Source organism: Mesorhizobium sp. P2_B11 (assembly GCF_056404855.1).
Genome location: NZ_JBFUDF010000004.1, coordinates 225,531 through 281,524, shown reverse-complemented (window position 1 = coordinate 281,524; position 55,994 = coordinate 225,531). Strand labels below are relative to the sequence as shown.

The window sequence follows — 55,994 nt, the reverse complement described above, 5'->3', positions numbered from 1 at the left end:
GGTCGCACACGACCGGGTTCAGGGATCTGGTGGCGGAAATGGTGCAGGCCGATCTGGCGCGCGCTGCCGGCGGCACGCTACAGAACAGCCGCTCTGCGTGAGGCAGGCCGATGGACGCGACATTTGAGCTGAAAGGCAAGCGCGTCTTCGTCGCGGGGCATCGCGGCATGGTCGGTTCGGCCGTCGTGCGCCGGCTGGCGAGCGAGGACTGCGAGGTGCTCACTGTGTCGCGCGACAGGCTCGACCTGCTCGACCAGACGGGCGTGCGGCGCTGGATAGCCGAGCACAGGCCGGATGCGGTGGTGATGGCGGCCGCCAAGGTCGGCGGCATCCTGGCCAATGACAGGTTGCCGGTCGACTTCCTGCAGCAAAATCTGGTGATGCAGAGCAACGTCATCGACGGCGCCTTTCGCAGCGAGGTCGGCAAATTGCTGTTTCTCGGCTCGTCCTGCATCTATCCCAAGCTCGCGCCGCAGCCGATCCGGGAAGACGCGCTGCTGACCGGCCCGCTCGAACCCACCAACGAATGGTATGCGATCGCCAAGATCGCCGGGCTGAAACTGTGCCAGGCCTATCGGCGCCAATACGGCGTCGATTACATCTCGGCGATGCCGGCCAGCCTTTACGGCCCGGGTGACAATTTCGACCTGCAGAGCAGCCATGTGGTGCCGGCGTTGATGCGGAAGGCGCATGCGCTGGCGCTGAGCGGCCGCACCAGCCTCGAGGTTTGGGGCTCGGGCACACCGCGGCGCGAATTCCTGCATGTCGACGACGCCGCCGATGCGCTGGTCTGGCTGTTGAAGAATTATGCCGGCGACAGCCATGTCAATGTCGGTTCGGGGGAGGATGTCACCATTGCCGAACTCGCCCAAACCGTCGCGTCCGTCGCCGGCGTCGAGGCTACGGTCGCCTTCGATACGACGAGGCCCGATGGCACGCCGCGCAAGCTGATGGATGTGTCGCGGCTGTTTGCTACGGGATGGCGCCCGCGCTACGCGCTTCGCAGTGGATTGGAACAGACATATGCCTGGTTTCTCCAGCATGTTGAGAAGGGTGACGTCCGCCTCGGCGCGGCCTGACCCCAATTCTCGGCATGCAAAGTTGATTGCCGCGACCCGGGATGACGGGCTGGGCGGCCGGCTTCTGGCCATGGTCAACGCAAAGGCGCTTGCCGATGCAACAGGCCACCGCTTCGGTTTCACCTGGAAGCGAGCCGTCTCGGACAAGACGTTTCACATTGTCGATACGGTCGATAAAATATTTGCTCCAGACTTCATCGAAAAGCACTGGCTGGGCGAAAAGATCACAGGCACGCCTCTTGAGATTCTCAAGAAAGGGAAATTCACCCGCGCAAGCCTGAACGCCTCAGCCCGGCGAAGCTTTTTTCGCGGCTGGCTCTGCAACGATTTCAATGTTCTGGAGTCTTTTTGCGACAACGGCAAGCCGCTCGCGACGTCCGACACGATCAGGACGATCGGCTTTGCCGAGCCGGTGAACCACGCGCTGCGCACGGCCCAGTCCTGTCAATTTCCGGAGCAAATGGCCGGGCTGCACCTGCGCAGCGGCGATATCGTTCGCGGCAAATACCGTTCGACGCTCAATTTCAACGGCAAGGTGATTCCTTCGACTCTGGCCAAGGCGATTGTGGCGGAGCTCGCGTCACAGGGCATAGCGACGCTGCTGGTCGGCCAGGACCGTGCGACGCTCGACTATCTGAGATCGCAAACCGGCGCGTTGCTGACCGACGATTTCGGCGCAAACGAATTCGAGGATCAGACGCTGAGGGCGTTTTTCGAGATGGCGCTTCTGGCGCGCTGCCAGCGGATCTATGCCGGCAGCAGCGTGTTCGCATCGGTGGCCTCGGTGATGGGCGACTCTCCCCGCATCAAGACCACCGCGCTGTTCAGCCCGCCCCGGACCTCGCAACTCATGCTCGATGAGTTGGCGCACAATCACGCCGACTATCATCCGCTCGAAGCGGCCTTCGGCTATCTGTCGGCGTTCCTGGCTGTCGAGGATGACATCAGCCCGGCCAGGGCAAGGGACATTCTCGGCAAAGGCTGTGCGCTCGATCCTGAGAACGATGCCTATGCGCTGAAGATCGTGGCCTCCTATTTTCGCGAGAAGGATTACTCTTCGGGCGAAGCCATTTTGAAATCGCGCATGACGGCGCAGTTCGAGGCGCATCCCAAGATGCCGCTGCCAATGCTTTCGGCCCTGTCGCGCAAGACAATGCACGGCCACGCCATGGGCAAGGATTTCGCGTTCTATCTTGCCGCGGCGAAGGCCGGTCATCCCTATGCCACGGCCTGCGCGGCCCATATTCTGCATGAAGGGTTTGGCGAACTGAAACCGGCGCTCGAGATGATCGCCAGGTCGCAGGCTGCCGAACCGGCCAATGCATTGTTCAGGAAGATCAGGCGCTCCATCCGGCCGATCGCGACGCGTGACTCCAGCCCGCTGTTGAAAGCGCGGCTGCGGCTTTGGAAAGCCGGGATCAGGATTTAGTCCGTCACGGCCTTCGCCAGATCCAGAACGGTGCAATGCCCCGGTCGGGGTGGAAAAGCGGTCTCCCGGGGCTGACTTCGGCAAGCGCTGCGGCCTCGGGGTCGTGGCATGCGAGATCGAACAGCAGCGGCCGGGCCAGATCCCGGTCGATGGTCTCGATATCTTGTCTGTCGATATCGGCTGCAAACCGGCGCAGCGCCGTGACCAGCCCCTGTCCCTCGGCAGCCTGGCACAGATCGTCGCCGACCGAGGACAAAAGCCGCGCCAGGGAAGTCCAGGCCTGCAAGACGAACATGGCGTCGTGCGGGCTGGACGGTTCGTTCAAAAATGAGCCGTCGGATGCGATCTCGGCAACCAGCCTTTCGCGGACGCGGAGGCGGACCCTGGCCAGCGTCGCGCCGTCATTCAGAAACAGTGCGATCGATGCCCGTTGCAGATCGCTGACAACACCGCGATTGCCAAACGCCGTCGCCGGCGCGGTGGCCAGCCATTTGCCGTAGCTGCCAAGCCAGGCTTGGAAATCCTCCCGGTCCTGTCCCTTCAGCGCCCCGGCGCGTTCAACAAGGCGGACGGCATCGAGAAAGAAGTGGAGATCACCAAGCCCCAGGACAGCTTGCTGCGCGTAAGGCGGGTTCATCCTTGTGTCGGGGTCGACGAACCAGGCGCGGATCCCTTGCACTGCATGGGCGGCAAAACGCTGCTCGCCGAGCACGGCCGCCGCCAGCGCCAGCACGGTGGTGTCGTGCAGGGCATGGCGCAGGTGGGCAGGATCGCCTGCTTGCTGGAGATCGGTGCGATGAGCGCGGGCGAGCACCTCGCTCGCGGCCGTTTCGAGCTGGCGGCGAAGCTCGGCGTTCCCGGATGCCGCGGCAAGGGCAGCGTCATCGTAAAATGCCAGGCGCGCCGGATCGAGCCTGGCGGCGGTCGCCAAGGCATCGCAGCGGTCGATCATGTCGACGATCGCCTCGTCGCGGCTGCTCCAGCGGGCGACGAAACCGACCTTGCCGATTTCCAGATGCGCGCGCCCGGAATCCAGGCGCGCCACCCAGCCGGCATTCTGGAAAAGCCCGGCATCGGGGGCCAGCGACGGACGTGGGAAATCCCATGGGTCGTCGCGGAAACGGTTCCACGGTCCGGGAACGCCGAGCCGCCACAGCATTTCGACCTTGGGCCGGCGGCCATAGGCATAGTTTTCGTCGAACAGCTCAGTGGTGTCGGTGCGGAAGATGATCTGCGGCTCTTCCCTGGCCGCCGGCTTGAAATTCTCGTCGAGCAGGCCCGCGTTTTCGACAATGCGCGCCATCGGCACGATGACATAGGGTAAATACGGCCGCGCCTCGATTGCTTCGCGTATCTGCCGGAATGCCTGCTCGGTCAGATAGCAGTTTCCGTCCCACGGCATCAGCCACTTCGCCCGTGTGCGCGCGATCTCGAGCGCCTTGTTGCGGGCGCCGTTGTTATTCATGAGATAACGGTTCTTGCTGCGCCTGATGAGCGTTTCGTAGCGCGCTGTGAGCTCAGCCGATTGGCCGCTTCTGCCGGAAAGCCGGAGCTCCTTTGCCGTCAGCCCGTCAATGTCCCACGCAATTCTGCCATAGGCCTCGAGATCGAAAGGGATGCGCAGAAAGCTTTGGCCGCGCCCCTCCAGCAGCTCGACGATGCGGGCCTCTTCAGCCGCATCGGCTATCCGATTGACGATCCAGAATTTGTCGCAGTCAGGAAAGGCCGGCTCATTGTCCAGGATGAAACGGGCATTGTCGAAGGACTGGCCTTTGCGGTGCCTCGGCTCGAGATCGTTGCCAATGATGCGGACGAGCATGAAGCTGTCCTTCGCCGCCGCAATCGGCAAGGCAGGGTATGCGTCACGCGCCGCCCTGGTGCGAAGCCTGACATCGCGCCTGTGTTCGAGCGTTCGCTTTGCCGCAACCAGCACGCCGCCAAGGCTCGCGCCCGGCGATTGGAGATATTTCCTCGTCCGTTTGAGTTCGAGGTAAATGCGTTGCCAGGCCGCCTTCCGCTCCGCCGGAGTAGACGTCATGGCCACCCGCCAGAGCGAGCGCGCAAGTGGTCGGAGATCCTCGACCATCCTGATGTCGTCATTCGCATTGTTCCCCACCCGAACATCGCGTCAGCTCCAGCCTTAAAGCCATCGGGCCCGGGCGTCACGACGGAAAATTTGTCCCGGGCCTTATCGTGCCTGCTCACCAGCCTGCGCCGGGAAGCTTTGCCGGCAATTTCCGTTTTGCTCATGAACCATTTCGGTGCCGCCCGCGACCAAGCGCTGTGTAGCAAACACGGTCCATCAAGGAGAACGTCCATGTCTATCACGTCAAGAAACGTCCTTCTCGCCGCCATCGCCGTTTCGGTGCTGGCGGGGTGTCAGACGGCACCGCCGAGGGAATGCGAGAAGACCAAACCTGGTGTCACCTATAACGGCAAATGCTGCGGCATCGGCACCCCGTGCCGTGAAGGCCGCAACCATGACAAGCCCGATCCGCGGCCGCAATGATCCACGCGCCTGAATCGTCTCGGCTCGCGCCGGGACGTTTCCCGCACCACCAACCGGATGCCGTTACGGATTGGAAAACCGCTACCCGGTTTTCCCTTAGATACCCCAGGTCAGATTGCGCCGAATGGCTGAAAGAAATCCCGAAACGCGAGAAGACCGGGCGTCGTCGGCTGCCAACGCTGCATCCATCGACCGTTCGAATTCGGTCACCATCGACGCCAGCAATGCCTGCAGCGCGGGACCGTGCAGCCTCTCGACGATGGCGTCGTAATCGCCTAGCGTCGCGGCGACGACGTCCGGGATGTCTTCGTAGCGGCACCAGATCATATGCTCATGGTAGGGGATGTGCGTTCGCAACGGCACGTCCTCGCTGATGACAAGGCAGCCTTGCGACAACGCCGGCAGCACCCTGAACTCTTCGATCGAATGGTGGTGCCAGGTCTGGTGCGGGTTCACGACGATCTTCGCGCTCCGGTACAGCGACTGCAGCCCAGGCAGGTCGTAGATGCCTTGCGCGTTCCGGTAGCCCGGGAATCCTTCGAGCTTTTCGATCAGGGCTGCCCGTCTCGGCTCGCTGGTGTTGATGATGTTGGTCAGCACGTCGATCTGCCGGCCGCCGGCATTTGAATACGGAAACGGGATGGCGGGGCAGTAGACGATGCGGTCGCACAGATCGCGCGAGAATTTCCCGCTGGATTTGATGTTGACGATGTTCGGCACATTGTATTCCAGCACGATATCGGCGGCGCGGAACTGCTTTTCCCCGACGATGCGCACCAGGTATTTTCCGTCGCCGCCGAACATCGATGGGACGACGCCCCGGGGCGTCGAGCGGGAGACGTCGCGTCCGCCGGGAAGCACCAGATTGTGCTCGTCCTGCATGAAGATGCGCAAATCCGCACGCGGTTCGCCACGCCTGGCGAAATAGGCCTGCACGACCGGCAGGTTGGTCATGAGCTTGTGAGCATTGAGATAATGCATCCGGCGACCTCCGGGTGAAATCAGCCCGGTTGTCAAGGCAGGCTTACCCGCCCGATGGCATGACGAACGGCAGCGCCTGAGGGATGGCGCAACGGCAACAGCCGTTGGCGCTCGGTCAGCTCTGGTGCGGCTTTGGTCTGGATGGTGGGCGTGACAGGGATTGAACCTGTGACCCCTGCAATGTCAATGCAGTGCTCTCCCGCTGAGCTACACGCCCATCCGAAGCCGCGCATACACCATTTTTGATCCAGCGCGTCAATAGCCGGAAAAGGGAAAGAACGGCTCGTTTTGTCGCGCCGCCAGGCGAGCGGCGGAATCACACTGGGCGTGCTTCAGGCGGCCTGCAGCATTTTTTCGACCTCATTGACGAGATCGCGCAGATGGAAGGGCTTCGACAGCACCTTGGCGTCTTTCGGCGCCTTGGAATCGGGGTTGAGCGCGACGGCCGCGAAACCGGTGATGAACATCACCTTGAGGTCGGGATCGATCTCGGTGGCGCGGCGGGCGAGTTCGATACCGTCCATCTCCGGCATGACGATGTCGGTCAAAAGCAAGGAGAACGGCTCCTCGCGCAGCCGCTCATAGGCACTGGCGCCATTGTCGAAATCGCTGACCTGGTAGCCCGCTCGCTCCAGCGCCTTGACCAGGAACCGGCGCATATCGTCGTCGTCTTCCGCCAGCAGAATGCGTGCCATCATATCCCGTCCGAATCACCCCACCCAAGCCTGCCGTCCGGCAAGCCCGTTAACCATCCTGTATATGAGGAGGTGACGGTAAACATCAAGTGAACGCTAGCAGCATTAATCCTGATTTGCCGGGGTTTCTGGCACGCCGAAATGCTGGACATGCGGCCGATGAGGTGGCAGTTTCCCATCATGATGCATTGCTGTTTCCGGGTTCGTTCAAATTGACGACGGCAGCCGAGGATTTTTCGGTCGTTCCACCCTTCGAAATCCGATCGGGCGCCGAGCAGCGCGTTCCCTTCGTCTTCAACTCGCCGCATAGCGGCCGCTATTATCCCGACCGCTTCCTGGCCATGGCCAGGCTCGACCGCAACGCCATCCGGCGTTCCGAGGATTGCTATGTCGATGAGTTGTTCGGCGGTGCGGTGGCGCTGGGCGCGCCGATGCTGGCGGCGAATTTTCCGCGCGCCTATCTCGACGTCAATCGCGAACCCTGGGAACTCGACCCGCGCATGTTCGCCGAGCCGGTGCCGTCCTTCTGCAACATCCGCTCGGCGCGCGTGGCCGGCGGGCTCGGCACCGTGCCCAAGCTGGTGGGCGAGGGGCTCGACATCTATTCCGGCCGCTTGCCGCTGGCGGAGGCCGTGCAGCGCATCGAGGCCGTCTACAAACCCTATCACGAGACGCTGAAGCGGCTTTTGACCCGAACCCATGCCAGGTTTGGCTATGCCGTGCTGATCGACTGCCATTCGATGCCGGCGAGCATCAGGGTGGGTGACAGCGGCCTGCGGCCGGACTTCATCGTCGGCGACCGTTTCGGCATCTCGGCCACGGCTGCGTTGACCGAGACGGCGATAGGGCTGCTCACCGGCATGGGCTATACAGTCGCCCACAACAAGCCCTATGCCGGCGGCTTCATCACCGAGCATTACGGCCGGCCGGCGCGCCATCTGCATGCGCTGCAGATCGAGGTCAATCGCGGGCTCTACATGAATGAACGGACGTTCCAGAAATCGGCTGGTTTCGATGCGCTGGCCGACGACATGGCGCGCTTTTCGGCCGATCTGATGGCGATGCCCGATCACCATTTCATCGACCTGCCACTGGCTGCCGAATGACGCCAGAACGGCGGCTATTTGCGCGATCCCGCGCCAGCCACGCGGCGGCGTAAAAAAAGACCGCATCGTTTGCACGACACGGTCGAAGTCTAGGGAGGAAACGCCCAAGGAGGGCATGGACAGGAAAACCTGTCCGAGTACAAAGTTATTGTGCGATGCACAAATGTCAATCGATTCCACGCTTTTTTAATTCACTCTGATGTGGAAATTGCGTTTGAATGGCGTTGATGTGACATTTTGGCAACAATTATCTCAGTGATAAATCGATAAACCGGCTTGTTTTGGCGCAAAAGTGCCGCCAGACCGGATCAGGCACTCTGCAATGCGGGAGAATCAGGTGGACATCAGCATCGATTTCATGCGCCGGATCGCGCAAGCGGCGGCGGCTGAAACCTTGCCGCGTTTCCGCGCACAGGGCGCGGTGGCCAACAAGGAAAAGGGCAGTTTCGATCCGGTCACGGAAGCCGACCGCGAGGCGGAACGCGCCATCCGGGCGCTGATATCGGCCGAGTTTCCCGATCATGGCATTTTGGGCGAAGAGCACGGCAGCGAAAACATTTCCTCCAGGCATGTCTGGGTGATCGATCCCATCGACGGCACCCGCGCCTTCATCTCCGGCCTGCCGGTGTGGGGAACATTGGTCGGGCTGACGGTCGACGGCGACGCTGTCGCCGGCATGATGGCGCAGCCCTTCACCGGCGAGCTGTTCTACGCCAACGCTTCCGGTTCCCACTATGAGGGTCCAGGCGGCCCGCGGAAGCTGTCGACCCGCAAGACGACGAAGCTCGACGAGGCGACCTTGTTCACCACCACGCCGGCGCTGTTCAAGGGCGAGGCGCGCACGCGCTTCGACAAATTCGAAAAGCAAGTCCAGCTCGTTCGCTACGGCGCCGATTGCTATGCCTTCGCCATGATTGCCTCGGGCAGCGTCGACATCGTCGCCGATCCCGGATTGAAGCCCTATGACATCGTGGCGCTGATCCCGATCATCGAAAAGGCCGGCGGCGTCGTCACCACATTCGAGGGTGGCCCGGCGGAAAAGGGCGGCGACATATTGGCCGCGGCGACGCCGGAGCTTCACGCGGCGGCGATGGCGGCCTTACGCGGCTGATTTTTTTGCTCTGTCAGCGCTTGATCGAGCGCTGGAATTCCGCCGGCGTCCGGCCATAGGCCTGCCGGAACGCCGCGCTGAAATGGCTGTGGCTGGAGAAGCCGAGGTCCAGCCCAAGCGTCGTCAGATTGTCGTAGCGGCCGAGCAGGTCGAGCGCACGCGCCAGCCGCAGGCGCAGATGGTAGCGATACAGCGGCATCGCCTCGACCTGCTGGAAGACCTGCGTCAGATAAACCGGTGACACCCCGACTTCGGGGGCAATCTCGGCCAGCGTCCAGCGCCGCGACAGGTCCGAGGACAGGACGAGCTTGGCGCGATCGACCAGCTTCTGCCGGCCGGCGCTGGCGCCGGCGGCATGCGAGGTGCGCTCGCCGAGAGAGCGTCGCACCAGCGTCAGCGCCAATGTTTCGGCCTCCAGCGTTTCGGCAATGTTGCGGCTCAGGCTGTGGCGCAGCACCGCCACCAGCGCCTGGGCCCGCGGGTCGATGCGGCGGCGCTGGCGGCGAAACGCCAACGCGCTGCCCGAGCGCAACTGCTCCTTCGGCGTCAATTCCTGCAGCTGCGCCTCCTCGATGACGAGATCGAGGCAGGAATCGCCACCCTCGACGGGGTGGCTGATCCGGTATGGCTCGGCCTCATTGAAGAACAGCAACTGGTTGGCTTCGGCGACCGCATCGTTGCGGCCGACATGGCGCACGAAGACACCGCGATAGGGAAACACCAGATGCGTGGCCGCAGTGCATTCTTCTTCGCTCTTGTGCCGGCATTCGCCGCTGCAGACGACGTCCCTTACCCTGACGGTACCGGTGTCCAGGAGCGTCTGTACTGCGAATTGCGACATGGCCGTTGCGTTTCCCTTTGCACCACAAGCTATCCGGCACTTTAGGCGATCGGCCTGTCCAAACCTGTCAGGAGACTTCACCTGTCAGAGTTTTCGCGACCAGCCCGGCTCAGTCCCACAAACGGCGCACATATTCCGCATGGGCCTCGCCGCGCGACAGCCCGATGTCCTTGAGCTGCTCGTCGGTCATTTCGAGCAGTGCAAGGCGGCTTCGGCGCCTCTCCAGCTGACGGCTGATCCAATTGGCCGCCGCGATGCAGTGTGTCCGCAAGGAACGCCGGAAGGTCGCGGATTGGGTTGCGGGTGCCTGTGCCAGGTGCACCACCGTTGCATGATTGGCGCGCATCGCTCAGGCCTCCCCGTTGCCGACTACAGAGGCGCCGGCCACAGAGGCGCCGGCTTCGTTCAGCGCTATCGCGCATTCCTCGCAGCAGACCTCGACGGTCTTGCCACCGACCTTGACGCGGATCGGGTTGGCGTCCAGCTGGCAATCGCAGGCAGCGCAGGTTTTCTCGGTCATGATGTCATCTCCTTGGCGTTCAGTTCGACTGGGACGTTCAGTTCGACTGGGAGATGAGCATTCCGGGGCAGCACCGGCTGTCAGAATCTTTAGCTCTTTGCGTGCGGCCGGCGCTGCCGGGCGGTCCTCCTGACAGAAGGCTGTCAGCAGGCGCAAGCTCAAGGCGCCGCAACCAGCGGCGCTGGCGGCATCAGGTCGTGGGGTCGTCGTTGCCGGGAATGAAGGCGTCGAAGGCGGCGAGCAACTGCTCGCGATAGACATCGGCCTCCTGCAGGATCTCGTGCTTGGCGCCATCGATCGTCAGCAGCGAGCCGACGCGCAGACGCCTGGTGTAGGCCTCCACGGCCTTGGTCGAGACGACCTGATCGGCGCCGGCGGCGATCACCAGCAGCGGCACCTGGATCCTGGCCATGAAATCCGGCTCGGTGATGACCTCACCGGCCTTGATGGCGGCCTGCAGCCAGCGGATGGTCGGGCCGCCGAGCGCCAGTTGCGGCCATGCTTCATAAATCTGCGTGTTGCGCTGATAACGCTCGGGGTCCGAAGTCACCTTGTTGAGGGCAAAGGGCAGGGTTTGCCGCGGACGCGGACCCCAGGCGGCATAGAGCCGGCCAAGGCCGAGAAAGCACAATGCAGAGCAGACGCGGCGCACCGCTTTTGCAGACAGCGGAAAATCGGGCACCGTCAGGAAAGGCGCAATCAGCACCATGCGGCGCACCCGGTTGACCATCGACGGCGCGGCGAGCAGCGCAATTACGGCTCCGGCCGAATGGGCGAGGATGTAGTAGGGGCCGCGGCAGTCGGGCAGCACGATGTCCTCGAAGAACTGCTCGAGATCGCCGGTGTAGTCGTAGAAGGAGCGGACATAGCCGCGTTGCGGGTCACGGAGCAGCCGGTCCGAACCGCCCTGGCCGCGCCAGTCGAGCGTGGCCACGCCGAAGCCGCGATCGGTCAGGTTGCGGATGGTCTCGAAATATTTCTCGATGCACTCGTTGCGGCCGGGCAGCAACACGACCGTGCCCTTCAGCGGTCGGGTGACCGCGGCAAAAAGGCCATAGCGGATCTTCTTGCCGTCGCGCGTGGTGAAGAAACCGCCGGCGACGTTTTGCGGCGGCGGATTGCCTGGCGTGGGGTGGAAGAGATCCGTCATTCGGCGCTTGCGTTTGGTGGTGTCTCGCCCGGCAGGGCGTCGGCATGGTGATAGACGCCAATGGATGAAAAGCAAAGGGAGGGCGCCAAGGGGGCGGACGAACAACGAGTAAGGCCGGAAGCAGCTTGCGGCGTGCTTCCGGCCTCTGTCGATCCGGGAGGAAGGGACGTTACACCCGGTTCGGCTTCGTCGCGGCACCTTCTACTGGTGCCGCCTGGTTGTTGATCCTGGCTGTACTCTAGCGCCGGCCGGCTGAACGGGCGCCGAAGCGGCGGTTCATCTGCCGTTCATCGTCGCCTCGATTCACAGCTGTTCAAAAATCCTTGAAATGCGCTTTTGCGCTCCCCAAATGTCGGATGCAGCCGCCGATGTCGGGGCTGCTGGTTCACGCGAAACGCCTTTTTCAGGGTTTCGCACCGGCCACACGCAAACCATGTTGCTCAACAGGAGAACACCTCATGCGTCACGTTGATTTTTCGTCGCTCCATCGCTCGACCGTCGGTTTCGACCGACTCTTCACGATGCTCGATAGCCTGGCTCAGCCCGAGAGCGCGCAGACCTATCCGCCCTACAACATCGAGCGCACCGGCGAGAACGCCTATCGCATTTCGATGGCGGTTGCCGGCTTCTCGGATGAAGAGATATCGATCGAAGCCCACCGCAACGTGCTGACCGTCAAGGGTGAGCGCAAGGAAGAGGGCAATGGCGAAGGCTCCGAGCTGCTCTATCGCGGCATTGCCTCGCGCTCCTTCGAGCGTCGCTTCCAGCTTGCCGACCATGTCGAGGTCGTCGGCGCCACGCTGAAGAACGGCCTGCTCTTCGTCGATCTCACCCGCAACATCCCCGAGGAGCTGAAGCCGCGCAAGATCGCGATTACCGCCAGCTCCGAGAAGGCCAAGCAGATCGAGGCCAAGAACGCCGCGTAATCAAGACGGCGGCGTCACAACGCCCAAGGGACGTAGTAACGCCCAGGAATAGAAGCGTCTCCTCCCGAGACGAAAGCGGCGCCGCGAGGCGCCGCTTTTTTGTGGCGCCGAAGTCTGCCACCCCGAACCATCATCTCTGGCTCTTTCGGTAGGGGCGCCGCCTTCCCATGAAGGGCGATGTCTGATTTCTCGCTGGCGTTGACAGCCACCATCGCCGTCACCTTCCTGCTTGCCGGCATCGTCAAGGGCGTTACCGGCATGGGCCTGCCGACGCTGGCGATGGGGTTGCTCGGCACCATCATGCCGCCAGTCGCCGCGGCCTCCCTGCTGATCGTGCCCTCCTTCGTCACCAACATCTGGCAGCTGTTTGCCGGTCCGAGCTTCGCCTCGATCCTCAGGCGGTTGTGGCTGATGATGATCGGCATCGTCGGCGGGACACTCGCGGGCTCGTGGCTCTTGGCCAGCGACAACGTCAAATGGACCACCGCCGGCCTCGGTGCTGCGCTGATTGTCTATGCCGTCTATACACTGCTGGCGCGGCAATTGACGGTTCCCGCGTCGGCCGAGCGCTGGTCGTCGCCTGTTATCGGTTTTCTCACCGGCCTCGTCACCGGCGGCACCGGCGTGTTCGTCGTCCCTGCTGTGCCCTATATCCAGGCGCTGGGCTTGAGCCGTGACGACCTGATCCAGGCGCTCGGCCTGTCCTTCACCGTGTCGACCATCGCGCTTGCCGCCGGCCTTGCCTCGCACGGCGCCTTCAAGGTCGAACACATCGCCATGTCGTCGCTGGCGGTCCTGCCGGCGCTGCTCGGCATGTGGCTTGGCCAATTGCTGCGGCAGCGGATCAGCCCGGCGACCTTCCGGCGCTGGTTTCTCATTTTCCTGATCCTGCTTGGCCTGGAGTTGTTGGTACGGCCTTTCTTGGCCTAGGCGCCGGTCGCGAGAACGGCCTCGACGTTCTGCCGATGAACGGGCTCGTATAGCGCGAAGTACTCGACCGCACCGGTGGCGAACATGTCGGCGCCGAAGGTTTTCAGATCCTGCTTGGCCAGATCGGGCTCATGCCGGCAGCGGAGCAGTTTCTGGACATAGGCTTGGGTCGCGGCGATGAGGCTTTTGTCATAGCCGCCTCGTTCGATCGCTTCGAGCGAACCGTGATTGGGCAGGATGCGGTTGATCGGCCAGCCAGCCATGCGTTCGAGATCGACCAGATGTTGCGCCAGACGATCCGCCTCGCTGACATAGGTGATCGGGTCCTCGAGCGTGTCGCCTGCCAGCAGCAGGCCGGTTTCGGGCATGAACAGCACCGTGCCGTCATGGCTGTGGATTTCGACCCGGCGCAGTTCGACCGCGATCGATCCGACGGTGAGGTCGAGGCTGCCGTCGAAGGTCCTGTTCGGCAGCACGAGTGGCTTGATCGGCGGAACGCCGCCTTCGATCTCGGCCCGGTTGTTCTTGAGTGCCGAGGCGGTGAGCGCGTTGGCGATGATCTCGCAGTCCTGAAACACTTCATTGCCGGCAATATGATCGTCATGCCAGTGGCTGAGCACGACGCGGATCGAGCGGACGCCCATGTCTTCGAGCGTCTGCCGGATAGAGCGCGCGTGAGGCAGCGAAATATGCGTGTCGTAGACAAGCGCCTGCGGCCCGTCGACAACCGCATAGGTGCAGATGCCGAGGGCATAGGCGCCGTCATCCAGCCAATTCGGCTCGTCCGACCAGGCACGGACGCCGTCGACGCGGCCATCGTAGAAGCCCAGCACCTTTGGCGCCGGGCGAAGCAGCCGCATGGTCGAGCCGAGGGGTGGCTTGGTCATCTCTTTACGCTCGATCCCTTGGGCGCTCAGGCGATCAACTGGCCGAAGCGGTCGACTTCATCCGAAGTCGTGGCAAAGCTGGTGACGAAGCGATAGAGCAACTCGTCTTCGCCGACATGGCCATCGAAGCTGTGCGGCTTGTGCCAGTCGTAGAAGGCGGCGCCCGCCGACTGCAGCTTTTCAGCTTGATCCTTCCGCATCACCGCAAACACCTCATTGGCCTGCGGCAGCCAGGCGAGCTTCGCCGTTGCCGAATCCTCAATCGCCGCGGCCAGGCGCGCGGCCATGGCGTTGGCGTGGCGGGCCGTGTCCAACCAAAGGCCATCTCTAAAATAGGCCTCGAACTGCGCCGATATGAAGCGCGACTTGGAAAACAGCTGCGCGGCCCGCTTGCGCAGGAAGGACAATTCCTTGGCGCGGTCGAGATCGAACAGCACAATGGCTTCGGCGCACCAGCAGCCATTCTTGGTGCCGCCGAAGGAGACGATGTCGACGCCGCGCTTCCAGGTCATTTCAGCAGGCGTCGTCTCAAGCGCGACCAACGCGTTGGCAAAACGCGCGCCGTCCATATGCAGCGGAAGGGAGAAGCGCTTGGCGATATCCGAAATCGCGGAGATATCATTGAGCCCATAGATCGTACCGACCTCGGTCGATTGGGTGATCGAGATGGCCGTCGGCCGTCCCCAGTGGACGATCTCGGGCGCGAAACGGGCGATGGTGCGCTCAAGATTGTGCGGATCGATCTTGCCCAGTGCACCGTCGATCGCATGAAGGCGCGAGCCGCCACCGAGATATTCCGGCGCGCCGCATTCGTCCTCGATGATGTGCGATTCGCGGTGGGCAAAAGAAATGCCGCCGGGTTTGTTGTAGGCGGCCAGCGCCAGCGAGTTGGCGGCTGTGCCGGTGGCAACGAAGAACACCGCGACTTCGCGCTCGAAAATCTCGCTGAAACGCTGGTAGACGGCGCGATCGAGATCGCCATCGCCATAGGCGGTCGAAAAGCCGCCGGCATTGGCTGACAGGCCGGCGGCAATGCCGGGATGGACGCCCGCCCAGTTGTCGGATGCAAAGAACATTCAAAAAGTCCATGGCTGTTTGCGAAAAGGAGCGCGACCATGGCTGCTTCGGGGTTTGACGCGCAAGGGCCAGGGGCTGAAAAAGCGGTAAAGCCAGAGGCTGATCACGAAGGCGTGCGGGGACCGAAGTTTTCGTTTCGACTGCGTGTCGCGTAATTTTCTGTCGCCAAACGCCCAAGATTTTTGTGAATCGGTCTTGTGTGTGTTCAGGATTTCTGCCATAAAAATTTAGGACAGTAGTGCTGTCTTATTTTGTCGCACAAGTCAGGCTGGATTGGCGTATCATTTGGGCCACTCCGGCCGTTGCCGCGAGCGACGGGTAGACGGTTCGGCTGTGGCCTGTACGATACCGGATACGAACCGGCGGCGCACCGCTCGGTTCGCCAAGGATTTCGCAAGACGTGCCGCAAGAATGAGAGCGGAAGCCAGTCGCTTCCCAAGGTAGACCAGCGCCCCAAACGCTAGAAGTGCAAGGGGCCGGAACGGAGGACAGGACGATGACGGAACTGACGCCATCTGCGATTATCGGCCAGGCCGCGCAGACGAAAGCGGCAGCCGTTAAAAATACCGTTCTGACCAATACCGGCCGAACCACCAACGGCCTGACCACTAATGGCATGACCGCGCAGGGTCTCTATGATCCGCGCAATGAGCATGACGCCTGCGGCGTCGGCTTCATCGTCAACATGAAGAATGTGAAGTCGCACCAGATCGTCAAGGACGGGCTGTTCGTGCTCGAAAACCTGACGCATCGCGGCGCCGTTGGCGCCGATCCGCTGATGGGCGACGGCGCCGGCGTGCTGGTGCAGATCCCGGACCGCTTCTTCCGTGAGGAGATGGCGGCGCAGGGCATCGAACTGCCGGCGGCTGGGCAATACGGCGTCGGCCACTGGTTCATGCCGCAGGACGCGGCGCTGCGCGCTCATATCGAAGACATCATCGCCGAATCGGCGCAATCCGAAGGGCTGCCGCTGCTCGGGTTCCGCGACGTGCCGGTCGACAATTCATCGCTGTCGAAGGCGCCGGATATCGCGGCGTCCGAACCGTTCCATCGCCAGGTCTTCATCGGCCGCACACCAGACATCACCGACGACGAAGAGTACGAGGCCAGGCTCTACCTGCTGCGCAAGGTCATTTCCGGCCGCATCTACGCCGAGAACAACAACCGGGATGTCGGCGCCTACTGCGTGTCGCTGTCGGCGCGCACCATCGTCTACAAGGGCATGTTCCTGGCCTACCAGGTCGGCGCCTACTACAAGGATCTGTCGGATCCGCGTTTCGAGACGGCGCTGATCCTCGTCCACCAGCGTTTTTCGACCAACACCTTCCCGTCGTGGAAGCTGGCCCATCCCTACCGCATGGTCGCCCACAATGGCGAGATCAACACGGTGCGCGGCAACAACAACTGGATGGCGGCGCGCCAGGCTTCGGTCGATTCCGAGCTGTTCGGCAACAACATCTCCAAGCTGTGGCCGATCTCCTATGACGGCCAGTCCGATACGGCGTGCTTCGACAATGCGCTCGAATTCCTGTTCCAGGGCGGCTACAGCCTCAGCCACGCCATGATGATGCTGATCCCGGAAGCCTGGGCCGGCAACAAGCTCATGGATGCCGACCGCAAGGCTTTCTACGAATACCATGCAGCCCTGATGGAGCCGTGGGATGGGCCGGCCGCGGTCGCCTTCACCGACGGCCGCCAGATCGGCGCCACGCTCGACCGCAACGGCCTGCGCCCGGCGCGCTACATCGTCACCGACGACGACCGCGTCATCATGGCCTCGGAAGCCGGCGTGCTGCCGGTGCCGGAGGAGAAGATCGTCAAGAAGTGGCGGCTGCAGCCCGGCCGCATGCTTCTGATCGACCTCGCCAAGGGCCGCATCATTTCCGACGAGGAGATCAAGTCGGAAATCGCGACCAGGCATCCCTACAAGACCTGGCTCAATAACACGCAGTTGATCCTCGAGGATCTGAAGCCGGTCGAGCCGCGCGAACTGCGCAAGGATGTCAGCCTGCTCGATCGCCAGCAGGCGTTCGGCTACAGCCAGGAAGACACCAAGCTGTTGATGTCGCCGATGGCGACCACCGGCCAGGAAGCCGTGGGTTCGATGGGCACCGACACGCCGATCTCGGCGATGTCGGACAAGTCGAAGCTGCTCTACACTTATTTCAAGCAGAACTTCGCTCAGGTCACCAACCCGCCGATCGACCCGATCCGCGAGGAGCTGGTGATGAGCCTGGTGTCGTTCATCGGGCCGCGGCCCAACATCTTCGACCTGGTCGGCAATTCGCGCCGCAAGCGGCTCGAAGTGCGCCAGCCGATCCTGACCAATGGCGATCTGGAAAAGATCCGCTCGATTGGTCATACGGAAGACCGTTTCGACACCAAGACGATCGACATCACCTACGGGTCGAGCGAGGGCGCTGCCGGCATGCAGGGCGCCGTCGAACGTCTGTGCGAGCGGGCCGAAGCGGCCGTTGCCGGCGGCTACAACATTATCATCCTGTCCGACCGCCAGGTCGGGCCGGACCGCATCGCCATTCCGGCGCTGCTGGCGACGGCGGCGGTGCACCACCATCTGATCCGCAAGGGACTGCGCACGGCGGTCGGCCTGGTCGTCGAATCCGGCGAGCCGCGCGAAGTGCATCATTTCTGCTGCCTTGCCGGCTACGGCGCCGAGGCGATCAATCCTTACCTCGCCTTCGACACGCTGCTCGACATGCACAAGCGCGGCGAACTGCCGGCCGAGGTCGACGCCTACGAAGTCGTCTCGCGCTACATCAAGTCGATCGGCAAGGGCATCCTCAAGGTGATGTCCAAGATGGGCATCTCCACCTACCAGTCCTATTGCGGCGCGCAGATCTTCGACGCCATCGGGCTGAAGACGGATTTCGTCGAGAAGTACTTTACCGGCACTGCGACGCTGATCGAAGGTGTGGGTCTGGACGAGGTCGCGGCCGAGACGCTCAGCCGCCACAGCGACGGCTTCGGCAACGATCCGGTGCTGCGCAACAGCCTCGAGGTCGGCGGCGAATACATGTACCGCATGCGTGGCGAAGCCCATATGTGGTCGCCCGACGCCGTCGCCACCTTGCAGCACGCCGTGCGCCAGGGCTCGTGGGAGACGTTCAAGGATTACTCGGCGCAGATCGACAGCGAGACGGCCCGGGCCCAGACCATTCGCGGCCTGTTCAGGATTAAGCTGGCGGAAGAGACCGGCCGCAAGAAGGTCGCGATAGAGGACGTGATGTCGGCCGCCGACATCGTCAAGCGTTTCTCGACCGGGGCGATGTCGTTCGGTTCGATCTCGCGCGAAGCGCACACCACGCTGGCGCGCGCCATGAACCAGATCGGCGGCAAGTCGAACACCGGCGAGGGCGGCGAAGAGGCCGACCGTTATTTGCCGCTGCCCGGCGGCGGCAAGAATCCGGAACGCTCGGCGATCAAGCAGGTCGCTTCGGGCCGGTTCGGTGTCACCGCCGAATATCTCGTCAATTCCGATGTCATGCAGATCAAGGTCGCGCAAGGCGCCAAGCCCGGCGAGGGCGGCCAGTTGCCGGGCCACAAGGTCGACGCGACCATCGCCAAGGTCAGGCATTCGACGCCCGGCGTCGGCTTGATCTCGCCGCCGCCGCATCACGATATCTATTCGATCGAGGATCTGGCGCAGCTGATCTACGACCTGAAGAACGTCAATCCGGCGGCCGACGTCTCGGTCAAGCTGGTGTCGGAAGTCGGTGTCGGCACCGTCGCGGCCGGCGTCGCCAAGGCGCGCGCCGACCACATCACCATCTCGGGCTATGATGGCGGCACCGGCGCCTCGCCGCTGACCTCGCTCAAGCATGCCGGCAGCCCGTGGGAAATGGGCCTTGCCGAGACGCATCAGACGCTGGTGCTGAACGGCTTGCGTTCACGCGTGGCGCTGCAGGTCGATGGCGGCCTGCGCACCGGACGCGACGTCATCATCGGCGCGCTGCTCGGCGCCGACGAGTTCGGCTTCTCGACCGCGCCGCTGATTGCGGCCGGCTGCATCATGATGCGCAAGTGCCATCTCAACACCTGCCCGGTCGGCGTCGCGACGCAGGATCCGGTGCTGCGCAAGCGCTTCAAGGGCACGCCCGAGCATGTCATCAACTTCTTCTTCTACGTGGCGGAAGAGGTGAGAGGGCTGCTGGCCGAAATGGGCTACACCCATATCGACCAGATCGTCGGCGACAGCGATCTTCTGGAAAAGCGCGAGATGATCCAGCACTGGAAGGCGCGCGGGCTCGATTTCGGCAAGATGTTCTTCAAGCCGGATGCGCCGCATGAAGCCATACACTGGACCGAGCGGCAGAAGCACCCGATCGACGATGTGCTTGACCGCAAGCTGATCGAGCTGGCCAAGCCCGCGCTTGAGAGCAAGCAGCCGGTCAAGATCGAGGTCGACATCCGCAATGTCGACCGCTCGACCGGCGCCATGCTGTCGGGCGAAGTCGCCAAGCGCTTCAGGCACAAGGGCCTGCGCGAAGACACGATCCAGGTGAAGCTGACCGGCACCGCCGGCCAATCCTTCGGCGCCTTCCTGGCGCGCGGCATCTCGTTCGATCTCGTCGGCGCCGCCAACGACTATGTCGGCAAGGGTCTGTCGGGCGGACGCATCGTCATCCGGCCGCCGGAAGAATCAAAAATCGTCGCGGCGGAATCGATCATCGTCGGCAATACGGTGCTCTATGGCGCAACCGAGGGTGAGGCCTATTTCGCCGGTGTCGCGGGCGAACGCTTCGCGGTGCGCAACTCGGGCGTGGCCGCCGTCGTCGAAGGCGTCGGCGATCATGGCTGCGAGTACATGACCGGCGGTATCGTCGTCGTCATCGGCCAGACCGGCCGCAACTTCGCCGCCGGCATGTCGGGCGGCGTCGCCTATGTGCTGGACGAAGCCGGCGATTTCGCCGCGCGCTGCAACATGGCAATGGTCGAGCTGGAGCCGGTTCCGGAAGAGGACGATCTGATGGAAAGGCTGCTGCATCATGGCGGCGACCTCGACCATAAGGGCCGCGTCGACGTCTCCGGCGACATGACCAGCCATGACGAGGAGCGGCTCTACCAGCTGATCTCGAACCACGTGCATTTCACGGGTTCGGTGCGCGGCCGCGAGATCCTCGACGACTGGACGACCTTCCGGCCGAAATTCCGCAAGATCATGCCGGTCGAATACCGCCGCGCGCTGATCGAGATGGAACGCATGCGCATGGGCGTGGCGGCGGAATAGGCTTTTGAACTTGCCGGGAGGCCCAGGCTTCCCGGCGGAACTTTCAGCGACAGTTTGACCTCTGACGCAAGGTTGCCATGGCTGCCTCAAGGGGTTAACGGGTGCGGCGAACCCCGCACCATCTGGACAGCAGGAACTGGACTATGGGCAAGGTAACAGGCTTTCTCGAAATCGACCGGCAGGTGCACAAGTACCAGCCGGCATCCGACCGCATCCGGCATTTCCGTGAGTTCACGCTGCCGATGTCGGACAAGGAGGTCGAGAAACAGGCGGCACGCTGCATGGACTGCGGCATTCCGTTCTGTCACGGGCCGACCGGTTGCCCGATCCACAACCAGATCCCCGACTGGAACGACCTCGTCTACAATGGCGACTGGGACAATGCGATCCGCAACCTGCATTCGACCAACAATTTCCCCGAATTCACCGGCCGCATCTGTCCCGCGCCTTGCGAGGAAGCCTGCACGCTGAATCTCGAAGACATTCCGGTCGCCATCAAGACGGTCGAGCAGGCGATCGCCGACAAGGCCTACGAAACCGGCCATATCCGGCCCTATCCGCCGGAGAAGAAGACCGGCAAGCGGGTTGCCGTCATCGGCTCCGGCCCGGCCGGCATGGCCGCCGCGCAGCAGCTTGGCCGCGCCGGGCACGAGGTCAGTGTCTACGAGCGTGAGAGCCGCCCCGGCGGGCTGATGCGTTATGGCATTCCCGACTTCAAGATCGAGAAGCACTATATCGACCGCCGCATCGAGCAGATGCAGGGCGAGGGCGTGACCTTCCATTGCGGCGTCAATGTCGGTGTCGACAAGTCCGTGGCAGAGCTGCTCGCCGAATACGATGCGGTGCTCTATTGCGGCGGTTCGGAATCGCCGCGTCCGGCCAACATTCCGGGCGACGATCTCGGCGGCGTCTATGACGCCATGCCCTATCTGGTGCAGCAGAACCGCCGCGTCGGCGGCGAGCCGATCCAGTCGGTGGCGTGGCCGTCGCACCCGATCATCGCCAGCGGCCAGCATGTCGTCGTCGTCGGCGGCGGCGATACCGCGTCCGACTGCGTCGGCACCGCCTTCCGCCAGGGCGCGGTCCGCGTTACCCAGCTCGACATCCGCCCGCAGCCGCCGGAAAAGGAAGACAAGCTTTCGGTCTGGCCCTACTGGGCGACCAAGATGCGGACGTCGTCCTCGCAGGCCGAAGGTGCCGAGCGCGAATTCCAGGTGGCGACGCTCGAATTCATCGGCGAGGACGGCCAGCTGACCGGTGTGAAGTGCTGCGAAGTCGACGAGAAGCGCAAGCCGATCGCCGGCACCGAATTCGTCATCCGCGCCGATCTCGCCTTCATCGCCATCGGCTTTGCCGGACCGGCTGCCGTGGGCGTGGCGAAGGAATTGGAAGGCGAGATGAAAATCGTCACCGACAACCGCCGTTCCAGGAATGTCGAAGCCAACGATCGCGATTACAAGACCAGCGTCGACAAGCTTTACGCCGCCGGCGACGTACGCCGCGGCCAGTCGCTGGTGGTCTGGGCGATCCGCGAAGGCCGCCAGGCGGCACGCTCGATCGACGAGGCGCTCATGGGATCGACGGTGCTGCCGCGCTGAAGCTAACTGATTAGCAGCTTCACCGCCCAATAGAGGCCGATGGCCATCTGGACCGCAAACGCGGAAAATCGAGCCTTGACCGCGTTTGGACTGGTCGACGTGAGATGAATGGCAGACTGGATCAATCGCGCAACGAGAAACCAATACGCAATCGGGTCGGTGATCCCGGTCCGCGAAGTCATCATGGCCAAGGCCATGAGGCCTCCGAAGATTGGAAGTCCCTCAATGCAATTCGCGTGAGCTCGCGCAAGACGCTGTAAAAAGGGCGAAAGACCTGCGTTGTCCGGCGCGAATCCATTGGCGGGGATGCGGCCGCTCAGTACGAGGTGCGTGCGCAAGATCTCCATCCATGTGAGCAATACAAGGGTCCAAGTCACGAACCCAAGCAATGCGTAGCCCGTTGCCGACATATTCGCCCCCAACTTTGACTTCGGCCAAAAACCGATAGTGCCATTGTTCGGCTCGGGGCGGAATTGCCGCCAGGCAGGACCGTCGGTTAAGGAGTTGCCGTCGTCGCGTCCGGCGTGGCGGCTTCTGTCGCCGGCGGCTACGTCTTCGGAGGCCGGGAGAAATCGTCGGCGCGGCCGGGCGACGCCTCGGGGGCCTTGCCCTCGAGGATGAGTTTCTCGCCGGGCAGATCCGGATTGGCCTTGGGCACCGCCGCCGCACCGAGAAGTTCGGAGCCGCCATCGAGCGCCGGATCGTTGAGCAGCATCGGAACCGTGCGGTCGACCACGATGGGGGCGGCGGGCAGAGAGGGCGCCTCAACCGGGGCGCCGGCGGGTGCGGCAGCCGTCACCACGCTTCCCGGCGCTGCCAGGCCGAGGATCTTGGCCAGTGGCTTTTCGGTGTAGAAGGCGAGCTTGCGCTTGCCGGCCTTCGACACGTTGATGCCGTCGTCGGAGCGCAGCCGCACGGCCTGGCCGTTAATATCGGGACCGGTGGTGACGAAGGCGCCGTTCTCGTCGACGAACCCGTCCCAGACATCGACGAATTCGCCGCCGTTCTTCTCGGCGGCCGAGTGGTAGATGTCATTGAAGGCCAACATGTCGGAGGTCATCTTCGGCGCCTTGAAGGCCGGCATGCCGACCCACAGATACGGCACTTTGGTCGACGCCAGCGCCTCGCCCAACGCCTCGGTCCGGCGCTCGTATTCCTTGGTCCAGTTCTCGGAACGCGGCTGCTCGCGCACATCGTTGACGCGCATCTGCTGGCGATCGTTGGAGCCGAGCATGACGACCACGGCTGCCGGCTTCTCCGCCTCGATCAGCGATTTGACCTGTTCGGGCCAGTTGTAGACATCATCGCGCACGAAGCCTGACGAGCCGTTGGCGCGCTGGACGATCCTGATGGCGGGATTGGCGGCAAAGGCGGTGTCGAGGCCCTCGGCAAGGCCACTCGCCATGAAATCGCCGATCACCAGGATGACGCGGGAATCCGGCGTCTTCTCTACAATCGGAACGGCAGGTTCAGCGGGTGCTCGGGGCTTTTTCTTGACCTTGGGCTTTGCCTTGCGGATGTCGAGCGGCGGCTCGATGCGCTCGCTGCGGCGTGGAAACAGAAGATCGCGCAGCGACCAGCCGCGGTTCTGCGGCTGCTCCTGCGCCAAGGCGGGTGTGTGGAAAGTGCCGGCAATTCCCGTCGCCAGGACGACGATGGCCAGAACGAGGATCGGCAAGCGGAAAACGATCACACGGATACGCGCTGCCGTAACCAAGCACCCTCTCCATCCCTTGGTGCATGACCCCTCGGACGGATCATGCGCAGATCGATGCTACAGCGTCACTTGCGCGCGGCAAATGCGCGGCGCGGTAGCTGGCCCTATTTCTTTCTGAGCCATTTGAGCACTTCCATGCTCGGATACCCGTCCTGGGTCAAGCCGACGGTTGCCTGATAGGTCATGATGGCCGTTTTCGTGCCGTCACCGATCTTGCCGTCGAACTTGCCGTCATACAGCCCGTGCTGCGAAAGCCGCTTCTGCAACTCCTGCCTTTCCTCGAAGGAGAGTTTGGTGAAAGGCCGCTTCCAGTCCTGCACCAAACCATTAGAGCCGGCGATTTCGTCCGCAAGAAGGCCGACGGCGAGGGCATATTTGTCGGCGTTGTTGTAGGCCTTGATGACGGAGAAGTTCTTGATCATGAGGAAGGCCGGTCCGCCGCGGCCGTCCGGCACTTTCAGCGTCGCCTTGTCGGTTGCGTTCTTGAACGGCTTGCCATTGGCCCTGGCGACGCCAAGCGCCTGCCATTGTGCCAGCGTCTTCGAGCCGGCGGGCAGCTTGCCGGCCGGAATGGTGACTTCGTAGCCCCAGGTCTTGCCGCCTTGCCAGCCATTCTTCTTCAACAGATTGGCTGATGTCGCCAGCGCATCGGGGATCGAATTCCAGATGTCGCGCTTGCCGTTGCCGTCCATGTCGACGGCATAATGCTGGTAGCTGGTCGGGATGAACTGGGTCTGGCCCATGGCGCCGGCCCAGGAGCCCATCAGGTGGCTTTCGTCGATGTCGCCGCTCTGCAGGATCTTCAGCGCCGCGACCAATTGGGTGCGGGCGAATTTCGAGCGCTTCGGGTCGCCATAGGCGAGCGTCGCCAGCGAGCGGATGACATTGCGCATGATATCGTTGCGCTTGAGGATCTCGCCGTAGTTCGATTCCATCGACCAGATGGCGAGCAGGATGTAGCGGTCGACGCCAAACCTTGCCTCGATCCGGTCCAGCCACGGCTTCCATTTCTTGGCCATCTGCTGGCCGACGGCAACGGACTGGTCATGGACGCGGTTGTCGAAATAGTCCCAGGCGGGCGCGCTGAACTCAGGCTGCGTGCGGGCCTTTTCCAGCACCACCGGGTCGGGTTCGTTGATGCCGCGGAACGCCTGGTCGTAGACCGCGCCGGAAACACCGCCGGCAACAGCGGTGGCGCGGAAGCCGGCGACCCATTGCCGGAAACCGGCATCGGCAAAGGCCGGTCCGGTCGGCATCAGCAAGGCGAGCGAGAGGCTGGCCGCCGTCAGGACGCTGGTAAAGAGTTTTGCGGCACTGCGAACGGACATCTTTTCCTCCTTCTCTATCTCAGGAAAGACCATTCATCGCCGAACCGGGTTAGGAATTAGTTTACCATAGGCGGCGCCTGGAACGAAAAGACAGCTGGATGCTTTACCGGTTGATGTTTCCCCCAATCGCCCGATAATCCACAATTCCGGCGCGAAAATGTCGCGCGCCGGGGATTGCGGAGCAGGCTCTCAAACGGATAATTGACGCATGAAGCGAGTTCGCAAGGCAGTTTTCCCGGTCGCCGGTCTCGGCACGCGGTTCCTCCCGGCCACCAAGGCCATCCCCAAGGAGATGCTGACCGTCGTCGACCGGCCGGTCATCCAGTATGTCGTCGATGAGGCGCGCGAGGCCGGCATCGAACATTTCATCTTCGTCACCGGCCGCAACAAGGCGGTCATCGAGGACCATTTCGATATTCAGTTCGAGCTCTATGACACACTCGCCCAGCGCGGCAAGGACGAGCAGCTGGCCCGCCTGCAGCGGCTGCAGCCGGCGCCGGGGCAGACCTCCTTCACCCGCCAGCAGGTGCCGATGGGTCTCGGCCATGCCGTCTGGTGCGCCCGCGAACTGGTCGGCGACGAGCCCTTCGCGCTGCTCTTGCCCGACATGATCATGCAGTCGGAAAAGAGCTGCATGAAGGCCATGGTCGAACTCTATGAGGAGACCGGCAACAACATCATCGCCGTGCAGGAATGCGATCCGGCCGAGACCCACAAATATGGCATTGTCGGCCGCGGCGAGGACACGCATCACGGCTTCCGCATCACCGAGATGGTCGAGAAGCCCAAGACCGGCACGGCGCCGTCCAATCTCTACATCAACGGCCGCTACATCCTGCAGCCGGAGATTTTCACGATCCTCGAAAGCCAGGAAAAGGGCGCTGGCAACGAGATCCAGCTCACCGACGCGATGCTAAAGCTTGAAAAGCAGCAGCCCTTCTTCGGCTACCACTATCAGGGCCGCACCTTCGATTGTGGGTCGCCGGAAGGATTTGTCGAGGCCAATGTCGCCTTCGCGCTGTGGCGCAGCGACATGAACGAGAACATGGCCGGCGTCATCCGCACGCTGCTCGATGAGATGAAGCCGTCGGAACGTCGCGGCGCGGCGTTCTAGCCTTGCCGTCCAGGCGTCAGCGCTGCAGCTTCAGCCCGAGGTAGATGCTGTTGGCGACATAGTTGCGTCCGGGCAGATTGCTGGTCAGCTTTTCGGTGCGTGCGCGGCTGGTGAGGCCGACATAGCGGTTCAGCCACCATGTCAGCCCGGCCTCGGCGCTCAGCGTCATGTCATGGCCGTCGGAGCCGGTGTAATTGCGCCAGTCGAGGCCAAGGGCTGCGTTGCCGGTCAGGTCGGCGCGGATCTGCCGCTCGCCGGTGAGGCGGCCGGAATAGAGGATGTCGCCGCTCTCGTTGGCGGCCGTTGTGCCTTCGATGGTGGTCTGCCCGGTGAGGCCGATGATGGTGCCGCGCTCGGGCGACCATTTGAGGTCGGCGTTCACGGACGGGCCCGCATTTGCCTCCAGGCTCTTGTCGTCGATTGCTTCGCGAAGCCAGCCGGCCGAGAACTCGCCGGTCAGTTTCTCGCCCATGTCGACTTCGACGCCGGCGCGCGCGCCAAGCCGGGTGGATGACCGCTCGAAGCCGCCCGAGTCGTGACGTAAATCATAGGCGCGGCGGCCGACTTCGACTTCGGCGAAAGGTGTGATGGCGGGCGAGATCTCGTAGCCGGTGCGCAAGGTCGCCGTGTAAAGCGTGGAGTCGCGATCTTTCTGCGACAGTATGGTGCCGTTGGTCAGCTTGGCATCGCCATAGATGTCGTGGGAGACCGCGCCGGTCAGCGCGAAGCTGAGCTTGCCGACATCCTTCTTGATGGCGAGGCTGCCATCGATGGTCTGGCGGTTCGGCTGCGATGTGACGCCGGCAATGGCGTCGGGCGAGGAGGCCGATTCCGGCGCAATCTCGTAGCCGAGCTTGGCGGTGGCGCGCAGTTCATTGTCGAGGTCGACATTGTACGTGCCTTCGATACGACCGCGCCCCTCATTGATCTTCTGGCCAGAAATGCTGTTGCGGAAGGTGCCGTAGCCGTCGATGACCGCCGAATTCTCGCGCCAGTCTGAGGCGGCGGAGAAACGCAGCGCGGTTTCGGACAGCACCGCCGATTTGCCGCCGCTGCTGGAATCGGCGTTCGACGTGACGGTAACGCCTTGCTCCAGCGTCGGCCGCAGCAGGAAGGAGCCGACCTTGATGCCGGTTGCCGCGTACGGGTCGTCCTCGGGCTTTTTCTTCTGGCCTTCGATGGCGTCGGTGCGCTCGGCGCCAGGATCGAGCTTCTGCCAGTCGACGCTGTCGACGGTGAGGGCGCGGCGGTTGGCCGTATCCTGATCCGTATCGGCTGTCGTTGTGTCGGTCGGCGTTGTTCCGGTCGTGGTCTGGTCCGTGGTCTGGCCAGGCTTCTTCTTGTCGGCAGCCTTGGTTTTATCCTTGGTCTTGTCTGCATCGGCGGCGCGCTGTTTTGCCGTCGATGGTCGGCGTGGCTTGACGGTTGGCGGCTGATCGGCGAACGAGTCGTCGGTGGCTGCCGGCTGGTCGAAAATGCTGTTCGCGCCGGCCTGTGATGGGTCGGTGTCGTCAGGCAAGGCGCCATCGCTGGCCGGCACATAGGCGGTTGGCGTGTTTTCCGTGGGGGTGGTGTCGGCAGGCGCCGGCTTGACCTGCGTGTTGGCCTTGCTCAATTGCCTGGCGCGGCGCTGCTGGTCGGACAGAATCGCCGATTCCGAGACCTCGCCGCGCAGTTCGGTTTCCTGGGCATGAAGCGCAGTTGGCCGCAGCAGAGCGAGCACGCTCGTCGCCAAGAGCAGAGCGCAAAAAGCTCTGCCCGTTCGACCTTTTTTCTTTTCAGGAAGGGCCCGCGACATCGTCACCACTGCTTGCGCGGCGCAAGCGCGCCATACTTACCGAACCGTAAACGGGGATGGTTAACGGGAGGTTGAAGGGGTGCCTGTCAGACCTGGCCGGACGGCAATTCTGTTGGACAGGCGAACGGCAACGCGCTAATCGCATCAGCCATGCATGCGGGACCCCCAGAAAAGAAGCCTCTGGACAGCCAGGCTTCGATCGCCTCGGCGCTGAGAACGGTAGCCACGGAACAGGCCGGCGTGGCGGCATTGGCCGCTGCGCTGGAAAACGGACTGGCCGAACCCTTCGCCCAAGCCGTCGACATTATCTCGCGCATCGATGGCCGGGTTATCGTCACCGGCGTCGGCAAAAGCGGCCATATAGGCTCCAAGATTGCCGCCACGCTGGCGTCGACCGGCACGCCCGCCTTCTTCGTCCATCCGGCGGAGGCCAATCATGGCGACCTCGGCATGATCGCCAGGGATGATGCCATCATCGCCATGTCATGGTCCGGCGAGAGCAAGGAATTGATGGGCATCGTCGCCTATTCCAGGCGCTTCTCGATCCCGCTGATCGCGATTACCGCCGGCGCGACCTCGGCGCTGGCGCGTGCAGCCGACGTGGTGCTGCTTCTGCCGTCTGTGCCGGAAGCCTGTCCGCACGGCCTGGCGCCGACGACTTCGACGCTGCTGCAAATGGTCGTCGGCGATGCGCTGGCCATCGCGCTGCTCGAAGCGCGCGGTTTCACCCCCGACCATTTCCGCACCTTCCATCCCGGCGGCCAGCTCGGCGCCAATCTGACGCAGATCCACGAGATCATGCATGTCGGCGACAGGCTGCCGCTGGTGGCATCGGGCACCGGCATGCGCGAGGCGATCCTGGAATTGTCGAGCAAGGGCTTCGGCTGCGTGGCCATCACAGCGGCCGACGGCGCGTTGGTAGGCATCATCACCGATGGCGACATCAGGCGCCATATCGGCAGCAATCTCATGGAGATGAGCGTCGATCAGGTGATGACGAAAAAGCCGAAGACGGCCACCCCCGACACGCTGGTGGCGACGGCGCTGCAGGCCATCAACAACTCGGCCATCACCAGCCTGATGGTGGTCGAGGGCAGGCGGCCAGTGGGACTGGTCCATCTGCATGATCTGCTGCGCATCGGCGCCGCCTAAGATGTATCAATATTCAGGTGAGGCCGGTCTGCAAACGCAGGTTTCCTGCGCTTCCGGTGCTCACGTACTTTAAGTACGCTCCGCTCCGGTTCTCGGAAACCAGCGTTTTCGACTCGGCCTGACCTGAATCTCGACACATCTTGCGCGTCGGTGCTGTCTGAAAATCTAGACAGCCTCGACCGTCAGTTCCAGATCGGTGTCGGCCGAACTGACGACACGCACCTGTGTGCCGGCCGGCAGGTCGGGACCCGACACGCGCCACAGCGTGTCGCCGAGCTTGATGCGGCCGCGGCCGTCCTTGATCGGTTCGGCAAGGGTGGCCATCTTGCCGACCTGCTGCGCGCCGCGCCGGTTGAGCAGCGGCTGGTCGGTCGCGTCATGACGCCCGCCAACCAGCTTCTTGCCGGCGAAGGCCGAGACCAGCGACAGCGCCAGGAAGGCAAGGACCTGGATTTCCCAGGTCCAGAAGCTTGCGTCCCAGATGAGCAGCGAAATCAGGCCGATCACCAATGCGGCGATACCGATCCACAGCATGAAGATGCCTGGCGCGATGACCTCCATCACCAGGAGGACGAGGCCCAGTACCATCCAGTTCCACGGACCAAGTTCAGAGATAATGCGGTCGAACATGGGAGTATGCTCCTAGTTCTTGTTTGAGAGCATGATCTTCTGGACAAAACGGTTCCCGTTTGTCTGGGAAAACCGGTTCCCACTTTTCGGGATCATGCTCCCATGATCTCAGTTCTCGCCTAGCCTCAATTCTCGCTTGGGCGAACCACCGGAGGGCGGGCGGCCTGCCGCGCGGCGCCGGCGGTGCCTTCGCTGCGGAACACTTCCTTGGCGATCTCGCTAATGCCGCCGAGCGTGCCGATCAGCGCCGAGGCTTCCATCGGCATCAGCACAACCTTGCTGTTGTTGGCGGTGCCGATTTTGCCCATCGCTTCGGTGTATTTCAGCGCCACGAAGTAGTTGAGCGCCTGCACGTCACCCTTGGAGATGGCTTCCGACACAACCTGGGTGGCGCGCGCTTCGGCCTCGGCCGAGCGTTCGCGCGCTTCGGCGTCGCGGAAGGCGGCTTCCTTGCGGCCTTCGGCCTCGAGGATCTGCGACTGCTTGAGGCCTTCGGCGGCAAGGATCTGCGCACGCTTGTTGCGTTCGGCCGTCATCTGCCGGCCCATCGATTCGATGAGGTTGGCCGGCGGGTTGATGTCCTTGATCTCGACGCGGGTAATCTTGATGCCCCACGGATGCGCCGCCTCATCGACGACGCGCAGCAGGCGCTCGTTGATGGCGTCGCGGTTCGACAGCAATTCGTCGAGGTCCATCGAGCCCATGACGGTACGGATGTTGGTCATCGTCAGGTTGAGGATGGCGTTCTCCAGGCCGGCGACCTGGTAGGCGGCCTGCGCGGCATTCAGGATCTGGTAGAAGGCGATGCCGTCGACACCGACAATGGCGTTGTCGCGGGTGATGATTTCCTGGCTCGGAACGTCGAGCACCTGCTCCATCATGTTCATCTTGGCGCCGATACGATCGACGAACGGCACGATGAGGTTGAGGCCCGGGCTCAGTGTTTTGGTGTAACGGCCAAACCGCTCCACGGTATAATTATAACCTTGCGGGATTGTCCGGATGCCTTTGATAAGAAGCACCAACACCAGAAAGGCAAGTGCACCAATCGCAATACCGAAACCACTGAAGTCCATTTGAATCTCCCTCAGATGCCGGCCATGGCGTTGATTCCATGCAGCCGACTTCACCAAACACTTAGGTGTGTTTCAATAATGTTACAATCAGGTGATCGCTGATTATTAGTGGATGGAAGAGCGCGACAGAGGCGATCGATCGCCTCAACGTGGCGGGCTCAGACCCAGCCCGATAGCTCGCGCCGCACCATCGCCTCGATCACCGCCATGCCCTCGGCACTGTCGTTGAGGCATGGGATGTGGGCGAATTTCTCGCCGCCGGCATGATGGAAGGTTTCGGCCGCCTCACGGCCGATCTCGTCCAGCGTCTCGATGCAGTCGACGGAAAAGCCCGGGTTGACGATGGCGATCGATTTCACGCCGTCCTTCGCCAGTTTCTCGACCGTCTTGTCGGTGTAGGGCTGCAGCCATTCCTGTGCGCCGAAGCGCGACTGGAAGGTGATGATCAGTTTCTTTTCATCCCACCCCAGTCGTTCACGCAACAGCCGTGTCGTCTTCTGGCAGTGGCAGTGATAGGGATCGCCCTTCTCGAAATAGGGCTTCGGGATGCCGTGATAGGAGGTGATGACCACCTCCGGCTCGAAATCGAGGGTCGCCAGATGCCGCTCGATCGAACGCGCCAGCGCCTCGATATAGACCGGCTCGTCATAGTAGGGCGGCACGCTGCGGACCGCCGGTGCTGCCCGCATCTTCATCAGCGCGCGAAACAGCTGGTCGTTGGCGGTCGCGGTGGTGGTCGCCGAATATTGCGGATAGAGCGGGAAGGACAGGATGCGGTCACAGCCCTGGTCGACCAGCCTTTGCGCGACGCTCGCGGTCGACGGGTTGCCGTAGCGCATCGCCCAGTCGACGACGACATCTGGCAGGTCGCGCAGCGTCTCGGTCAGCTTCTCGCTCTGGGCGCGGGTGTAGGTGCGCAGCGGCGACTCGTCCTTCTCGCGGTTCCAGATCCTGGCGTAGTTGGCGCCGGACTTCTTCGGCCTCGTCGTCAGCACCAGGCCATAGAGGATCGGATACCAGATCGCCTTGTTGAGCTCGATGACGCGCGGATCGGACAGGAATTCGCGGAGGTAGCGCCACATCGGCTTGAAATCGGTGCCGTCGGGCGTGCCGAGATTGACCAGCATGACGCCGATCTTGCCTGCCTTGACCGGCGGATGTCCGGCCGGCAGCGGGCCGAGCGCTTTCGCGGCTTTGGGGTCAATCGTCATGGCAATTCTCCGGACACGCCGCGAAACTAACGGTGCCGCGCCCGTTTTCAATGCCACGTCTGGCCGCACCTGTCCGGAAAAGCAACACCCGCCCGGCTGACCGGACGGGTGTTGCGGATTTCTGGCGGCTCTAGTTGGCCGCCGGCGGGATGGTCAGCGTCGCGCCGACAGGCAGCCGGCGTGGCTCGTAACCCTTGTTGGCCTCGGAGATCACCTTCCATTTGGCGCCGTCGCCATAGGCCTTCTTGGCCAGGTCCCAATAAGTGTCGCCGGCGACGATGACATGGCTGGCCTCGGCCGGCTTTGCCGGCTCGGCGGGGGCGGGCGTTGCGGGGGCAGGAGCTGCCTCTGCCGGTTTGGCCGGTTCGGCAGGCGCAGCCGCCGGGGCCGTTTCCGCCGGGACAGTCGGCGGCGTGGTGGTGATGTCGCCGGATCCTGCCGGCAAAGCGGGCATCGCCGGCTCCGCTGCTGGAGCTGCCTCGGCAGGCTTTGCCGGTTCGGCTGGAGCAGGTGCCGGTTCGGCAGGCTTGGCCGGTTCGGCGGCCGGAGCCGCGGCTACGGTTGCCGCGATCTCGGTGATGCGGCCGTCGAGCTTGGGCGTATAGGGCCGGTGCGCGGCGAGATAGTCGGCGACCACCTGTTCCAGGCCGGGGCCGAAATCATAAGCGTTCTTGGCCTTGTCGGCGAAGACCTTGTAGCCGTCRCCGCCCTGGCGGACGTAATTGTTGGTAGCGACCAGATAGTCCTTGTCCGGGTTGATCGGCGCCCAGGCGCCGCCTTCCATCACCTCGACCGACTTGACGCGGCCGGCATTGGGCGCAACCGACCTGTCGAAGGAATATTTGAGACCTGCCACCTGCGGGAAGCGGCCGGCGCCGTCCTCGACCTGGCTGACGCCGTTTTCCAGCCCGGCAACCAGATCCTTGCCGGAAATCTGGAAGGTCGCCAGCGTGTTCTGGAACGGCAGCACGGTCAGCACCTCGCCCATGGTCACGGTGCCCTTGTCGATAGAGGCACGCAGGCCGCCGCCATTGGAGACGACGATCTCGACGCCCTGTCCCTTGACGCGGTCGAGGATGGCGTCGGAGACGAGGTTGCCCATCGCACATTCCTTGGTGCGGCAATTCTCGCGGCTGCCGTCGATGGCCTCGGTGGTCTCGGCCACTTCCTTGTTCTTCAGCGCCTCGATCGGCGCGCCGAGTTCCTTGATACGGGCAAGCACGGCGGGATCAGGCGTGATCGACTTGTCGAGGAAGATCGGATCGCCGCTGGCTTCCTTGACGTTGCCATTGTCGTCGAACACGACCTTGAACTCGCCGAGATATTTCGAATAGGACGCCGCCTGCACCACCGGCACCTTAAAACCGTCGGGGTTGTCGACCATGGTCGGGTAGGGGCCTTCAGCCTTCGGGTCGGTGTTGGACAGAAGCGAATGGCTGTGGCCGCCGACGACCACATCGATGCCGGGGATCTTGGCAATGACATCGCGTTCGCGCCGGTAGCCGATATGGGTGACGGCGATGATCTTGTTGACGCCTTGCGCCTTCAGCTTCTCGACTTCCGCGGTGATCGACTTGACGTCGTCGGCGATGGTGATGTTGGGGCCGGGCGAGGACAGCTCCGGCGTGTCGTTGGTGACGGCACCGATGATGCCGATCTTCTGGCCGCCAACCTCGAGCACGATCGACGGCTTGATCTTGCCTGCGGCGCCGGACTTGTCGTTGGCCACGACATTGGCGCTGACAACCGGGAACTGCGCCTTGTCCAGGTAAGGCACCAGCGCGCTCTCGCCATCGTCGAACTCATGATTGCCGAGCGTCACCGCATCGGGCTTGATCTGATTGAGAAACTCTTCCTCCGCAGTGCCCTTGTAGGTGATGTAGAAGAGCGAGCCCTGGAAGCTGTCGCCGGCATTGAGCAGCAACACGTTCTGGCCTTCGAGCTTCTTGCGCTCCTGGGCAATCGCGGTGACCAGCCGGCCGGCGCCGCCGATGCATTCGCCCTTGGTCTCCTCCTCGGCCGAGCAGGTCGACTCATATTTGTTGTTGCCTTCGATGCGGCTGTGCCAGTCGTTGAAATGCAGGATGTTCAGCGTGTAGTCGGCAAAGGATGGTGCGGCCGACAGGCCAAGCGTCGAGGCAGAAAGGGCGGCAATGGCAGCGAGCTTCTTCATCTTCGTCTCCCGGATGGAACCTTGATCAAAGCGTTCAACGCTCTTGCTTGACTGCAGGATAACAGCCAGCTTTTCCAGCATGTTCACATCGCGGTTGTGGCGATGCAAGAGGAATCAGGGCGGGCGAAATCGGCATCGGTTTGCCGGCGCAAAAAAGGCGGCGGCATCGCGCCGCCGCCTTTTCGCAAGGCCGTATGAGACAGGCTCAGCCGCGCCTGGTCAGCACGAAGTTCTGACCGGCAGAGCTGGTGCAATTCAGCTGGTTGATCGACACCAGCAAGCAGTTGAAAGCGATCGGCTGCTGCCGGATCAGCGAGGTGCCGTTGATCTCGACCGCGGTGGGTCCGGTCTTGGTGTAGCTGCCATTGGCGAATTTCTCGCCGGTCTCTGCCGAAACGGTGGTGAAGACGCCACCGTTCAAGGTCGAGACCGCCTTGCCTTCGGCGTTCAGCCATGAGCCTTCGACGCCTCGCGGCTGCGATGCGATCGGCGGTCCGTCGGAACCGCCGGTGGTGCAGGCGGCAAGCATCGTCGCAAGAACGCCCGCCGCGCCTGCCGAAAGAATTTTGCGCGCAATCGTCATATGAAATCCTCTCCTGACGCATCGGCCCAATCGCCAAACGACGTTTGGGAAGCACGATGTGCGTGGCCTCAAGTTTCCAGAGCGGTCCCTCGTGCGCCCCAGGGGGCGCACACTGCTCTCGTCCGCATCCCTTCAATCGCCCGATTTCCGGGCGATTGCAAGGCAGTGAGGCAGGGGTATGGAACCGCTATCGGACGAGGATGTTGCGGAATTGCCACGGGTCGTTTTTGTCGAGGTCCTCCGGGAACAGACCCGGACGGTTATCGAGCGGCGTCCAGTCGGTGTAGTAGCCCTTGACCGGCCCGAGATACGGGGACTGCACTTCCAGGCAGCGCTTGTAGTCCATCTCGTCGGCCTCGACGATGCCGGCCTCCGGGTTTTCCAGCGCCCAGACCATGCCGGCGAGCACGGCCGAGGTGACCTGCATGCCGGTGGCGTTCTGGTAGGGGGCCAGCTTGCGGGCTTCGGCCAGCGACAGCTGCGAGCCATACCAGTAAGCGTTCTTGTCGTGGCCGTAGAGCAGCACACCGAGCTCGTCGACACCGTCGACCAGTTCGTTCTCATCAAGCACATGGTGGACCGGCTGCGGCTTGCCGGCGGCGCCGAACATTTCGTCAAGCGACAGCAGCGCGTCATTGCAGGGATGATAGGCATAGTGGCAGGTCGGGCGGTATTGGACCTTGCCCTTCTTGCCGCGCACGGTGAAGAAGTCGGCGATCGAGATCGCCTCGTTGTGGGTTACCAGCAAGCCGTATTGCGCGCCTGGCGTCGGGCACCAGGAGCGTATGCGCGTGTTGGCGCCGGGCTGTTCGAGATAGATCGCCGCCTTGGAGCCATGCTTGTGCTCCTTGCCGTTCTTCGGCATCCATTTCTCATGCGTGCCCCAGCCGAGCTCGGCCGGTTGCAGGCCTTCCGAGATGAAGCCCTCGACCGACCAGGTGTTCCAGAACACATTCATCGGCTTCGGCTTCTTGGTGCGCTGGGTGTCGCGCTCGGCGATGTGGATGCCCTTGACGCCGGCCTTCTTCATCAGCCTGGCCCAGCCGTCGCGGTCGTCCTGCGCCGGTTCGGAAAATTCGAGGCCAAGATCGCCGGCAAGGTTCAGCAGCGCCTGCTTGACGAACCACGACACCATGCCCGGATTGGCGCCGCAGGTCGAAACCGCCGTCGCACCGCCGGGCTTGTCGTGCTTTTCCTTGATCATCGCCTCGCGCAGCGCGTAGTTGGTGCGGCTGGCATTGTCGGCCTTGGCGTCGAAGTAGAAGCCGAGCCAGGGCTCGACGACGGTGTCGATGTAGAGCACGCCGAGCTTGCGGCAGAGCCGCATCAGGTCGACCGAGCCGGTGTCGACCGACAGATTGACACAAAAGCCCTGGCCGCCGCCATTGGTCAAAAGCGGGGTCAAAAGCTTCTTGTAGTTCTTCTCGGTCACATGTTCCTGGACGAAGGCTATGCCGCGCTCGTCGAGCAGCTTGCGGTCGGTGTCGAGCGGGTCGACGACCGTCATGCGCGACTTGTCGAACTTGAAATGGCGCTCGATCAGAGGCAGCGTTCCCCGTCCGATCGAACCGAAGCCGATCATCACGACAGGGCCGGTGATTTCACCGTAAACGGGCCAGTTTTCATTCGCCATTTTATCGAGCACTCCTTCAAAAGACCCCGCAAAAGCCGGGAAAACACGCACAAAACCGGGCATTTCGCCCGGTGCTCATGCGCTACATCACAGATCATTGTCACAAACCAGTGAAAAGCGCCAACCCGCTTCTAGCCGTCAGTGGCCATGTGGTTAAGGACGCCCGTCAGCCGGTCGCGGTCAGTGGTCATGCCCTTATACAGTTCGAGCTCAGTGAATGATCTGCTAGTTGGGGGCGTTGATGGATTGGGGCATGGCGGCATTCTCGAACCTTTGGCGGTTCAGGCTAGCCGGTGAGAACTTCAGCCCAAGCGCTTGGGCAATCACCGGGGCGGCACTCTCTTGGTTCAGGGCATCCGGATCGGGCCCTCCAATCCACCGATTTGGTTGCCGCAGGAAGCCGACGCTGCAATGTCCTGTGCCTTCGCATCCCGGCATGATTACGATTGCGGGCCACCATTTGTAGGGCGCGCCAGCGCCGCGGCTGAGCTGGATTGTTTGCCCGCCGGGAGCGGTCACATCAATCTCTTCCAACCAGAATGGGACCAGGAAGCCACCTTCGTCCCTTCCCTTGGATGTGACGGCGTAAGTGGACTGCGTCGGTTGCTCTCGTGAATGAAGAATACAGAGATCTTTCACATATTCGAAATCGCCGGAACCGTAGCGCAGTTCAGGATACTGTCTAACTCTTTGTGCATAAACCCCGGTACTGCCGGCCTTAAGGTCCTCGAAAACCCGCGAACATGACTCCTTGCTTCCAACGCGAAACGCGTAGGTCGAGCGGAATCCGCTGTTCGATTCGTAGGCCACGGGCAGATCGTAGAATTCGACCAATTTATTGGCCACGTATCCCAACCTTCCGGAATCGTTCTTGACTAGCAAGATGTCGGATTCCGGCGAGAACGCCAGGTGGGTCCTCCCGTTTTTCTGAGCCAGGTCGGTCGAGAGCTTGTCGAAAGCCGTTTGACTCATGACGGCCAGCACCGCGTAGCCGCCAAACCAAAGACAAGGAGCCAAAAGCCACCATCGGCTTACTCGTCCAAAAGCTGATTCCAGTGCCAGTGAAATGAAGCCTGCGTTGACAGGCACGAGCAACAAAAGCCCGCCGCCAAACATAATAATTATGGATCCGATGGTGGTGATCTGGACTACAAAGAACACCGTAGCCAGCGCAAACCAAAGAAGAGAAAAGGGCATTTTTGGAGGCCTCCTCTCTCATTCTTGAACGTCGGCTGTTAAGATCAGCTGAAGTGTCCGCTGCAAACTACGCGTCAAATATTGCGTATGGCCTAGTCGTTCGCGCTTTTGACTAGAACATCGCTCCAAGTCGCTCGACCAAGCGGTCGCGGTCAGCGGTCATGCCCTTGTAGTCGAGTTGAGCCTCATCCAGGGTCAGCAATTGCGCGGCGAAAGAGGCGGCAAGCGTTGCCCGGTCCGGGTGCCGCGCCAGCACCTTCAGCGGGTCGAGATGGATGCGGATGGTGAACAGGATGTCGCGCGACACGGGCAGCTTGCGCAGTGTCTGGCGCTCGACGCGGATGAAGGCGTGCGCCTTTACGTCGCCATCCGGGAAGCGTGACGGGCGGTTGGTGGCGCGGTCGATGCGCTCGACATTGGAGAGCGGATGATAGAGCGCGTCGTCGGCCTGGATCGACCAGTTGAAGCGCTCGACGGCCTGACCCTGGAGGCCGTCGAACATGCGGTTGATAAGCTCGGCCGGCCTGGTGCCCGGACCGAAGCCCGGCACCGGTGCGTGAATCTCCTGCAGCGGCCGCCCGAATTTTTCGACCAGTAACCAGGATGAGGGGAAGCACAGCGAGCCGGCGGCGAGCCGCCAGCCGCTGTCATCGCGGCGCATCAGGATCAGGTCTTCCTGAACGAGCAGCGAGGCCGCGACCAGCGGGGCGTCGCTGAAGAGATCGGCTTTGTTGCCTTCGGCGCCAATCACCTCGATCCCGGCGGCCGTGCGCCTGTAGATTTCAGGAAATGTCGCCAGCAGATGCGCTTCGATGAGGTCGCGCACTTCGCGCTGGGCGTCGCGCGTGCCGTTCTCCTCGACAAACACTTTGCCGGGGATTTCGGCATAGAGCCGCCGCTTTTCGGCGAGATGGTCGATGAGGTGTCCGTCGACCTCGATCCATTTGTCGAGCTCGAGCGGCTTCAGCCCGATGGTGAAGAGCTTTGACGAGCCATCATAAGGCGTGTGCGTGGGCAGGCGAGAATTCATGCTTGGGTGAGGTCCAGTCCGGCGGCGGTCACTCTCGCGGCAACTTCGTATCAGGCCAATGTTGCCGGGATCAAGCCGCGCAGGGAGTTGCCGACATAGATAGCCTTGGCGGACTGCAGATCGTCATAGCTGTAGATGGCTTCCTGGGCGCGGCCTTCGTCCAAAAGCTCGGCGCGCAATACGCCAGGCAGCAGGCCGCAGTCGAGCCGGGGTGTCATCAGCATGCCATCGCCGAAATCGGCGAACACATTGGTGATGGTGCCTTCGCAGATCTCGCCGCGCTCATTGGCCAAAAGCACCTCGTCGGCCTGGGTGATCAGATATTCGGCGCGGGCATGGACATAGACCTGCCGGCGGCTGGTCTTGTGACGTAGTAGGGTATCGCCAGAATTGAGCCGAACCCGCGCCAGTTGCAGTCGCCAGACCTTGTCGGCGGCGAGCGGCTCGTAAGGCTGGACCGAGGCCGTCACCTCACCATTACGCTGCAGGACGAGCCGGGTGCGCAGCACCGTCTGCTGCGCCCCGACAGTGTGCGCCAATATCTCGCCGACCCGCTGCGGATCGCAGGCAAAGCCCAGTTCTTCCGCCGAGCCGTAGAGGCGCGCAAGATGACGTTCGAAGCGCAGGAAACCCTGGCTGGGCTCCCAGCGCATGGTCTCGATCAGCTCGAAGTCGGCGGTGTTCCCGTCGCGAAGCGCGCCTTCAGCAGACACTCCTGATACTCCTCCTCGGCCGTCGAATCGAAGACGACGCCGCCGCCGACATTGTAGACGGCGTCGCCGCTGGAAAAGAGCGAGATGGTGCGGATCGCCACGGAAAATCGCATCGTGCCGCCGGGCGCGATCCAGCCGATGGCACCACAATAGACGTCGCGCGGCGTGGCTTCCAGCTCATGCAGGATTTCCATGGCGCGGATCTTTGGCGCGCCGGTGATCGAGCCGCAGGGGAACAGAGCCGCGAAAATCTGGCGGATGCCGAGGTCAGGCAACAGCTTCGCCCGCACACGGCTCACCATCTGGTGGACGGTCGGGTAGCTCTCGATGCGGAACAGTTCCGGCACCTCCAGCGTGCCGACCTCGCTGATCAGCGAGATGTCGTTGCGCAGGAGATCGACGATCATCCGGTTTTCGGCCTGGTTCTTTTCGTCATTGCGCAGGAATGCCTTCAGCCGCGCGTCCTCGGCCTTGGTGGCGCCGCGCGGTGCGGTGCCCTTCATCGGATGGGTTTCGATCATGCCTTCGGTGTCGATCTCGAAGAACAGTTCGGGCGAGCGCGACAGGACGATCGGATCACCGAGCGAAATCAGCGCGCCGTATTTGACCGGCTGGCGACCGGTCAGCGCGTCGAAGGCGGCGAGCGGGTCGCCGGACCACTGCGCATGGACCGGAAACGTAAGATTGCCCTGGTAACAATCGCCCTTGCGGATGTGGTCGTGCAGGCGTGTGAAGCGCTTGGCGTAATCCTGGGCGGACCAACTGGCCCTGGCGTCGAAGATGGGGCCATTGGTAGCCGGCGCGGCGGCGCGCGGCACGGCCTCTTCGACGGGAGCATCGAAGACACCCAGACAGACAAGCGGCGCGCGGCGGCCCGCGGGCAGCAGCGGCACCAGCTTCGGCTCGAGCAAATAACCCGCTTCGTAGGAGAAGTAGCCGGCCAGCCATTTGCCGGCGTCCGACGCCGCCTGCGCGGCAGCCAGCGCCGGCAGAAAATCCTTGGCATCATGGGCGACGATGATGTCGGCCGGGCGGTCGAAGACCAGCTGACGGCCGCTTTCGTCGTTGCGGAAGATGGCAGAGGGCAGGGGCATGGGGCTCGGGTGCTGCGGTCGATGACGCCAGAACCGCTCTATATGGGGGGCGGGCGGCGTGCAATCGAGGGAGCGGCGTCGCAAGGCGCAAAGACGGTGGCGCTTGCGAAAACAAAAGCGGCGCCCGAAGGCGCCGCCTTGTCGGCCTTATCGCCGATGATCGGGGTCAGGTGTTGTTGGCGGTCCCCGCGGTCGGGAACTGGCGTGCGAACTCCGTCTCGTCGCCGGCGGCAAGCAGCTTGGCCTGTTCGATCCACTTTTCGCGGGCGATGCGGCCGTCGAAATTCAGCGTGTCCTCGATGCGCTTGACGTCGGCCGCCGTCCAGGCGGCGATCTGGGCGTAGGTCGTGACGCCGAGGCCCTTGAGCAGCTTGTCGTTGACCGGGCCGATGCCGATCAGGCGGCGCAGATTATCGGCCTTCGCAGCTGTCGGGGCAGCCTCCTTCGGGGCTTCGGCCGGCCTTGAAGCTGCGGGCTTCGGAGCGGCGCTCGCCTTGGCGGCGGCAGGTTTGCTGGCAGCCGGCTTGGCGGCCGCGGACTTGGCCGCAGCTGGCTTGGCGGCGGCAGGTTTGGCCGCTGCGGGCTTGGCGGGCGCGGCCGGCTTCGCGGCCGGAGCGGATTTGGCCGTTGCGGGTGTGGACACCAGCGCTGCCGGCGCCGAGGGCTTGGCCGATGGAGCAGACGTTTCACGCAGCCGGCGTTCGAGATCGGCGCGGGTCTTGCCGCAGGCGTCGAGTTCGCCGGTCAGACGATCGGCATCGGCGCGCAGCCTGTCGCGCTCGCTACGGGTGCGGTCGAGGTCGCCGCGCAGGCTGTCAAGCTCGCCGCGCAGCCGGCCCCAGATAAACCAGCCAACCAACAAACCTACAAGGAACGCCAGGACAATGTAGAAGAAGGTCATCGTCTCTCTCCAGTCGGATCCGTCCGCCGCCGCCTCAAGTCATGACCTTGGCAGACAAGGATCATCCAATGGTGGTTCGGCGGTTCAGGGAACAGCCGGTCTGTCGTCGACTGCCGGCGCTCGGCTTTCCCGCCCATTGCCAACCGTCGCTGTCGCATTCGCCAGACCGCTGCCATGGGCCGGGATGCTGTCCGGCCTGAGCCGCGCGCCCGGCTGAGCTTCAGTCGGAAAGCTATCATACGGCTTCTGGAAAGCTAACGGAAAATTTCACCGGAGAGTTCTTCAAGAACAGGTATTTAGAACAAGAACAGAGCTGCCGTCACATGCATTCCGGCTAAACTGTTCTGCGATTTCTCAAAGTCGAGGCGGCCGCCGAACCTGTCGCTTTGCGCCACCGGTCCAACGGGTGGGTGACGTCAACTGTCGAGCGCTTCCAACTCGTCGATCAGGCCGCCGATCACGCCAAGGCCGATCTGCCAGAAGGCGGGGTCGGTGGCGTCGAGGCCGAAGGGCGCGAGAAGCTCGGAGTGATGCTTGGTGCCACCGGCCCGCAGCATCTCGAAATACTTGTCCTGGAAGCCGTGCTCGGCGTTCTGGTAGACGGCGTAGAGCGAGTTCACCAGGCAGTCRCCGAAGGCATAGGCGTAGACATAGAAGGGCGAGTGGATGAAGTGCGGGATGTAGGTCCAGAAGACCTCGTAGCCCTCACGCAGTTTGATCGCCGGCCCCAGGCTTTCGGCCTGTACCTCGAGCCAGAACTGGCCGAGCTTGTCGGAGGTCAGCTCGCCGTTCTTGCGCTCGGCATGCACCTTGCGCTCGAACTCGTAGAAGGCGATCTGGCGCACGACGGTGTTGATCATGTCCTCGACCTTCTGGGCGAGCATGGCCTTGCGCTCGCGCTTGTCGGTGGTCTGGTCGAGCAGCGAACGGAAGGTCAGCATCTCGCCGAAGACAGATGCGGTCTCCGCCAAAGTCAGCGGCGTCGAGGCCATCAGCGCGCCCTGGCCGCCGGCCAGCACCTGATGCACGCCATGGCCGAGCTCATGCGCCAGCGTCATCACATCGCGCGGCTTGCCCATGTAGTTGAGCAGGACGTATGGGTGCGCCGAAGGCACGGTCGGATGCGCAAAGGCGCCGGGCGACTTGCCGGGCCGCACCGGCGCGTCGATCCAGTTGCGGTCGAAGAAGACGCGGGCGATTTCCGCCATATCAGGCGAAAAGCGCTGATAGGCCGACAGCACGGTGTTCCTGGCGTCGTCCCAGCGGATCACTGCCTGCGGTGTCTCGGGCAAGGGGGCGTTGCGGTCCCAGTGGTTCATCACATCCATGCCGAGCCAGCGTGCCTTCATCGCATAGTAGCGGTGCGACAGGCGCGGATAGGCCTCGCGCACGGCCGACGCCAGCGCATCGACCACGCTGCGCTCGACACGGTTGGCGAGGTGGCGTGAATCGGCGATGTCCTCGAAGCCGCGCCAACGGTCGGAAATCTCCTTGTCCTTGGCCAGCGTGTTGGTGATCAGCGTGAAGGTGCGCAGGCTCTTGCGGAAGGTTGCGGCCAGCGCCTCGGCGGCGCGGCGGCGCACCTCGCCGTCGGCGTCCTGCAGGCGGTTCAGCGCCGGCTCCAGCGTCAGCTCCTCGCCGTCTATGTCGAAGCGCAGATCGGTCATCGTCTCGTCGAACAGGCGGTTCCAGGCGCCGCGCCCGGTAATCGACTTCTCATGGAAAAGCTGCTCGACGCGGTCCTCGAGCTGGTAGGGCTTGTCCAATCTGAGATCGACCACCCAGGGCCGGTAGTGGGCAAAGCCGGCGTCGGCGGCAAGGGCTGCTTCGAGCGCCTTGTCGTCGATCAGGTTCAGCTCCAGCGCAAAAAACAACAGATGCGCGCTGGCGTCGGTCATCTTCTCCTGGATGTCGCCATAGAGCTTGGCGCGCTGCGGATCGGCGGTGTTGCCGGCATAGACCAGGCCGGCATAGGAGACGATGCGGCCGATCAGTTCTTCCAGCGCCTCATAGGCGCTCAGCGCCTCGCCGAGCTTGCCGGCGCTGCCGCGCTCGGCCTCCGCGGCCAGCGTCCCCTTCCAGCGGTTCTCGAAGGCGACGGCGTCGGCCGCCGCCTTCGCGATGTCGCGCTTCAGCTCGGGCGCCTCCATGCCTGAATAGAGATCGCCGAGGTTCCATTCCGGCAGGTCGCCGAGTTCCGCCGCGCCCTGACCGGACGCCGCCGCCGCAAGCTGCCGACCGAGAATCCTGCGCATCAACAATTACCTTCTGGAATCAAGGGGAAAGGGCAAGCCGGTCAAATCCTAAGGAATTCATTCACCGGGTTTTTTGAAACCTTGTTTAGAACCCTGTGCCAGGATGATCCATGGGAATTTCCCGGGCGGACAACTCAAATCAGTCATGACAGGTTCCATTCTCATAGTCGATGACGATCCCGTGCAGCGCCGGCTGCTCGAGGCGGCGGTGTCGAAATTCGGCCACAGCGCTATCGTTGCCGATGGCGGCGAGGCCGGCCTGGAGGCCCTCGACGGACCCGGCGCGCGCGATGTGTCGGCGGTCATCCTCGACCTGGTCATGCCTGGCCTCGACGGCATCGGCGTGCTGAAGGCGATGCGAGAGCGCGGCATCACGGTTCCCGTCATCGTGCAGACCGCGCAAGGCGGCATCGAGACGGTGGTTTCGGCGATGCGCCACGGCGCTTTCGATTTCGTCGTCAAGCCGGCATCTCCCGACCGGCTGCAGACCGCGATCGGCAACGCGCTCAAGGTCGAGGCGGTCGAGGACGAGGTCAAGCGCACGTCGCGGCGGCGCGGCGGCCACCTGACCTTCAAGGACATGATCACGCACAGCCCGGCGATGGACCGGGTAATCCGCCTCGGCCAGAAGGCGGCGGCCTCCAACATCCCGATCCTGATCGAGGGCGAATCGGGCGTCGGCAAGGAACTGGTGGCGCGCGCCATCCAGGGCACCGGTGATCGTCGTTCAAAACCCTTCGTCACCGTCAATTGCGGCGCCATCCCCGACAATCTGGTCGAATCGATCCTGTTCGGCCACGAGAAGGGCTCGTTCACTGGCGCCACCGAAAAACACACCGGCAAGTTCGTCGAGGCGCATTCTGGCACGCTGTTCCTGGACGAGATCGGCGATCTGCCGCTCGACGTTCAGGTCAAGCTGTTGCGCGCCGTACAGGACGGCGAGGTCGATCCGGTCGGCGGCCGTGCCACGGTGAGGGTCGATATCAGGTTGATCTCGGCCACGCACCGCAACCTTCTGCAGCAGGTCAAGGACGGCAAGTTCCGCGAGGATTTGTTCTATCGGCTGAACGTCTACCCGATCTTTGTGCCGCCGCTGCGCGACCGGCGCGACGACATCCCCTATCTGGTCAAGCATTTCATGGACAAGGTGGCGCCGGCGGGCCATCGCCTGCACGGCATTTCGGAAGCCGCATTGGCCATGCTGCAGGCCTATGACTGGCCGGGAAACATCAGGCAGCTGGAAAACGCCGTGTTCCGGGCCTCGGTGCTTGCCGAGGGCGACGTGCTGACACCAGACGAATTCCCGCAGATCCGGGCGCAGGTCGATGGCACAGTCAATCTCGATGCCGACTCGGCCCGGCCCGACGCCGTCATGGCCTGGAGCAGCGAGTCGCAAGGCGATAGCGCGCAGGCTGATGACGTCGGACCCGTCGCTGCCGAACTCGAACCTCCGGCCAGGCTGCTTCAGCGTTTCGGCACGCTGAGGGCGCTGGACGAGCGCGGCAATGTGCGCGCGCTGGCCGATGTCGAACTCGAAATGATCAAGCTCGCCATCGACCACTATAACGGTCAGATGAGCGAGGTCGCCCGCCGTCTCGGCATCGGCCGCTCGACGCTCTACCGCAAGCTCAAGGAATACGGGATCGACCCGGAAACCGGCCGGCTCGACCGTCTAGCCTCCTGAAAAAACGAATTCCACAGCTTGCTGGCGTAAGGCCGGGACCAGCTTGCCAGGCGATATTCGGCGCTGCATAAGGGGTTGCGGCGCGAATATGGCGATGCGGAACGGAGCTGTTCACGCATTAAGGCTAACGGTAACAGATCGTGTAGCGGGAAAAGGCTGAATCTTGATCTAAACCAGCAGTTTACCAAGAAATCCTGTGTATTATTTTTGACGGGATATCGCCACGGTGTTACCGCATTTCGGCTTCAATAAGCGATGATTAACCATTAGGATCGATATTCGGATGTGACAACCACACATCCGTTTGGGCAAATCCGGGGACAAACGGCAGCCTGCAAGGCCTTTTGATTTGAACAAAGTCGAACGACACAGCAACGGGCGGCACTATCACATTGGCGTCTGGCCGAGATGGCTGGCAGCGGTGATTGTTGCGTTCGCTTTCCTTGCCGCAACTGCTGCCGGCGCCAGCGCTGAAACGCGTTCGCTGAAACTCTATCACCTCCACACGCACGAAAAGGCCGAGATCGTCTACAAGCGCAATGGCCGCTACGATCCGGAAGGTCTCAGGAAGATCAACATCATCCTGCGCGACTGGCGTCGCAACGAACCGACCAAGATGGACCCGCGCCTGCTCGACCTGGTGTGGGAAGCCTACCGGCAAGCCGGCGCCACCGACTACATCCAGGTCGTCTGCGGCTATCGCTCGCCGTCGACCAACTCGATGCTGCGCAGCCGCAGCCGCGGTGTCGCCAAGGAAAGCCAGCACATGCTGGGCAAGGCGATGGACTTCTACATTCCCGGCGTGCCGCTGAAGAAGCTGCGCAACATCGGCCTGAAAATGCAGGGCGGCGGCGTCGGCTATTATCCGTCATCCGGCTCGCCCTTCGTCCATATGGACGTCGGCAATGTGCGCCATTGGCCCGGCATCAGCCGCCAGGAACTGGTCAGCCTGTTCCCCAACGGCAAGACGCTGCATGTGCCGAGCGACGGCCGGCCGCTGCCGGGCTATGACCAGGCGCTCGCCGCGTACAAGGCTCGCAAGGGCGCCGGTTCTCCGGCCATCATGATGGCCAGCGCTGGCGGCAGCACCAAGAAATCCGGTGGCTTCCTGTCTGCTTTCTTTGGCGGTGGCGGCGAAGACGAAGCCGACGACAGCGCCGATGTCGCGACCGCCGCGCCGTCGCCGAGGAGCGACCCGCCGGCGCCGAAAAGCGTCGCGCCGTCGCCGAAAAGCGTGAAGCCGGTCCTGGTTGCCAGGAGCAACGACAACAGCAACCTGCCCGGCATCGCCATCGTGTCGCCGCAGAATGCCAAGCGCGCCAACATCCCGCAGCTTGCCGATGACAGCGCGGACGATTCCGAGCCGCAGCAGGACACGCCGGAGACGATCATCGCAGCGCTGCCGGCGAAGGAAGTGCCGCTGCCCGATTTCGCGCCGCGGCCGAAAGCCGATGTCGGTGCGCAGCAGCCTGAGACCGTGCCGTTCGGCATGGCCGATGCCACCACCCAACAGACGTTGGCGACGGCGCAGGCTCCGACCAGCGTGCCGTTCGGCATGGCTGATCCGAACAATGCCGACCAAGGGGCCGACCAGGGCGCTGCCGAACCGGCGCAGGTCGCGGTCAACGTCCCCTTGCCGACCTGGCGTCCCGACCGCTCGTCGCCGCCGGCCGAGCTTTCGTCGCAGGACAAGGGTGTGCTGCTGGCGCTGGCCGATACGGCCGCCCACAAGCAAACTGCAACGGACGCCTTCTCGGTGCTACCGTCGCAGCGTCCGGACGAGGTCAAGGCCGTTCTCGAACAGGCCAGTGCCACCGACGACTATCAGGTTGCCTCGCTTGAGCCGCGCTCGGCGTTCAACGATCCGTCAGGTGTCGATGCAGCAACGCCGCGCGGCGCCATCGCTGCCCGTCCGGCCGGTACCGATCCGGCCTCAGTGATCGGCGCCGGTGTGAAGACGACGCGCAAGGAAGCCAGGGCCTCGGCCCGTGACCTCAAGCCAGGGCCGAAGGCCGTGGTGGTGGCGGCGGAACCGCAGGCGGCGCGCTGGGCGCTGAGCAGCGGCGACACGATCGCCACCGTTTCCAGCCCGACGACTGCGCCGCGCTATGCCTACAACATCGTGCATACGCCGCCGAGCGAGGTCTACACCGCGGGCTTCCAGACGGACGCCCAGGCGCCCGACGCCAACCGCTTCACCGGCAATGCCGTGAAATTCTTATCGGTCGCCCGCTTCCAGACGAAGTAGGGGCTCGACCGGACAGGTATCAAAGCCGCGTTGGGCAACCTGCGCGGCTTTTGCTTTTCGGGTGTACTATGGAATTACGATGCCCGGACTATGGTCCTAGGCTGATTTAAGCCGTCAAAGTCTTCCGTTTCTGTCGATTGAAGTTCGAGGCCCGTGACATTAGATTAATATTGCAATTGTATTTCTGCCGGCTGAACTGGGCCTCAAATGTCGGAAAATACCATTCCTCCTAACGATCAGCCTGACATCGACCAGGAATTTCAGCTTGCCCGAGCGGCCTTCCGCTCCGGCGATGAGGCTGGCGCTGCTGCTTCTTTCGAGAGGTTGGCGGAACAGGGCTCAGCGCCAGCCATGACCTGGGTCGGATATATCTATCTGTACGGCAAAGGCGTCGCCGCAGAAAAGGCGCTCGCGCTGAAGTGGTTTTCGAAGGCGGCCGAAGCCGGTGATGCGGAAGCCATGATGTGGATCGGCGACATCCATGCTTTCGGGCAGGGCGTGCCGGTTGATACGGCGATGGCGCACCAATGGTATTTGAAGGCCGCCGAGGGAGGTGATGCCGACGGCATGTCGCGCGTTGCTCATTTCTATTTATAGGGGGAAGGCGTAGCCGCCGACAAGGCTGCCGCGCGGAAGTGGTATCTAAGGGCAGCTGAAGCGGGCGATGCCTGTGGCCAGCATTGTCTGGCGTCGATGTTGGACAAGGATGGCGAGCCAGAGGAGGCGGACCGTTGGCTGCGAAAAGYTGCGGAGCAAGGGTATGAACCCGCGATTCAATCGGATCGCGAGCGCCGCGCCAATGCGATGTTCAACGAGAAAAGATACGGCGAAGTTCTGCCTATCCTGAGGGAAGCCGCAAGCGAGGGTTCGGCCTGGTCTCGTGAAATGCTCGGCTATCTGTACTGGCAGGGATATGGCGTCCAGGTTGACCACGACCAGTCGGTTCAGCACTACGAGGCAGCCTATGCTGGCGGGCGAAGCTCGGTTTCAAACGCCATTGGACGTCTTCATCTGAAGCTCGGACGTCCGGAAATGGCACTTGAGTGGTTCCGAAAGGATAGCCATAAGCCGATTTCGTCGCTTTACTGGCAGTACAGGGTTCTGAAGGAGCACCCGCATCTGGAACGCCATCCCGGCGAGACTGCGGAATTTCTGCGGAAAGCTGCCGATGCCGGCCATATCTTCGCGAAGCGCGATCTGGCGTTTCGGATGCTATCTGGTCGGGAAGGCCTGCGCATGTGCTTTCGCGGGGGCCGTGAATGGGTCGGTCTGCTTCCGCGGATCGTCAGAATGGCCGTGAAGGATGTGTATGATGAGCGGCTGGGATAGCAGGTGTTAAGCCTAGGCAGCCATTTTCACTCCGGCTTGCTACTGGCTTCCATCGCCACAGGATGCTAACCACCAAGCTGCATTCCCGCTTCGTCTAATGGTAGGACAGCGCCCTTTGAAGGCGTGAATCGTGGTTCGACCCCATGAGCGGGAACCAACAAAATCAAAGGCTTACTTTGATTTTAGCCCGATACGTCGAATAACAGACGAATATACGCCCGCGAACATCGGCGGACAGAGAGGGGACAGGGAAATAGGATGAAGTGCCCACATTGCACGGTTTCCATACACGCTGCGTGGCATGCGAAAAACGTCATCTATAACGGCGCGACCACCCCGTTCGCTTATAGAGCCATGTTGTGTCCTGAATGCTCCGAGTGGATTATTCAGCTAATCGACAACGCAGAAGGCGGCGAATGGGTCCTCGTAGAACCTCGGGCTGTGAGTCGCGGTCCAGTTCCGCCAGGGCTCCCTGCGACGATCGCGGCTGACTACGTCGAAGCCTGCAATGTCCTACCTATAAGCCCAAAGGCGTCCGCCGCCCTTTCGAGACGGTGCCTGCAGTCAATGCTTCGCGCGCATGGCTACGTTGCCAAGGATCTCGCCAAGGAGATCGACATGCTACTGACCGAGACAGATACGTCGAAGGCGATCCCTGGCTCGCTTCGCACGGTGATCGACGCCATTAGGAATTTCGGAAATTTCTCCGCGCACCCGATCACGGACGTTACGAGTTTGCAGGTCATAGACGTAGAACCTGAAGAAGCCGAATGGTGCCTTGAGGTCCTCGAAGAATGCTTTGATTTCTTCTATGTGCGTCCCGCCCACGCAGCAAAGCGCAAGGCCGAATTGGATGCAAAGCTGGCAGCTGCCGGAAAGCCTCCGTCGAAGTAAAAGCCCGCCACCGTGAGGCAGCGGGCCATCAAGTGTCCGAAGGGCAATTGGTCAGGCGGCTTTGCGTTCGGCCATCACCTTCCGATGGCAGGCGGCGGCGGTGGCTTCCAGCTTCTCGGCGAGATCACGCGCAATCCACAGCAGGTCCAGCGTTTGAATCATGATGGCGCGGTAGGTCTCATTTTCCGGCATGGGTTTCTCGGTGGCGACATCGTAGATGGTGAGGATCAACGTCGAAAGGTGGCGAACGTCGCCTTCGAGGTCGTCGAGACTGTCAGACGGGCCATTCATGAGCGCACCACCTTTGCTGTCTCAGCGACGTCGCTATTCAACATCGCCCGCACAGGCTTGAGAATGTCCATCGCATAGATCAGGACATAGCCGATTGAGGCCATGTCCTCGGTCGAGACGTTGGTCGGATCGGCTTCAAAGGCATTGATCCCCAGCCGTGCAACACGGAGCAGGTCGAGCGCATGGTCGACCTCGTCGACAGCAAGCGAGCCGCGGTACTTCGGATTGAGCACGATCATCATGGCGACACCAGCACTTCCTGCGACTTCAGATCGTCGCCCCACATGACGGTTTCGCCGTAGTCATCTGGACACGGCTCGGCGTCGTGGGTGTCCTCGTCGTCGCAATTGTCCATCTCCAGATCCGCGACGTCGTCACCGACCGGAAGGTTCGGCGCAAGGTATGACGCCAAGCCATGGCCGCCACGCTCGGTCCAGCCAAGCGACGGCTCGTCGTCGGCCGTTTCCTCCAGATCGCAGTCGGCCTCCATGAGGTCCAGTGCCGTGATCAGGCTCATGGCTCGGTCCAGGTGGTCGTTGAGGCGCTTCTGCACCGACTGGCGCCATTTACGCGGGTCCATCCCCTTCGGCATCCCGTAGGGCTTCAGAGAGGCGTGAGCGTTCATGGCCGCGCCTCGAAGTCATCAATGATGCGCTTGGCGCAGTCGGAAAGCCGGTTCGCCGTGCGCAAAAGCAAAAGCGCCAGGCGAAGGCGGAAGATGCGGCAGATGGCGGGCATAGCTCCGCCGGCTGCCGGAACATGGGTGTTCGGCATGATGTTGCTCCTAGAGCGTGGTTGCTGTAACGTCATGCAAATTAAATGACTTCGCGACTAAGTCAATACAATTTGAATGAAGTTGGAGCAGATGACGAGCATCACGGTAGGGCAATTGAGAGCGGCGCGCGGTTTAATAGGCTGGTCGCAACAGGATCTCGCAGATAAGGCAGAGGTTGGTCGCGCGACAATCGCCGACTTTGAAGCCGGCAAGCGCACACCCTATGCGACGACGCTCGCGCGACTTAGGGAAACGCTGATTACTGCCGGCGTCGAGTTCATCGCCGAGAATGGCGGCGGCGCCGGGGTGAGGCTGCGCAAGGGTGGCTAGGACGGCGCCGGGTAGAAGGCGAGCTTGCGTCCTTGCCTCCGTTGCGCAAGTATTCGGCGATGGTGGGGGAGCAGCGGGGATGTTCAAGGTAGCTTCGGCGATCTTTTCGCTAGTGTTCGTGGGCGGCGCCAACGCCCAATCCTTCCAAAGCATTGAGAACTGCCGACAACTCGTAGAAGGCGCCGACAGAGCGGCCTGTTACGACGCGCTCAGGCCTGAGCAGACGCCAGCGCCGAAAGTTGAATCGGAAGTTGCGCAGCCAGCTCATACAGAACAGGCCTGCGAAATGTTCACATTGGGAATGCTTTCCGGTTCAAACAATTGCCAAGATGGTGACATCGTCACGGCATCTGGATCGGGTGCCAGAGACCTGCCCGAAGTTGTGGCGAGGTACTGTGACTTTGATGCTCAAATTCTCACGCTCCCCGATCCCACCTCAAGCGGCCTTGGCGGAGAACCGAACTACGTCGTGCTTTGCAAATACCACAAGCGACCATCTGCTCCGAAGAACTGAGTTGGTCCCGCTCTAGCGCTACAGGCAGCGTGACATGTCCAGAAAAAAGGGGGGAGAAATGGACGCAATTTATATTCCGCAGGTAATCAATGCCCTGACGGCTCTGACGTCGGGTCTTATAGGCGTGGTGGGCGGTGGCTGGGCGACTTTTCTTGTGCAGCGCGGCTTAGCACAAAGGGCTCGAGACGACCAAAAGAGCGCCGTTGCAGCTATGTTTGTAGCTGATATCCGGGCCCTGAATCATTGGTTGGTCAAGACCAACATGGTAGCCGCCCTGGATGCGTTCCGCGAGTACGCGACCGCTGTCGGCGCTTCCGACCCCAATATGGTTGGGTTTCTGAGACTGTTTGCCGCCAATGTCGCGGAACTCGATGAAACGATCCATCGGAAACAGGCGCTCCTCGCAGGTTCCATGGGACTCGTCGCTGTTGATGTCGCGACTGTTTATACCACCCTAATTTCCCTCAAGGGCAATTTGGCGGCGTTATCTGCGGGTCTCTATGACCAATTTCCGATGGCCGCGAAAATCTCCATTATTGACGCGATCCAGAGCGAAATCGCTGTCTTCAATGAAGCCGAACGGACTATTGTTCCTAAGCTCCTGAAACTGATCCGATGAGCAAACAGTCGCCGGCTGAGTGTCGTGGTTCCGCTCTACATAGCCGCCGTCACCGCTGCGATGCTCGCCAGCGCGGTCTGGCGCTACCGGCAGCGTGACACGATCGGTATGGCTGCCTGTCTGCTGATGGCCGCGCTTGCAGGCACGGCACTGTTGCTGCCATCAAGAGGGACCGACGCCCCCGCGATCCACATCACCAGGATCGGTTAGGCCGCCTACGGCTGGGTAGGCCGATCGGCTTAGTTGCGCAATTGCTAATATGTGAATATTTTCAACAGTGCGGGAGGGGTCCAACCACCCGCAATGGCCGGTGCGGCCTTCGCATCCCCCAGATAGCCCAAGGGCCGCACCGGCTATTCCCTCAGCATTTGAAGCCAGCCAGCAATCGTCTTATGCTTATCGCGGGGGTTGAGCATGGCCGAACTGACTACCGCTGCGGAAATGGCGAACGCCGCCGGCTTAGACCCGGAGACGTTTCGCGAGGCTTTGCGCGGCTCAAGCTTTGCCTGGCACAAGCCCGATGACGACTGGACGGTGGAGATTGATAGCCGTGAGCATGAGGCAATGCGCACCATGCTCCTGATAGTTCTCTTGCGGCGGGAAAAGGCCAACCGCCGGACCTAGAGGGCCGGTTATTTTCGCACGATCCATTCCAGACACTCGGGATCAACATCATCGCTGCCCGTAAATTCGCGGATCATGAGGGTGGCGTGTTCTCGCCATCGGTCTTCGGGGATGCTCTCTTCGATGACGGATTTTTTGAAGGCGCTGCGAATGATGTCGCAGTCGAGAGCAGATACCGAAACAACCCGCTTATCCATGGTGAAACCTCCCATCCAAGGGCGGGAAACAGAATGGTGACGGGCGATTCATAATCCCTTTGATCAAGGTTTCAATGGGAATTCTAATATGCGGTTTTTGACGGAACAAACAGGGGATTCACAGATTCCCGGTTTCGATCTAGAATCTGCTCATGGAAACGATCTTTGACGATCTCTCCCTTGCCCTCACAGCGCCTCGCACAGATGTTTGGCGCCCCGTCCGTGCCTTCGCACTCGATATGGCCGGCAAGCTCGCCATAGGGCTCGCAATCGGCCTTGGTGTCGGCATTGGGATGGCGATTGCGGGTTAAGCCCGCCGCTGCCAGTACATCCGTGGTCAGCGACGGCGCCAGGGCGAGCCCCGACGATCTAGAACGGCCATGCCAGCGCCAGCACGACGCCAGCGGCAAGGGTGAAGGCGAGCCAAGCGGTCATGCTGTCAGCGCCGGCAGGTCCGCCGGGTCTTTCGCCGGAAACAGCTTGATTGACCTGATGTAGGCATCATCCAGCACGAACGCATCGTCCCCGTCGTGGCCAATGGTGATGGTGTCGACGGGCGCAAAAGCGGGATAGCTTGCCGTTTGTGTCACCGCTGTTCCGCCGTCGACCGAAACATCGTAGGCGAACGACCCGCCGCCGAGATCGCGATTGAGCGTGAAGGCTGACTTGTGGGCACCCGTCCCGCTGTAGTCGACCTCGCCAAAAAACCAGATATCGGTCTGGTCTTCCAAAATGTTGCTGTGCCCGATGTTGACGTAGTTGGTCATCAGCGACCGGCTCGCCGCGTCCATGATGCACATCAGGAAGCCATAGGGATCGGAAACATGGTTTGTGTCGAAAACGATCGTGCAGCCTGCGGCGAGGCCGGCGGCAATGTCATCGAATAGCGGCCCTATGGCGATCGGGCGGTTTTCATTGCTGTTGTCCACATACATGCCCGACGCGGAGATGGCCCCCGGATCGAAGCCACCGCCGAGCAAGTCCTCGACAGGCTGCTCGGCGCCACCGGCGTAGTAGAACCCGTTGACGAAATCGAGCGTCACGATCGAACCGTCAGGCAACGGATCGCCACCACCACCATCGCCATCGCCCGGGCCACTGCCGTCGCCCCATTCTGGGCCGTCGAATATGAGATCGTCAGGCGAATAGCCGGCGAGAGACGCGATCTTCGTGATCATCCACCGCACCGAAACCTGCCCTGGTATGGTGCTGGGCAGCTTGTAGTCGGTCCAGTGATCGTCGCCAAAACCGTTGAAGATGGAGGTTCGCGACTGATCGTAAATGGCATAGCTGGCCGACTGTCCCGTGATGTCGGTGACATCCGCCATCAGACTTGCGGTGCCGGCCGCTACGTTGACGAGCCACACCTCGGCGCCGTCGATAGCCTGGAACAGTGCGAAGCCCGGCCTGGGGAAAACTCGCCCCTGGGATGACTGGCCACCGCCGAGCGTGAAGAGCTGCATTGGGAGAGTGAACTGGCTGGCAACAGTCGCGGTCTCGGTGTTGACCAGTCGGATGTAGGAAACGCTGCTCTCGATCTCCGAGACTACGAGATAGCCGGTCTGGGGATCATAACTGATGCCGTTTATGGTGCCGGTCTGAGCATAGGTGAGCCTGTGCGCCCAGAAGTCGCCGTCGAAGCGGTATTCATAGATGCCGTCTGTCCCGGAGGCATCGAAGCCAAAGTATGAGACCGAACCGACAAGCGTGCGGCCGCGGCACTGGATGGCGTCGCTGATGTTGATGGTGTCGCGTGTCACCTTGAGCGTTGAGAACGCCAGATCGATGACCGCTTGGCCGGCAAGAAACCCGCCGCTGCCATTGAGATCGCAACCGATCGAAACCCACTTCGCTCCGAACTGCATCGGCGGAAGCCAGTTGATCGAGTCCGTGGCCGCATCCTCGTTCCATTCGGCGACGATGGCGCCGGTGGTGGTGTCATAGACGCGCAGCGGTCGGTCTATGGAGCCGTTCGCCATCCTGATGAGGATATGGCCAGATCCTGGCATGGCGCGCGGCTGTATGGTGCCGTTGACGTAGTCCTGGCTGTTGGCCAGCGGGACGCGATAGAGCTCGACATGGGTCTGGACATCGAGTGCGGACAGGTAGACCTGCGTCAGACCTGGCACCTGGTAGGCCGTCAAAGCCTGGTAGATGATACCGTCCGCGATATCGTAGGCCGCACTCGGTGCGTCGTCAGACAAGAATGCGCTGTTCTCAAGCCTGACCACATCGTTGGTGATCCATTCGATTTCGGTTGAGCCGCCGGTGTCTGTCGCCGCATTGGAAACGACTGCCCTGACCGATGGCTCATTCGTCGCCGGATAGCCGTCGATGTAGACCATAGCGAAGCGCTGCCAAGCGCCAGCGTCCTCTCCCATGACAGCCTTGGCGATCGGGTCTACCTCGATATGGTTGCCACCGTAGAAGCGGAAGTTCACTGACGCGCCGATGCCGTTTTCGGCGTCGAACACCACCTTGTTGTCGACCTCCAGTCGGATCAGCTTGTAGCCCAATCCGAACGGGTCATAGGCAAGGAGATAGCCGAGTGCTGTGACCTGCTGCGTGGCATAGACGGGAACAGAGACGGTATTCGATCCAGAGCCGCCGAATACGTTGCCACCACTATCAAATCCGATAATTCCCGACTGCCCAGAAGGCGGACGTTCGACCTGTTCGTAGCCGGTGATCACCTGGACAGTAGCGGCGCCGCCAATCACCGGGATGCCGTCGACCTTACCTGTTCCGATGACGATCGGGATCGGGCGGCCCAAGACCTTGCCAACGGCAAAAGGTG

The 55,994-nt window shown here is 62.4% G+C and carries 54 protein-coding genes, 2 tRNA genes and 1 pseudogene (2 of these 57 cut by a window edge); 24 read left to right on the top strand and 33 right to left on the bottom strand.

What is annotated here, in order from left to right; genetic code table 11:
- The 3 genes in view from gmd to AC1DYJ_RS14915 are tightly spaced (at most 22 nt apart) and all read left to right on the top strand, a layout consistent with a single transcriptional unit that may run on beyond the window.
- Positions 1-101: the 3' end of a GDP-mannose 4,6-dehydratase gene (gene gmd / locus AC1DYJ_RS14925; RefSeq protein WP_477286158.1), read on the top strand. The gene continues 970 nt to the left of window position 1, outside the view; 101 of the gene's 1,071 nt are visible here — the last part of the coding sequence; the start codon falls outside the window, past its left edge; it ends in the stop codon at positions 99-101.
- Between the two features lie 9 nt (positions 102-110).
- Positions 111-1,079: a GDP-L-fucose synthase gene (gene fcl / locus AC1DYJ_RS14920; RefSeq protein WP_477286160.1), complete on the top strand. Its 969-nt coding sequence runs from the start codon at positions 111-113 to the stop codon at positions 1,077-1,079.
- Between the two features lie 22 nt (positions 1,080-1,101).
- Positions 1,102-2,508, top strand: a complete 1,407-nt coding sequence (locus AC1DYJ_RS14915) for an O-fucosyltransferase family protein (RefSeq protein ID WP_477286162.1) — start codon at positions 1,102-1,104, stop codon at positions 2,506-2,508.
- A gap of 4 nt (positions 2,509-2,512) precedes the next feature.
- Here AC1DYJ_RS14915 and AC1DYJ_RS14910 read toward each other — a convergent pair whose 3' ends face one another.
- Positions 2,513-4,546 (bottom strand): alginate lyase family protein, encoded by a 2,034-nt coding sequence (locus tag AC1DYJ_RS14910; protein WP_477286164.1) that lies wholly within the window; start codon positions 4,544-4,546, stop codon positions 2,513-2,515.
- A gap of 279 nt (positions 4,547-4,825) precedes the next feature.
- On the opposite strand from AC1DYJ_RS14910, the gene AC1DYJ_RS14905 reads away from it, so the two are divergent.
- Positions 4,826-5,017, top strand: coding sequence for a hypothetical protein (locus AC1DYJ_RS14905; protein ID WP_477286166.1), 192 nt, complete (start codon positions 4,826-4,828; stop codon positions 5,015-5,017).
- Between the two features lie 96 nt (positions 5,018-5,113).
- Here AC1DYJ_RS14905 and AC1DYJ_RS14900 read toward each other — a convergent pair whose 3' ends face one another.
- The 3 genes from AC1DYJ_RS14900 to cpdR form a co-directional block, all read right to left on the bottom strand.
- A complete protein-coding gene (locus AC1DYJ_RS14900; RefSeq protein WP_477286168.1) occupies positions 5,114-5,998 on the bottom strand; it encodes a hypothetical protein in 885 nt (294 codons plus the stop codon).
- Between the two features lie 142 nt (positions 5,999-6,140).
- A tRNA-Val gene (locus AC1DYJ_RS14895) sits at positions 6,141-6,215 on the bottom strand.
- 115 nt (positions 6,216-6,330) lie between these two features.
- Entirely contained in the window at positions 6,331-6,693 is a 363-nt protein-coding gene (gene cpdR, locus AC1DYJ_RS14890; RefSeq protein WP_006199474.1) for a cell cycle two-component system response regulator CpdR, read from the bottom strand.
- A 164-nt stretch (positions 6,694-6,857) separates the two neighbouring features.
- Between cpdR and AC1DYJ_RS14885 the strand changes: the two genes are divergently transcribed.
- Together AC1DYJ_RS14885 and hisN are read left to right on the top strand one after the other, a co-directional pair.
- Positions 6,858-7,799: an N-formylglutamate amidohydrolase gene (locus AC1DYJ_RS14885; protein ID WP_477286170.1), complete on the top strand. Its 942-nt coding sequence runs from the start codon at positions 6,858-6,860 to the stop codon at positions 7,797-7,799.
- Between the two features lie 337 nt (positions 7,800-8,136).
- Complete coding sequence (gene hisN, locus AC1DYJ_RS14880) at positions 8,137-8,910, top strand: histidinol-phosphatase (protein WP_477286172.1); 774 nt, start codon at positions 8,137-8,139, stop codon at positions 8,908-8,910.
- A gap of 13 nt (positions 8,911-8,923) precedes the next feature.
- On the opposite strand, the gene AC1DYJ_RS14875 is transcribed toward hisN, so the two are convergent.
- From AC1DYJ_RS14875 to AC1DYJ_RS14860, 4 genes are all read right to left on the bottom strand, one after another.
- Positions 8,924-9,751 (bottom strand): helix-turn-helix transcriptional regulator, encoded by an 828-nt coding sequence (locus tag AC1DYJ_RS14875; protein WP_477286173.1) that lies wholly within the window; start codon positions 9,749-9,751, stop codon positions 8,924-8,926.
- Positions 9,752-9,860: 109 nt separating this feature from the next.
- The gene (locus tag AC1DYJ_RS14870) at positions 9,861-10,097 is read right to left on the bottom strand and encodes a DUF1127 domain-containing protein (RefSeq protein ID WP_477286175.1); all 237 of its coding nucleotides are present in this window, start codon (positions 10,095-10,097) and stop codon (positions 9,861-9,863) included.
- Between the two features lie 3 nt (positions 10,098-10,100).
- A complete protein-coding gene (locus tag AC1DYJ_RS14865; protein WP_181057448.1) occupies positions 10,101-10,271 on the bottom strand; it encodes a hypothetical protein in 171 nt (56 codons plus the stop codon).
- 190 nt (positions 10,272-10,461) lie between these two features.
- Positions 10,462-11,421, bottom strand: a complete 960-nt coding sequence (locus AC1DYJ_RS14860; RefSeq protein ID WP_477286177.1) for an alpha/beta fold hydrolase — start codon at positions 11,419-11,421, stop codon at positions 10,462-10,464.
- Between the two features lie 458 nt (positions 11,422-11,879).
- Between AC1DYJ_RS14860 and AC1DYJ_RS14855 the strand changes: the two genes are divergently transcribed.
- Both AC1DYJ_RS14855 and AC1DYJ_RS14850 read left to right on the top strand, forming a co-directional pair.
- The gene (locus AC1DYJ_RS14855) at positions 11,880-12,347 is read left to right on the top strand and encodes an Hsp20 family protein (protein ID WP_477286179.1); all 468 of its coding nucleotides are present in this window, start codon (positions 11,880-11,882) and stop codon (positions 12,345-12,347) included.
- Positions 12,348-12,524: 177 nt separating this feature from the next.
- Entirely contained in the window at positions 12,525-13,277 is a 753-nt protein-coding gene (locus AC1DYJ_RS14850) for a sulfite exporter TauE/SafE family protein (protein WP_477286181.1), read from the top strand.
- Here AC1DYJ_RS14850 and AC1DYJ_RS14845 read toward each other — a convergent pair.
- Both AC1DYJ_RS14845 and AC1DYJ_RS14840 read right to left on the bottom strand, forming a co-directional pair.
- Positions 13,274-14,164, bottom strand: a complete 891-nt coding sequence (locus AC1DYJ_RS14845) for an MBL fold metallo-hydrolase (RefSeq protein ID WP_477286183.1) — start codon at positions 14,162-14,164, stop codon at positions 13,274-13,276. The two genes, AC1DYJ_RS14850 and AC1DYJ_RS14845, sit on opposite strands and share 4 nt — an antisense overlap.
- A gap of 26 nt (positions 14,165-14,190) precedes the next feature.
- Entirely contained in the window at positions 14,191-15,240 is a 1,050-nt protein-coding gene (locus AC1DYJ_RS14840; RefSeq protein WP_477286185.1) for a threonine aldolase family protein, read from the bottom strand.
- A gap of 497 nt (positions 15,241-15,737) precedes the next feature.
- On the opposite strand from AC1DYJ_RS14840, the gene gltB reads away from it, so the two are divergent.
- Positions 15,738-20,489 carry a glutamate synthase large subunit gene (gltB, locus tag AC1DYJ_RS14835; RefSeq protein ID WP_477286187.1) on the top strand — a complete coding sequence of 1,584 codons (4,752 nt, stop codon included), beginning with the start codon at positions 15,738-15,740 and terminating at the stop codon, positions 20,487-20,489.
- A 143-nt stretch (positions 20,490-20,632) separates the two neighbouring features.
- A complete protein-coding gene (locus AC1DYJ_RS14830) occupies positions 20,633-22,087 on the top strand; it encodes a glutamate synthase subunit beta (protein ID WP_477286188.1) in 1,455 nt (484 codons plus the stop codon).
- A gap of 2 nt (positions 22,088-22,089) precedes the next feature.
- Here the strand turns inward: AC1DYJ_RS14830 and AC1DYJ_RS14825 are convergent, their stop codons facing one another.
- The 3 genes from AC1DYJ_RS14825 to AC1DYJ_RS14815 form a co-directional block, all read right to left on the bottom strand.
- Positions 22,090-22,497: an MAPEG family protein gene (locus AC1DYJ_RS14825; protein ID WP_477286190.1), complete on the bottom strand. Its 408-nt coding sequence runs from the start codon at positions 22,495-22,497 to the stop codon at positions 22,090-22,092.
- A 137-nt stretch (positions 22,498-22,634) separates the two neighbouring features.
- Positions 22,635-23,804 (bottom strand): SGNH/GDSL hydrolase family protein, encoded by a 1,170-nt coding sequence (locus AC1DYJ_RS14820; protein WP_477286192.1) that lies wholly within the window; start codon positions 23,802-23,804, stop codon positions 22,635-22,637.
- Positions 23,805-23,908: 104 nt separating this feature from the next.
- Entirely contained in the window at positions 23,909-25,132 is a 1,224-nt protein-coding gene (locus AC1DYJ_RS14815) for a lytic murein transglycosylase (RefSeq protein WP_477286194.1), read from the bottom strand.
- A 208-nt stretch (positions 25,133-25,340) separates the two neighbouring features.
- On the opposite strand from AC1DYJ_RS14815, the gene galU reads away from it, so the two are divergent.
- A complete protein-coding gene (galU, locus tag AC1DYJ_RS14810; RefSeq protein WP_192254541.1) occupies positions 25,341-26,246 on the top strand; it encodes a UTP--glucose-1-phosphate uridylyltransferase GalU in 906 nt (301 codons plus the stop codon).
- Between the two features lie 16 nt (positions 26,247-26,262).
- Here the strand turns inward: galU and AC1DYJ_RS14805 are convergent, their stop codons facing one another.
- Positions 26,263-28,044 carry an outer membrane beta-barrel protein gene (locus AC1DYJ_RS14805; protein WP_477286196.1) on the bottom strand — a complete coding sequence of 594 codons (1,782 nt, stop codon included), beginning with the start codon at positions 28,042-28,044 and terminating at the stop codon, positions 26,263-26,265.
- Positions 28,045-28,194: 150 nt separating this feature from the next.
- Here AC1DYJ_RS14805 and AC1DYJ_RS14800 point away from each other — a divergent pair, with 150 nt between their 5' ends.
- Entirely contained in the window at positions 28,195-29,196 is a 1,002-nt protein-coding gene (locus AC1DYJ_RS14800) for a KpsF/GutQ family sugar-phosphate isomerase (RefSeq protein WP_477286198.1), read from the top strand.
- Positions 29,197-29,361: 165 nt separating this feature from the next.
- Here AC1DYJ_RS14800 and AC1DYJ_RS14795 read toward each other — a convergent pair whose 3' ends face one another.
- From AC1DYJ_RS14795 to AC1DYJ_RS14740, 12 genes are all read right to left on the bottom strand, one after another.
- Positions 29,362-29,826 (bottom strand): NfeD family protein, encoded by a 465-nt coding sequence (locus tag AC1DYJ_RS14795; RefSeq protein ID WP_477286200.1) that lies wholly within the window; start codon positions 29,824-29,826, stop codon positions 29,362-29,364.
- A 125-nt stretch (positions 29,827-29,951) separates the two neighbouring features.
- The gene (locus tag AC1DYJ_RS14790) at positions 29,952-30,902 is read right to left on the bottom strand and encodes an SPFH domain-containing protein (protein ID WP_112559280.1); all 951 of its coding nucleotides are present in this window, start codon (positions 30,900-30,902) and stop codon (positions 29,952-29,954) included.
- A gap of 158 nt (positions 30,903-31,060) precedes the next feature.
- Positions 31,061-32,113 (bottom strand): ferrochelatase, encoded by a 1,053-nt coding sequence (gene hemH, locus AC1DYJ_RS14785; RefSeq protein WP_477286202.1) that lies wholly within the window; start codon positions 32,111-32,113, stop codon positions 31,061-31,063.
- Between the two features lie 130 nt (positions 32,114-32,243).
- Positions 32,244-34,286 (bottom strand): 5'-nucleotidase C-terminal domain-containing protein, encoded by a 2,043-nt coding sequence (locus AC1DYJ_RS14780; protein WP_477286204.1) that lies wholly within the window; start codon positions 34,284-34,286, stop codon positions 32,244-32,246.
- Positions 34,287-34,491: 205 nt separating this feature from the next.
- Positions 34,492-34,869: an outer membrane lipoprotein Omp10 gene (omp10, locus tag AC1DYJ_RS14775; protein WP_477286205.1), complete on the bottom strand. Its 378-nt coding sequence runs from the start codon at positions 34,867-34,869 to the stop codon at positions 34,492-34,494.
- 187 nt (positions 34,870-35,056) lie between these two features.
- Positions 35,057-36,502, bottom strand: a complete 1,446-nt coding sequence (locus tag AC1DYJ_RS14770) for a homospermidine synthase (protein ID WP_477286206.1) — start codon at positions 36,500-36,502, stop codon at positions 35,057-35,059.
- Positions 36,503-36,727: 225 nt separating this feature from the next.
- Entirely contained in the window at positions 36,728-37,699 is a 972-nt protein-coding gene (locus AC1DYJ_RS14765; RefSeq protein WP_477286208.1) for a hypothetical protein, read from the bottom strand.
- 112 nt (positions 37,700-37,811) lie between these two features.
- Positions 37,812-38,729 (bottom strand): heme-dependent oxidative N-demethylase family protein, encoded by a 918-nt coding sequence (locus AC1DYJ_RS14760; RefSeq protein WP_477286210.1) that lies wholly within the window; start codon positions 38,727-38,729, stop codon positions 37,812-37,814.
- A gap of 50 nt (positions 38,730-38,779) precedes the next feature.
- A complete protein-coding gene (locus AC1DYJ_RS14755) occupies positions 38,780-39,442 on the bottom strand; it encodes an aminotransferase class IV family protein (protein WP_477286212.1) in 663 nt (220 codons plus the stop codon).
- Positions 39,391-40,536 (bottom strand): aminodeoxychorismate synthase component I, encoded by a 1,146-nt coding sequence (locus tag AC1DYJ_RS14750; RefSeq protein WP_477286214.1) that lies wholly within the window; start codon positions 40,534-40,536, stop codon positions 39,391-39,393. Before AC1DYJ_RS14750 ends, AC1DYJ_RS14755 begins: the two co-directional genes overlap by 52 nt.
- 166 nt (positions 40,537-40,702) lie before the next feature.
- Complete coding sequence (locus AC1DYJ_RS14745; RefSeq protein WP_477286216.1) at positions 40,703-41,437, bottom strand: proton-conducting membrane transporter; 735 nt, start codon at positions 41,435-41,437, stop codon at positions 40,703-40,705.
- A 416-nt stretch (positions 41,438-41,853) separates the two neighbouring features.
- Complete coding sequence (locus AC1DYJ_RS14740; protein WP_477286218.1) at positions 41,854-43,692, bottom strand: M3 family oligoendopeptidase; 1,839 nt, start codon at positions 43,690-43,692, stop codon at positions 41,854-41,856.
- A 145-nt stretch (positions 43,693-43,837) separates the two neighbouring features.
- Here AC1DYJ_RS14740 and AC1DYJ_RS14735 point away from each other — a divergent pair, with 145 nt between their 5' ends.
- From AC1DYJ_RS14735 to AC1DYJ_RS14705, 7 genes and pseudogenes are all read left to right on the top strand, one after another.
- Positions 43,838-45,376 carry a sigma-54-dependent transcriptional regulator gene (locus tag AC1DYJ_RS14735; RefSeq protein WP_477286220.1) on the top strand — a complete coding sequence of 513 codons (1,539 nt, stop codon included), beginning with the start codon at positions 43,838-43,840 and terminating at the stop codon, positions 45,374-45,376.
- A gap of 391 nt (positions 45,377-45,767) precedes the next feature.
- A complete protein-coding gene (gene mepK, locus AC1DYJ_RS14730; RefSeq protein ID WP_477286312.1) occupies positions 45,768-47,624 on the top strand; it encodes a peptidoglycan L,D-endopeptidase MepK in 1,857 nt (618 codons plus the stop codon).
- A gap of 207 nt (positions 47,625-47,831) precedes the next feature.
- Complete coding sequence (locus tag AC1DYJ_RS14725; protein WP_477426132.1) at positions 47,832-48,221, top strand: tetratricopeptide repeat protein; 390 nt, start codon at positions 47,832-47,834, stop codon at positions 48,219-48,221.
- Positions 48,222-48,227: 6 nt separating this feature from the next.
- Positions 48,228-48,284, top strand: a pseudogene (locus AC1DYJ_RS14720) (hypothetical protein); the annotation flags it as partial.
- A 33-nt stretch (positions 48,285-48,317) separates the two neighbouring features.
- Positions 48,318-48,953 carry an SEL1-like repeat protein gene (locus tag AC1DYJ_RS14715; protein WP_477426130.1) on the top strand — a complete coding sequence of 212 codons (636 nt, stop codon included), beginning with the start codon at positions 48,318-48,320 and terminating at the stop codon, positions 48,951-48,953.
- Between the two features lie 83 nt (positions 48,954-49,036).
- Positions 49,037-49,110, top strand: a tRNA-Gln gene (locus AC1DYJ_RS14710).
- Between the two features lie 101 nt (positions 49,111-49,211).
- Complete coding sequence (locus AC1DYJ_RS14705) at positions 49,212-49,847, top strand: DUF4145 domain-containing protein (protein WP_477426128.1); 636 nt, start codon at positions 49,212-49,214, stop codon at positions 49,845-49,847.
- A gap of 51 nt (positions 49,848-49,898) precedes the next feature.
- Here AC1DYJ_RS14705 and AC1DYJ_RS14700 read toward each other — a convergent pair whose 3' ends face one another.
- The 4 genes from AC1DYJ_RS14700 to AC1DYJ_RS14685 are packed head-to-tail and all read right to left on the bottom strand — an operon-like array spanning position 49,899 to position 50,912.
- Complete coding sequence (locus tag AC1DYJ_RS14700) at positions 49,899-50,138, bottom strand: hypothetical protein (protein ID WP_477286222.1); 240 nt, start codon at positions 50,136-50,138, stop codon at positions 49,899-49,901.
- Positions 50,135-50,380, bottom strand: coding sequence for a hypothetical protein (locus tag AC1DYJ_RS14695; RefSeq protein WP_477286224.1), 246 nt, complete (start codon positions 50,378-50,380; stop codon positions 50,135-50,137). The genes AC1DYJ_RS14700 and AC1DYJ_RS14695 overlap by 4 nt, the downstream gene beginning before the upstream one ends.
- Positions 50,377-50,718 carry a hypothetical protein gene (locus tag AC1DYJ_RS14690; protein ID WP_477426126.1) on the bottom strand — a complete coding sequence of 114 codons (342 nt, stop codon included), beginning with the start codon at positions 50,716-50,718 and terminating at the stop codon, positions 50,377-50,379. The genes AC1DYJ_RS14695 and AC1DYJ_RS14690 overlap by 4 nt, the downstream gene beginning before the upstream one ends.
- A 41-nt stretch (positions 50,719-50,759) precedes the next feature.
- A complete protein-coding gene (locus tag AC1DYJ_RS14685) occupies positions 50,760-50,912 on the bottom strand; it encodes a hypothetical protein (protein WP_477286228.1) in 153 nt (50 codons plus the stop codon).
- A gap of 91 nt (positions 50,913-51,003) precedes the next feature.
- Between AC1DYJ_RS14685 and AC1DYJ_RS14680 the strand changes: the two genes are divergently transcribed.
- The 5 genes from AC1DYJ_RS14680 (at position 51,004) to AC1DYJ_RS14660 (ending at position 53,000) form a co-directional block, all read left to right on the top strand.
- Positions 51,004-51,243 carry a helix-turn-helix transcriptional regulator gene (locus AC1DYJ_RS14680; protein ID WP_477286229.1) on the top strand — a complete coding sequence of 80 codons (240 nt, stop codon included), beginning with the start codon at positions 51,004-51,006 and terminating at the stop codon, positions 51,241-51,243.
- Between the two features lie 79 nt (positions 51,244-51,322).
- Positions 51,323-51,757, top strand: a complete 435-nt coding sequence (locus AC1DYJ_RS14675; RefSeq protein WP_477286231.1) for a hypothetical protein — start codon at positions 51,323-51,325, stop codon at positions 51,755-51,757.
- Positions 51,758-51,815: 58 nt separating this feature from the next.
- Entirely contained in the window at positions 51,816-52,376 is a 561-nt protein-coding gene (locus tag AC1DYJ_RS14670) for a hypothetical protein (protein ID WP_477286233.1), read from the top strand.
- Between the two features lie 24 nt (positions 52,377-52,400).
- On the top strand, positions 52,401-52,586 hold the full coding sequence (locus tag AC1DYJ_RS14665) for a hypothetical protein (RefSeq protein ID WP_477286235.1): 186 nt from the start codon (positions 52,401-52,403) through the stop codon (positions 52,584-52,586).
- Positions 52,587-52,790: 204 nt separating this feature from the next.
- Positions 52,791-53,000 carry a hypothetical protein gene (locus tag AC1DYJ_RS14660; protein WP_477286237.1) on the top strand — a complete coding sequence of 70 codons (210 nt, stop codon included), beginning with the start codon at positions 52,791-52,793 and terminating at the stop codon, positions 52,998-53,000.
- 8 nt (positions 53,001-53,008) lie between these two features.
- Here the strand turns inward: AC1DYJ_RS14660 and AC1DYJ_RS14655 are convergent, their stop codons facing one another.
- The 3 genes from AC1DYJ_RS14655 to AC1DYJ_RS14645 form a co-directional block, all read right to left on the bottom strand.
- Positions 53,009-53,197, bottom strand: a complete 189-nt coding sequence (locus tag AC1DYJ_RS14655; RefSeq protein WP_477286239.1) for a hypothetical protein — start codon at positions 53,195-53,197, stop codon at positions 53,009-53,011.
- Positions 53,198-53,280: 83 nt separating this feature from the next.
- Positions 53,281-53,607 (bottom strand): hypothetical protein, encoded by a 327-nt coding sequence (locus AC1DYJ_RS14650; protein ID WP_477286241.1) that lies wholly within the window; start codon positions 53,605-53,607, stop codon positions 53,281-53,283.
- Positions 53,608-53,628: 21 nt separating this feature from the next.
- Positions 53,629-55,994: the 3' portion of a hypothetical protein gene (locus AC1DYJ_RS14645; RefSeq protein ID WP_477286243.1), read on the bottom strand. The gene runs 97 nt beyond the window's last position; the window shows 2,366 of its 2,463 coding nt (coding positions 98-2,463); the start codon falls outside the window, past its right edge; the stop codon is at positions 53,629-53,631.

Excerpts from the sequence above, each read along its gene's own strand:
- fcl (WP_477286160.1), top strand. The coding sequence starts at position 111 with ATGGACGCGACATTTGAGCTGAAAGGCAAGCGCGTCTTCGTCGCGGGG.
- AC1DYJ_RS14910 (WP_477286164.1), bottom strand. The coding sequence starts at position 4,546 with ATGACGTCTACTCCGGCGGAGCGGAAGGCGGCCTGGCAACGCATTTAC.
- AC1DYJ_RS14905 (WP_477286166.1), top strand. The coding sequence starts at position 4,826 with ATGTCTATCACGTCAAGAAACGTCCTTCTCGCCGCCATCGCCGTTTCG.
- AC1DYJ_RS14900 (WP_477286168.1), bottom strand. The coding sequence starts at position 5,998 with ATGCATTATCTCAATGCTCACAAGCTCATGACCAACCTGCCGGTCGTG.
- cpdR (WP_006199474.1), bottom strand. The coding sequence starts at position 6,693 with ATGGCACGCATTCTGCTGGCGGAAGACGACGACGATATGCGCCGGTTC.
- AC1DYJ_RS14875 (WP_477286173.1), bottom strand. The coding sequence starts at position 9,751 with ATGTCGCAATTCGCAGTACAGACGCTCCTGGACACCGGTACCGTCAGG.
- AC1DYJ_RS14870 (WP_477286175.1), bottom strand. The coding sequence starts at position 10,097 with ATGCGCGCCAATCATGCAACGGTGGTGCACCTGGCACAGGCACCCGCA.
- AC1DYJ_RS14865 (WP_181057448.1), bottom strand. The coding sequence starts at position 10,271 with ATGACCGAGAAAACCTGCGCTGCCTGCGATTGCCAGCTGGACGCCAAC.
- AC1DYJ_RS14860 (WP_477286177.1), bottom strand. The coding sequence starts at position 11,421 with ATGACGGATCTCTTCCACCCCACGCCAGGCAATCCGCCGCCGCAAAAC.
- AC1DYJ_RS14855 (WP_477286179.1), top strand. The coding sequence starts at position 11,880 with ATGCGTCACGTTGATTTTTCGTCGCTCCATCGCTCGACCGTCGGTTTC.
- AC1DYJ_RS14850 (WP_477286181.1), top strand. The coding sequence starts at position 12,525 with ATGTCTGATTTCTCGCTGGCGTTGACAGCCACCATCGCCGTCACCTTC.
- AC1DYJ_RS14845 (WP_477286183.1), bottom strand. The coding sequence starts at position 14,164 with ATGACCAAGCCACCCCTCGGCTCGACCATGCGGCTGCTTCGCCCGGCG.
- AC1DYJ_RS14840 (WP_477286185.1), bottom strand. The coding sequence starts at position 15,240 with ATGTTCTTTGCATCCGACAACTGGGCGGGCGTCCATCCCGGCATTGCC.
- gltB (WP_477286187.1), top strand. The coding sequence starts at position 15,738 with ATGACGGAACTGACGCCATCTGCGATTATCGGCCAGGCCGCGCAGACG.
- AC1DYJ_RS14830 (WP_477286188.1), top strand. The coding sequence starts at position 20,633 with ATGGGCAAGGTAACAGGCTTTCTCGAAATCGACCGGCAGGTGCACAAG.
- AC1DYJ_RS14825 (WP_477286190.1), bottom strand. The coding sequence starts at position 22,497 with ATGTCGGCAACGGGCTACGCATTGCTTGGGTTCGTGACTTGGACCCTT.
- AC1DYJ_RS14815 (WP_477286194.1), bottom strand. The coding sequence starts at position 25,132 with ATGTCCGTTCGCAGTGCCGCAAAACTCTTTACCAGCGTCCTGACGGCG.
- galU (WP_192254541.1), top strand. The coding sequence starts at position 25,341 with ATGAAGCGAGTTCGCAAGGCAGTTTTCCCGGTCGCCGGTCTCGGCACG.
- AC1DYJ_RS14805 (WP_477286196.1), bottom strand. The coding sequence starts at position 28,044 with ATGTCGCGGGCCCTTCCTGAAAAGAAAAAAGGTCGAACGGGCAGAGCT.
- AC1DYJ_RS14800 (WP_477286198.1), top strand. The coding sequence starts at position 28,195 with ATGCATGCGGGACCCCCAGAAAAGAAGCCTCTGGACAGCCAGGCTTCG.
- AC1DYJ_RS14795 (WP_477286200.1), bottom strand. The coding sequence starts at position 29,826 with ATGTTCGACCGCATTATCTCTGAACTTGGTCCGTGGAACTGGATGGTA.
- AC1DYJ_RS14790 (WP_112559280.1), bottom strand. The coding sequence starts at position 30,902 with ATGGACTTCAGTGGTTTCGGTATTGCGATTGGTGCACTTGCCTTTCTG.
- hemH (WP_477286202.1), bottom strand. The coding sequence starts at position 32,113 with ATGACGATTGACCCCAAAGCCGCGAAAGCGCTCGGCCCGCTGCCGGCC.
- omp10 (WP_477286205.1), bottom strand. The coding sequence starts at position 34,869 with ATGACGATTGCGCGCAAAATTCTTTCGGCAGGCGCGGCGGGCGTTCTT.
- AC1DYJ_RS14770 (WP_477286206.1), bottom strand. The coding sequence starts at position 36,502 with ATGGCGAATGAAAACTGGCCCGTTTACGGTGAAATCACCGGCCCTGTC.
- AC1DYJ_RS14765 (WP_477286208.1), bottom strand. The coding sequence starts at position 37,699 with ATGCCCTTTTCTCTTCTTTGGTTTGCGCTGGCTACGGTGTTCTTTGTA.
- AC1DYJ_RS14760 (WP_477286210.1), bottom strand. The coding sequence starts at position 38,729 with ATGAATTCTCGCCTGCCCACGCACACGCCTTATGATGGCTCGTCAAAG.
- AC1DYJ_RS14750 (WP_477286214.1), bottom strand. The coding sequence starts at position 40,536 with ATGCCCCTGCCCTCTGCCATCTTCCGCAACGACGAAAGCGGCCGTCAG.
- AC1DYJ_RS14745 (WP_477286216.1), bottom strand. The coding sequence starts at position 41,437 with ATGACCTTCTTCTACATTGTCCTGGCGTTCCTTGTAGGTTTGTTGGTT.
- AC1DYJ_RS14735 (WP_477286220.1), top strand. The coding sequence starts at position 43,838 with ATGACAGGTTCCATTCTCATAGTCGATGACGATCCCGTGCAGCGCCGG.
- AC1DYJ_RS14725 (WP_477426132.1), top strand. The coding sequence starts at position 47,832 with ATGTCGGAAAATACCATTCCTCCTAACGATCAGCCTGACATCGACCAG.
- AC1DYJ_RS14705 (WP_477426128.1), top strand. The coding sequence starts at position 49,212 with ATGAAGTGCCCACATTGCACGGTTTCCATACACGCTGCGTGGCATGCG.
- AC1DYJ_RS14700 (WP_477286222.1), bottom strand. The coding sequence starts at position 50,138 with ATGAATGGCCCGTCTGACAGTCTCGACGACCTCGAAGGCGACGTTCGC.
- AC1DYJ_RS14695 (WP_477286224.1), bottom strand. The coding sequence starts at position 50,380 with ATGATGATCGTGCTCAATCCGAAGTACCGCGGCTCGCTTGCTGTCGAC.
- AC1DYJ_RS14690 (WP_477426126.1), bottom strand. The coding sequence starts at position 50,718 with ATGGACCCGCGTAAATGGCGCCAGTCGGTGCAGAAGCGCCTCAACGAC.
- AC1DYJ_RS14685 (WP_477286228.1), bottom strand. The coding sequence starts at position 50,912 with ATGCCGAACACCCATGTTCCGGCAGCCGGCGGAGCTATGCCCGCCATC.
- AC1DYJ_RS14680 (WP_477286229.1), top strand. The coding sequence starts at position 51,004 with ATGACGAGCATCACGGTAGGGCAATTGAGAGCGGCGCGCGGTTTAATA.
- AC1DYJ_RS14675 (WP_477286231.1), top strand. The coding sequence starts at position 51,323 with ATGTTCAAGGTAGCTTCGGCGATCTTTTCGCTAGTGTTCGTGGGCGGC.
- AC1DYJ_RS14670 (WP_477286233.1), top strand. The coding sequence starts at position 51,816 with ATGGACGCAATTTATATTCCGCAGGTAATCAATGCCCTGACGGCTCTG.
- AC1DYJ_RS14660 (WP_477286237.1), top strand. The coding sequence starts at position 52,791 with ATGGCCGAACTGACTACCGCTGCGGAAATGGCGAACGCCGCCGGCTTA.
- AC1DYJ_RS14655 (WP_477286239.1), bottom strand. The coding sequence starts at position 53,197 with ATGGATAAGCGGGTTGTTTCGGTATCTGCTCTCGACTGCGACATCATT.